Annotated in this window: 54 protein-coding genes (2 of these 54 running past the window's edge); 29 read left to right on the top strand and 25 right to left on the bottom strand. The window is 59.5% G+C overall.

Going from position 1 to position 57,428, the window contains the following annotated elements; translation table 11 throughout:
- Positions 1-800, bottom strand: the 5' portion of a protein-coding gene (locus GSQ93_RS35535) for an MFS transporter (RefSeq protein WP_158940700.1). Its footprint begins 652 nt before the window's first position; 800 of the gene's 1,452 nt are visible here — the first part of the coding sequence; the start codon lies at positions 798-800; its stop codon lies beyond the left edge, outside the window.
- A 97-nt stretch (positions 801-897) separates the two neighbouring features.
- On the opposite strand from GSQ93_RS35535, the gene GSQ93_RS35530 reads away from it, so the two are divergent.
- The 4 genes from GSQ93_RS35530 (at position 898) to GSQ93_RS35515 (ending at position 4,062) form a co-directional block, all read left to right on the top strand.
- A complete protein-coding gene (locus GSQ93_RS35530; protein WP_174254712.1) occupies positions 898-1,551 on the top strand; it encodes a metalloregulator ArsR/SmtB family transcription factor in 654 nt (217 codons plus the stop codon).
- 160 nt (positions 1,552-1,711) lie between these two features.
- Positions 1,712-2,881, top strand: a complete 1,170-nt coding sequence (locus GSQ93_RS35525; RefSeq protein WP_158940698.1) for an alpha/beta hydrolase — start codon at positions 1,712-1,714, stop codon at positions 2,879-2,881.
- Between the two features lie 146 nt (positions 2,882-3,027).
- Positions 3,028-3,402, top strand: coding sequence for a hypothetical protein (locus tag GSQ93_RS35520; RefSeq protein WP_158940696.1), 375 nt, complete (start codon positions 3,028-3,030; stop codon positions 3,400-3,402).
- Between the two features lie 267 nt (positions 3,403-3,669).
- Positions 3,670-4,062, top strand: a complete 393-nt coding sequence (locus tag GSQ93_RS35515; RefSeq protein WP_158940694.1) for a VOC family protein — start codon at positions 3,670-3,672, stop codon at positions 4,060-4,062.
- A gap of 21 nt (positions 4,063-4,083) precedes the next feature.
- Here GSQ93_RS35515 and GSQ93_RS35510 read toward each other — a convergent pair whose 3' ends face one another.
- Together GSQ93_RS35510 and GSQ93_RS35505 are read right to left on the bottom strand one after the other, a co-directional pair.
- Positions 4,084-4,524 (bottom strand): TIGR02594 family protein, encoded by a 441-nt coding sequence (locus tag GSQ93_RS35510; protein ID WP_158940693.1) that lies wholly within the window; start codon positions 4,522-4,524, stop codon positions 4,084-4,086.
- Between the two features lie 65 nt (positions 4,525-4,589).
- Positions 4,590-6,044: an MFS transporter gene (locus GSQ93_RS35505; RefSeq protein WP_158940691.1), complete on the bottom strand. Its 1,455-nt coding sequence runs from the start codon at positions 6,042-6,044 to the stop codon at positions 4,590-4,592.
- 388 nt (positions 6,045-6,432) lie between these two features.
- On the opposite strand from GSQ93_RS35505, the gene GSQ93_RS35500 reads away from it, so the two are divergent.
- The 5 genes from GSQ93_RS35500 to GSQ93_RS35480 all read left to right on the top strand — a co-directional run bounded on the left by GSQ93_RS35500 (position 6,433) and on the right by GSQ93_RS35480 (position 10,444).
- Positions 6,433-6,960 carry a 2,4'-dihydroxyacetophenone dioxygenase family protein gene (locus GSQ93_RS35500; protein ID WP_158940689.1) on the top strand — a complete coding sequence of 176 codons (528 nt, stop codon included), beginning with the start codon at positions 6,433-6,435 and terminating at the stop codon, positions 6,958-6,960.
- A gap of 84 nt (positions 6,961-7,044) precedes the next feature.
- Entirely contained in the window at positions 7,045-8,355 is a 1,311-nt protein-coding gene (locus GSQ93_RS35495) for an MFS transporter (protein WP_158940687.1), read from the top strand.
- A gap of 6 nt (positions 8,356-8,361) precedes the next feature.
- Complete coding sequence (locus GSQ93_RS35490) at positions 8,362-9,090, top strand: SDR family NAD(P)-dependent oxidoreductase (RefSeq protein WP_158940685.1); 729 nt, start codon at positions 8,362-8,364, stop codon at positions 9,088-9,090.
- Between the two features lie 81 nt (positions 9,091-9,171).
- Positions 9,172-9,999, top strand: coding sequence for an IclR family transcriptional regulator (locus tag GSQ93_RS35485; RefSeq protein WP_158940683.1), 828 nt, complete (start codon positions 9,172-9,174; stop codon positions 9,997-9,999).
- Between the two features lie 139 nt (positions 10,000-10,138).
- On the top strand, positions 10,139-10,444 hold the full coding sequence (locus tag GSQ93_RS35480; protein WP_158940682.1) for an NIPSNAP family protein: 306 nt from the start codon (positions 10,139-10,141) through the stop codon (positions 10,442-10,444).
- A 131-nt stretch (positions 10,445-10,575) separates the two neighbouring features.
- On the opposite strand, the gene GSQ93_RS35475 is transcribed toward GSQ93_RS35480, so the two are convergent.
- Complete coding sequence (locus tag GSQ93_RS35475; RefSeq protein WP_158940680.1) at positions 10,576-11,712, bottom strand: porin; 1,137 nt, start codon at positions 11,710-11,712, stop codon at positions 10,576-10,578.
- Positions 11,713-12,944: 1,232 nt separating this feature from the next.
- Here GSQ93_RS35475 and GSQ93_RS35470 point away from each other — a divergent pair.
- From GSQ93_RS35470 to GSQ93_RS35460, 3 genes are all read left to right on the top strand, one after another.
- A complete protein-coding gene (locus GSQ93_RS35470; RefSeq protein WP_158940678.1) occupies positions 12,945-13,394 on the top strand; it encodes a hypothetical protein in 450 nt (149 codons plus the stop codon).
- Between the two features lie 132 nt (positions 13,395-13,526).
- Positions 13,527-15,878 (top strand): outer membrane protein assembly factor BamA, encoded by a 2,352-nt coding sequence (bamA, locus tag GSQ93_RS35465; RefSeq protein WP_158940676.1) that lies wholly within the window; start codon positions 13,527-13,529, stop codon positions 15,876-15,878.
- A gap of 75 nt (positions 15,879-15,953) precedes the next feature.
- Entirely contained in the window at positions 15,954-18,227 is a 2,274-nt protein-coding gene (locus GSQ93_RS35460) for an LPS-assembly protein LptD (protein ID WP_254074226.1), read from the top strand.
- A 46-nt stretch (positions 18,228-18,273) separates the two neighbouring features.
- Here GSQ93_RS35460 and GSQ93_RS35455 read toward each other — a convergent pair whose 3' ends face one another.
- The gene (locus GSQ93_RS35455; protein WP_158940672.1) at positions 18,274-19,524 is read right to left on the bottom strand and encodes a porin; all 1,251 of its coding nucleotides are present in this window, start codon (positions 19,522-19,524) and stop codon (positions 18,274-18,276) included.
- A 261-nt stretch (positions 19,525-19,785) separates the two neighbouring features.
- Here GSQ93_RS35455 and GSQ93_RS35450 point away from each other — a divergent pair, with 261 nt between their 5' ends.
- From GSQ93_RS35450 to GSQ93_RS35430, 5 genes are all read left to right on the top strand, one after another.
- A complete protein-coding gene (locus GSQ93_RS35450; protein ID WP_158940670.1) occupies positions 19,786-21,180 on the top strand; it encodes an ATP-binding protein in 1,395 nt (464 codons plus the stop codon).
- Between the two features lie 220 nt (positions 21,181-21,400).
- Positions 21,401-22,180 carry a class I SAM-dependent methyltransferase gene (locus GSQ93_RS35445; protein ID WP_216857727.1) on the top strand — a complete coding sequence of 260 codons (780 nt, stop codon included), beginning with the start codon at positions 21,401-21,403 and terminating at the stop codon, positions 22,178-22,180.
- Positions 22,181-22,300: 120 nt separating this feature from the next.
- On the top strand, positions 22,301-22,999 hold the full coding sequence (locus GSQ93_RS35440; protein ID WP_158940666.1) for an ABC transporter ATP-binding protein: 699 nt from the start codon (positions 22,301-22,303) through the stop codon (positions 22,997-22,999).
- Positions 22,996-25,566 (top strand): FtsX-like permease family protein, encoded by a 2,571-nt coding sequence (locus tag GSQ93_RS35435; protein ID WP_254074225.1) that lies wholly within the window; start codon positions 22,996-22,998, stop codon positions 25,564-25,566. Before GSQ93_RS35440 ends, GSQ93_RS35435 begins: the two co-directional genes overlap by 4 nt.
- Positions 25,567-25,640: 74 nt before the next feature.
- Positions 25,641-26,705, top strand: coding sequence for a lipocalin-like domain-containing protein (locus GSQ93_RS35430; RefSeq protein ID WP_367889804.1), 1,065 nt, complete (start codon positions 25,641-25,643; stop codon positions 26,703-26,705).
- Between the two features lie 164 nt (positions 26,706-26,869).
- Here GSQ93_RS35430 and GSQ93_RS35425 read toward each other — a convergent pair whose 3' ends face one another.
- Positions 26,870-27,271 carry a DUF3597 domain-containing protein gene (locus GSQ93_RS35425; RefSeq protein ID WP_158940665.1) on the bottom strand — a complete coding sequence of 134 codons (402 nt, stop codon included), beginning with the start codon at positions 27,269-27,271 and terminating at the stop codon, positions 26,870-26,872.
- 339 nt (positions 27,272-27,610) lie between these two features.
- Here GSQ93_RS35425 and GSQ93_RS35420 point away from each other — a divergent pair, with 339 nt between their 5' ends.
- From GSQ93_RS35420 to maiA, 3 genes are all read left to right on the top strand, one after another.
- On the top strand, positions 27,611-29,080 hold the full coding sequence (locus tag GSQ93_RS35420) for an MATE family efflux transporter (protein ID WP_158940663.1): 1,470 nt from the start codon (positions 27,611-27,613) through the stop codon (positions 29,078-29,080).
- 302 nt (positions 29,081-29,382) lie between these two features.
- The gene (locus tag GSQ93_RS35415) at positions 29,383-29,655 is read left to right on the top strand and encodes a hypothetical protein (RefSeq protein WP_158940661.1); all 273 of its coding nucleotides are present in this window, start codon (positions 29,383-29,385) and stop codon (positions 29,653-29,655) included.
- A gap of 213 nt (positions 29,656-29,868) precedes the next feature.
- A complete protein-coding gene (gene maiA / locus GSQ93_RS35410) occupies positions 29,869-30,531 on the top strand; it encodes a maleylacetoacetate isomerase (RefSeq protein WP_158940659.1) in 663 nt (220 codons plus the stop codon).
- Position 30,532: 1 nt separating this feature from the next.
- Here maiA and GSQ93_RS35405 read toward each other — a convergent pair whose 3' ends face one another.
- Positions 30,533-31,450, bottom strand: a complete 918-nt coding sequence (locus tag GSQ93_RS35405; RefSeq protein ID WP_158940657.1) for a LysR substrate-binding domain-containing protein — start codon at positions 31,448-31,450, stop codon at positions 30,533-30,535.
- A gap of 139 nt (positions 31,451-31,589) precedes the next feature.
- Here GSQ93_RS35405 and GSQ93_RS35400 point away from each other — a divergent pair, with 139 nt between their 5' ends.
- The 5 genes from GSQ93_RS35400 to GSQ93_RS35380 all read left to right on the top strand — a co-directional run bounded on the left by GSQ93_RS35400 (position 31,590) and on the right by GSQ93_RS35380 (position 36,693).
- Complete coding sequence (locus tag GSQ93_RS35400) at positions 31,590-32,912, top strand: FAD-binding oxidoreductase (RefSeq protein ID WP_158940655.1); 1,323 nt, start codon at positions 31,590-31,592, stop codon at positions 32,910-32,912.
- A gap of 81 nt (positions 32,913-32,993) precedes the next feature.
- On the top strand, positions 32,994-33,812 hold the full coding sequence (locus GSQ93_RS35395) for an ABC transporter substrate-binding protein (RefSeq protein WP_158940653.1): 819 nt from the start codon (positions 32,994-32,996) through the stop codon (positions 33,810-33,812).
- A gap of 29 nt (positions 33,813-33,841) precedes the next feature.
- Positions 33,842-34,633 carry an amino acid ABC transporter permease gene (locus GSQ93_RS35390; RefSeq protein WP_158940651.1) on the top strand — a complete coding sequence of 264 codons (792 nt, stop codon included), beginning with the start codon at positions 33,842-33,844 and terminating at the stop codon, positions 34,631-34,633.
- 20 nt (positions 34,634-34,653) lie between these two features.
- Positions 34,654-35,994, top strand: coding sequence for an FAD-binding oxidoreductase (locus tag GSQ93_RS35385; RefSeq protein ID WP_158940649.1), 1,341 nt, complete (start codon positions 34,654-34,656; stop codon positions 35,992-35,994).
- A gap of 15 nt (positions 35,995-36,009) precedes the next feature.
- A complete protein-coding gene (locus GSQ93_RS35380) occupies positions 36,010-36,693 on the top strand; it encodes an SDR family NAD(P)-dependent oxidoreductase (protein ID WP_158940647.1) in 684 nt (227 codons plus the stop codon).
- A gap of 15 nt (positions 36,694-36,708) precedes the next feature.
- Here the strand turns inward: GSQ93_RS35380 and GSQ93_RS35375 are convergent, their stop codons facing one another.
- From GSQ93_RS35375 to andAc, 6 genes are all read right to left on the bottom strand, one after another.
- Complete coding sequence (locus tag GSQ93_RS35375) at positions 36,709-37,314, bottom strand: histidine phosphatase family protein (RefSeq protein WP_158940646.1); 606 nt, start codon at positions 37,312-37,314, stop codon at positions 36,709-36,711.
- A 171-nt stretch (positions 37,315-37,485) separates the two neighbouring features.
- On the bottom strand, positions 37,486-38,736 hold the full coding sequence (locus tag GSQ93_RS35370) for an FAD-binding oxidoreductase (protein WP_158940644.1): 1,251 nt from the start codon (positions 38,734-38,736) through the stop codon (positions 37,486-37,488).
- A 180-nt stretch (positions 38,737-38,916) separates the two neighbouring features.
- Positions 38,917-40,137 (bottom strand): anthranilate 1,2-dioxygenase system ferredoxin--NAD(+) reductase, encoded by a 1,221-nt coding sequence (andAa, locus tag GSQ93_RS35365; RefSeq protein WP_158940642.1) that lies wholly within the window; start codon positions 40,135-40,137, stop codon positions 38,917-38,919.
- Positions 40,127-40,450: an anthranilate 1,2-dioxygenase ferredoxin subunit AndAb gene (gene andAb / locus GSQ93_RS35360; protein ID WP_158940640.1), complete on the bottom strand. Its 324-nt coding sequence runs from the start codon at positions 40,448-40,450 to the stop codon at positions 40,127-40,129. Before andAb ends, andAa begins: the two co-directional genes overlap by 11 nt.
- A gap of 11 nt (positions 40,451-40,461) precedes the next feature.
- Complete coding sequence (andAd, locus tag GSQ93_RS35355; RefSeq protein WP_158940639.1) at positions 40,462-40,935, bottom strand: anthranilate 1,2-dioxygenase small subunit AndAd; 474 nt, start codon at positions 40,933-40,935, stop codon at positions 40,462-40,464.
- Positions 40,936-40,953: 18 nt separating this feature from the next.
- On the bottom strand, positions 40,954-42,195 hold the full coding sequence (gene andAc / locus GSQ93_RS35350) for an anthranilate 1,2-dioxygenase large subunit AndAc (protein WP_158940984.1): 1,242 nt from the start codon (positions 42,193-42,195) through the stop codon (positions 40,954-40,956).
- Positions 42,196-42,515: 320 nt separating this feature from the next.
- Between andAc and andR the strand changes: the two genes are divergently transcribed.
- Positions 42,516-43,484, top strand: coding sequence for an anthranilate 1,2-dioxygenase regulatory protein AndR (andR, locus tag GSQ93_RS35345; protein ID WP_158940637.1), 969 nt, complete (start codon positions 42,516-42,518; stop codon positions 43,482-43,484).
- 71 nt (positions 43,485-43,555) lie between these two features.
- Here andR and GSQ93_RS35340 read toward each other — a convergent pair whose 3' ends face one another.
- Positions 43,556-44,332, bottom strand: coding sequence for an SDR family NAD(P)-dependent oxidoreductase (locus GSQ93_RS35340; RefSeq protein ID WP_158940635.1), 777 nt, complete (start codon positions 44,330-44,332; stop codon positions 43,556-43,558).
- Between the two features lie 143 nt (positions 44,333-44,475).
- Here GSQ93_RS35340 and GSQ93_RS35335 point away from each other — a divergent pair, with 143 nt between their 5' ends.
- The gene (locus tag GSQ93_RS35335) at positions 44,476-45,075 is read left to right on the top strand and encodes a TetR/AcrR family transcriptional regulator (protein ID WP_158940634.1); all 600 of its coding nucleotides are present in this window, start codon (positions 44,476-44,478) and stop codon (positions 45,073-45,075) included.
- 35 nt (positions 45,076-45,110) lie between these two features.
- Here the strand turns inward: GSQ93_RS35335 and GSQ93_RS35330 are convergent, their stop codons facing one another.
- The 3 genes from GSQ93_RS35330 to GSQ93_RS35320 form a co-directional block, all read right to left on the bottom strand.
- Positions 45,111-45,332 carry a hypothetical protein gene (locus tag GSQ93_RS35330; RefSeq protein WP_158940632.1) on the bottom strand — a complete coding sequence of 74 codons (222 nt, stop codon included), beginning with the start codon at positions 45,330-45,332 and terminating at the stop codon, positions 45,111-45,113.
- 267 nt (positions 45,333-45,599) lie between these two features.
- Positions 45,600-45,854 (bottom strand): hypothetical protein, encoded by a 255-nt coding sequence (locus GSQ93_RS35325; protein WP_158940630.1) that lies wholly within the window; start codon positions 45,852-45,854, stop codon positions 45,600-45,602.
- Positions 45,855-45,910: 56 nt separating this feature from the next.
- Positions 45,911-46,720, bottom strand: coding sequence for a PhzF family phenazine biosynthesis protein (locus GSQ93_RS35320; protein WP_301952113.1), 810 nt, complete (start codon positions 46,718-46,720; stop codon positions 45,911-45,913).
- Between the two features lie 220 nt (positions 46,721-46,940).
- Here GSQ93_RS35320 and GSQ93_RS35315 point away from each other — a divergent pair, with 220 nt between their 5' ends.
- Positions 46,941-48,527 (top strand): Na+/H+ antiporter, encoded by a 1,587-nt coding sequence (locus GSQ93_RS35315; protein WP_158940627.1) that lies wholly within the window; start codon positions 46,941-46,943, stop codon positions 48,525-48,527.
- A 39-nt stretch (positions 48,528-48,566) separates the two neighbouring features.
- Positions 48,567-49,235 (top strand): histidine phosphatase family protein, encoded by a 669-nt coding sequence (locus GSQ93_RS35310; RefSeq protein ID WP_158940625.1) that lies wholly within the window; start codon positions 48,567-48,569, stop codon positions 49,233-49,235.
- A 42-nt stretch (positions 49,236-49,277) separates the two neighbouring features.
- On the opposite strand, the gene GSQ93_RS35305 is transcribed toward GSQ93_RS35310, so the two are convergent.
- The 8 genes from GSQ93_RS35305 to alsB form a co-directional block, all read right to left on the bottom strand.
- Positions 49,278-50,096: a MipA/OmpV family protein gene (locus tag GSQ93_RS35305; protein ID WP_254074224.1), complete on the bottom strand. Its 819-nt coding sequence runs from the start codon at positions 50,094-50,096 to the stop codon at positions 49,278-49,280.
- A 93-nt stretch (positions 50,097-50,189) separates the two neighbouring features.
- Positions 50,190-51,353, bottom strand: coding sequence for a BamA/TamA family outer membrane protein (locus GSQ93_RS35300; protein WP_158940624.1), 1,164 nt, complete (start codon positions 51,351-51,353; stop codon positions 50,190-50,192).
- 620 nt (positions 51,354-51,973) lie between these two features.
- On the bottom strand, positions 51,974-52,603 hold the full coding sequence (locus tag GSQ93_RS35295) for an HAD-IA family hydrolase (RefSeq protein ID WP_301952115.1): 630 nt from the start codon (positions 52,601-52,603) through the stop codon (positions 51,974-51,976).
- A 76-nt stretch (positions 52,604-52,679) separates the two neighbouring features.
- Complete coding sequence (locus GSQ93_RS35290) at positions 52,680-53,648, bottom strand: hypothetical protein (protein ID WP_158940620.1); 969 nt, start codon at positions 53,646-53,648, stop codon at positions 52,680-52,682.
- Positions 53,649-53,651: 3 nt separating this feature from the next.
- Entirely contained in the window at positions 53,652-54,689 is a 1,038-nt protein-coding gene (locus GSQ93_RS35285; RefSeq protein ID WP_158940618.1) for a hydroxyacid dehydrogenase, read from the bottom strand.
- Positions 54,690-54,760: 71 nt separating this feature from the next.
- Positions 54,761-55,750 (bottom strand): D-allose ABC transporter permease, encoded by a 990-nt coding sequence (gene alsC, locus GSQ93_RS35280; RefSeq protein ID WP_158940616.1) that lies wholly within the window; start codon positions 55,748-55,750, stop codon positions 54,761-54,763.
- 20 nt (positions 55,751-55,770) lie between these two features.
- Entirely contained in the window at positions 55,771-57,282 is a 1,512-nt protein-coding gene (locus tag GSQ93_RS35275) for a sugar ABC transporter ATP-binding protein (RefSeq protein WP_158940614.1), read from the bottom strand.
- A gap of 33 nt (positions 57,283-57,315) precedes the next feature.
- Positions 57,316-57,428, bottom strand: the final stretch of a protein-coding gene (alsB, locus tag GSQ93_RS35270; protein WP_158940612.1) for a D-allose transporter substrate-binding protein. Its footprint extends 835 nt past the window's final position; only the last 113 of its 948 coding nucleotides appear in the window; the start codon falls outside the window, past its right edge; the stop codon is at positions 57,316-57,318.

Raw genomic sequence — 57,428 nt, 5'->3', positions numbered from 1 at the left:
CGCCGTTCCCACGCAACGGCTGCTGCACCCAGCATCAATCCTGCCGCGAGACCGGCCGCTTGCCAGACCAGCGAGGTCGATAAACTGCCTGCCGCGACCGCCATGACGGAGCTAGCGAGTAACGCAATCTGCGGGCCGGGCACGTGAGCCGCACCATCCGCGGGCGGCGCTTTCGCATGCGGTTTCAAGCGCGTCGCTACCAGCAGCGCTTGCAGAACGCAGAGCGGCAACAGCGTCCAGAAGGCCCATCGCCAATGTCCTGCTTCGGCAAACAAGCCCCCCAACGCCGGTCCGCAAAGCGTCGCCACGCCCCACATTCCTGATACCAGCGCGACGGCACGCGGCCACAGCGGCGGCGCGAACACGACCCGGATCAACGCGTAGCTCAAGGCGCCTAACGTACCGCCGCCCAGACCTTGCACGCTGCGCCCAGTCAGCATCCAGGGCATGGAGGGAGCCGCGGCGCATACGACCGAACCCAGTGCAAATACGGCTAGCGCCGCGAGATATGCGCCGCGTGGACCTAATGCCGCCAGCACTCGCACGGACAACGCGGCTCCCACGATAGAAGCCACCTCGAACAAGGTCGTATTCCAGGCGTAGAAGTCGAGTCCTCCGATATCCCTCACCACCGACGGCAACACAGTCGAGACAACATGTACATTGACCGCGTATAGCGCCACGCCGCCGGTCAAGGCCAACGCAAGAACACCGTTCGCGCCTTGCAGCAGGTCGCTCCAGGCGGCGGTGCCCGGCTGATCGGCGGTACGGGCGGCGCGGGTGGTATCTGCTACAGGCATGGGCTTTCCTTGACCTCGACAGTAAGGCCGCTTAGGCCTAATATCAAAACATTAGCTTGCATATTAGGTTGATGCAGCAATTTACACAAGGACTAACTTGGATAATTCAAGCGTACTGTCGACTGCGGATCGCATCTTGTTTTTCATCAAGACGAAGGGGCCCGCGTCTACCGCGACCCTTGCGCAAGCTTTCGACATGACCCCTGAGGCCGCCCGCCAGCAAGTGCAGAAGCTTGCAGCGGCGGCCTTGATTGAAGGCCAGCAGGAGGCCATAGCGGGCGTGGGGAGGCCGCGTCAAAACTGGGCGCTGACGGAAGCCGGCAATCGGCGGTTCCCGGACACGCACGCGCAACTGACCGTGCAGTTGATCGGGTCGATCCGGCAGATATTTGGTGAGGACGGCATGGACCGCCTGATCGCGCAACGCGAGGTGGAATCGCGCGTGCTCTACGCTGCCGCGCGCGCCGGCAGGACGTTGCCTGAGCGGCTGAAGCGACTGGCTGCGCTACGCACCGAAGAGGGTTACATGGCGCGGGTCGAACGCGACGGGCACGACTGGTTGCTGATCGAAGACCATTGCCCGATCTGCGCCGCCGCGCGCACGTGCCAGGGGTTTTGCCGCTCCGAATTGCGCTTGTTTCAAGAGGTGGCAGGAGACGATGCCACCGCCACGCGCGAGCAGCATCTTCTCGCTGGTGCACACCGATGCGTTTATCGTATCGTTCCGAATCGATATGTTAGGGATAACTGATCGATGCTCTTGAAAACGGGCAAATGGATTGAAGCGCAACTCCCTTTCAACGCCTTCAACTGCATGCATGACTGCCCATTCTAGATCTGCATGCTCAAGACTCAGTATGCATCGGCTCAATCCATGATGTGCAAGCTTTGTTTCACGCTCAGGAAACCGCATGAGACTAGCGCTTCTATTTGCCTTGCTATGCAGCGTCGCATACGGCCTGACTATCTCCCACCACGTCAGTGCGCAAGCCATCGACGCGCCCGCGAAAATCTCCGCGCTTATTCCTGACACGCAACGCCCAGCCGAACATCACGGCTCAACAGTGCTTGCTGGCTACGCTCCAGACCGCGCGACCGGCCCGGACAAGCCGGTCCGGGCTACGCCGGCCCAGCAGTTCGACGTTGCAGCGGCATCCGGCAACGGCACTATTCCCGTGTATTCAACCCTTCCGCTAAACGCCAACGCTGCGGGTATTGAGCGAGTTGTCATCGTCGTGCATGGGGAAAGCCGCAACGCTAAATCGAATTGGTCCTCAACCGTTGACGCAGCGAAGATGGCGGCGGTGACGGGAACAACCTTGATCGTCGGCCCCCAGTTCTTGGTCCCTCAAGACATTGCGGCCCAAAGGCTGCCTGCTTCCGTGTTGCGCTGGAAGATGCATGACTGGTCGCGCGGGTTGCCGGCAGTATCGCCCATCTCCGTCAGTGGATTCGAGGTACTTGATCACCTACTCGACCACTTTGCAGACCGAACGCGATACCCGGACTTACGCACCGTTGTACTCGTTGGCCACTCGGCGGGCGCGCAACTCGTGCAACGATACACAGCCGTTGGACATGGCGAGCAAGCGTTGACCGCGTTGGGAATACACACCCGGTATGTGGTGGTGGAACCCAGTAGTTTTCTCTATTTCGACAACCTCCGGCCCTCCGCCGCAGGGGGCTTCAAAGCGCTCGATTCGTCTGCCTGCCCCGGCGCCACGCAGTGGCGTTATGGACTGGATAACGCACCGCCGTATGTAAGCGGTCAATCCGCGCAAGCCGTCGAGGCAACGTACGCAGCGCGCGATGTTGTCTACCTTGCAGGGACCGCCGACAACGACCCGGATCACAGCGAACTGGACCGGTCTTGCGCAGGCGAACTGCAAGGCTCCGACCGCCTTAGCCGCAGCGTTTCCTATATGAAGTACATGCGCATGCGGCATCCAACGAATTTGCATCAGCGTCTTGTACTGGTACCGGGTGCGGACCACGATTCGAAACACGTTCTGGCGAATAGCTGCAGCTTGCCGGTGCTCTTTTCCGACAGCCACGAATTCCCCTGTGCGTCCAAGCCCTGACGGGAATCGCCAACGGGATGAGGGCTTAGCGTTGAATCGCGGGCGCCGTGCGGGACTCGGCACCGCTCAAGAGCGGGTTACGCCGCGTACACGCGCTATCAAAAGTCCCTATGCTAACTCCAGCGGTCCGACCACAGGGGGCACCCATGAAGAGAGCCCTTGAACCTACAGATGCCAGCACCATGCGCCGGCATCAATCGACCCTGGTCGCGGAAATCGCAATCGCGTTTCCCGTCACCATCGTTTTGTGGCTTGGCGTTTACTACTTCCTGCCGCCGCTTGGCGGCATGGACGATCTTCCCGCCCGGTTCGTGCTCGCGCTCAAATGCTGCTGCATCGCGATCCTCTTCTGCTTCCGCACGGGCATTGAAGCGGTTGCACATGAACGCTTGCGCTCGCCGGCAATTGATCCATTGTCGGGTTATGAAACGCGTCGCTTGACGATGAACCTGCGCTATCTACAGAACACGCTTGAACAACTTATCCTGTTTGTCCCCGGACTATTCGCGCTGGCATTCTAGTGCCGACGGACACTCTATGCGCGCGGTTATCGCAACCGCCGTAGTCTGGATCGCTACCCGTTTCGCTTGCAAAGCATGCTGGTCCCGTGGAAGCATCTTGTGCGAGCAACAGGACCGGTTAATGCTTGAACAAGCGCGGCGGCTTGCGACGACCAAGCTAAGACAAACTCACGCTCGATATGTGCGTGCATGGCTTGCTATAGGACGACACCAGCGAGATCATGATCGTTCATCCGCTTGTCACCCACGGTTAGAAGGAACGGCCAGATGTTTTCACACATCCATGTAGGCGTCACCGACTTTGAGCGCGCGTTCCGTTTCTACTCGCCGATCATGGAAGCGCTCAGGCTGCCATTAAAATTTCGCGACGATGACAAACCATGGGCCGGCTGGGTCGCGGCCGACGCACCGCGTCCGTTATTCCTGATCGGGACGCCGTTCGATGGAAGCACTGCCAGCCCCGGCAACGGACAGATGATTGCTCTTCTTGCGCACGACCGCGACGCCGTCGATCGTTGCCACGCTATCGCACTGGCGAACGGCGGCATGTGCGATGGGCCGCCGGGCTTGCGGCCGCACTATCACCCGCATTACTACGGTGCGTATTTTCGTGACCCGGATGGAAACAAGATCTGCGTGTGCTGCCACGATCCCGCGTGAGCGGATATCGATCCGAAAATTTTAAACAGACTCAGGCCACCGGTAACCCAGCACCGACTCCAACGGGTACGCAAGCTCGCGCACTTCTCCAAGCTGATTACCGCCGAACAGATAAATGGTGTCGGCGTCTCGGCGGAGATAAAAGCCGGCGTGCCCTTTCCAGCTAGCGGGATCGTCGCGCGACAAGATGACGACGCAACCATAGGCGGGTTCATCGAGAGCCCTGCCCCACTCAAGCCACGAACGCGCGAGCGCGGACCCGGTGCCACGCTGGCCGGTATTCGCCAAGCACCAGTTCAGGAAGGACGAGCACCACGAGATTTTGTCGTCGTAGCCCACCAGATTGGTATGCGCGTTGTATTCGACAATACGCGGATTACTCTCTCCCGGACCGAAGCGCCGCACGCCGCGCTCAGCGAATGCAAGGGACAACCATGCGGGTTCAGCTATGTCACTAGTCATACTGACGATCATTCTCCGCTAGGGGTTACTGCAACGTGCGCTTCATCAGCCGGCCCGTTCGCATTCTAACCACCCCTCTGCGACACATTCTGCCGCATTGATCCTCCGCCAACGCTTTGCCCCGCGTCACGGGCGACCTTGAAGTAGCCCCATACAGAAAGCAGCGTCAGCAATCCGGCGAACAGAAATGCAAGCCGGAAGTCGTCGAGCGTAAAGTGCATGCCTCCAACACTAGCCGTCTCGCCGTTAATCAGCGCGGCGGCTCTCAAGGCGACGGCGCCAAAGGCAATGCCTAGCCCTATCGTCATCTGCGCAGCCGCACTCCATAGCGTGCTCGCGGCGCTCATTTGCGGGGCACCCACGTCGGCATAAGCAAGCGTTGCCAGCAACGAAAACTGCATGGAGCGCGCCACGCCATAGACAAATACCACGATCAACACCCATCCAAGCGGCGACAAAGGCGTAAGGAGGCCGCATACGATCGTAAATACGCCCGCTGTCGCCACGGCGACAATGGAGACATACCTGAAGCCGAAACGCCGCAGAATTCGCGTGGTCAGCGCTTTCATTCCAAGATTGCCCAGCGCACTGGCAAGCAGCAACAGACCCGACTTGAAAGCAGAAAGACCAAAGCCAATCTGAAACAGCAACGGCATTAAGTAAGGCACGGCGCCAATGCCGATGCGCGTCAGCGAACCGGTCAGGACCGTTACTGAATAGGTGGGAATCTTCAGCGTTGTAAAATCGATCAGCGGATGCGGATGACCCGCCGCATAGCGAACCGCGGCAAGGCCAATCACCAAGCCGGCCAGGACTACACCCCCGGCAATCCATGGATTGCTGCCGGGCTGGCTGGCCAGTTCGGCGCCGTAGAGAATGGCGGTCAGGGCTGCGCCGCTAAGCACAAGACCTAGCACATCCAAAGGCTTGCGCTCGGCGCCGCGCAGGTTCGGGACAAGCATGGCGACCGCTACCAGCGCACAGATTCCGAACGGTACATTCAACAGGAAAATCCAGCGCCATGTCGCGTACGTGGTGATGAAACCGCCAACGGGCGGCCCGATCACCGGAGCGGCAATAGCAGGCCAGGTGATGGTGGAGATAGCCTGCATGAGGCGGCTTTTCTCCGTGCTGCGGACCACGATGAGTCGCCCTACCGGCACCATCATTGCGCCGCCGGCTCCCTGCAGCAAACGCGCCGCCGTGAATTCCGCAACCGAGTTCGACAAGCCGCATAACACCGACGCAATCACGAACACAACGATCGCACTAAAGAACACGGTCCGTGACCCTACGCGGTCCGCTACCCAACCGCTAACCGGAATAAAGATCGCTAGCGCCAGCATGTAGGCGGTCATCCCGATGCTTAGTGCATTCGGGCCGACACCAAACGAATGGGCCATCTGCGGCAACGCAGTTGCGATAACCGTGGTATCCAGATACTCCATGAAGAACGTTCCCGCGACTATGTAAGGCAGCCAGCGAGCGGCAGAGGATGTTGGCAACGAACTGTTGCTCATCGAGAATTCCAGGTTGAGCGGCGACGTCGCCTTGAGCGACGCGCGGGAGTTGAGATTGACGCTTTTGCAGCGCCGATAGATCCAGCAATTACGTATGGCCTTGCGCAAGATGCACGCTCGGATACGCGTGAGCCCGCTTGGCATTATCGCGTAACACTTAGCGCCATGTCATCGGTCCATGCGCCGTGATCGACTAGCCGGCATCACGGCGAATCGATCCTTGCATTACCGAAAGCTTCACAGCGAAGGGTGTTTGCAGAGTGATCCGCACTAACGAATTTCATGACGCACTGCACGATCACCGCGTCTTGACAGAGAAGGTCGCCATGAAGAATAGTGTGTCCACAAAATGAATAATATATCCACAATATGGACAAGGAGCTAGCTCATGGCAGATCCGAAACCTGCGGCGGACGCAATGACGCCGTATCAGCTTCCATTTCCTAAAGAAGCGGCTAAGGAGATCGTGGTTGAATCGGCAATCCCTAAAGACGAACGCCTTTGGGTCCCTCAAGCTGAAAACGTCTGGTTCCGCCCGCTGTGCCTGAATGTCTCGACCGGGTACTGGATGAATCTGCTGCGCGTGCGCAAATCCGGCGTGCTAAGCCGGCACCGGCATCCGCAAGCGGTGCATGGCATGGTACTCAAGGGCCGCTGGCGTTATCTGGAACACGATTGGGAAGCCACCGAGGGCAGCTATGTTTTCGAGCCGCCGGGCGAAACGCACACGCTCTATGTGCCTGAGGACGTGGAGGAAATGATCACCTACTTCCAGGTCAACGGCGTGATGTTCTATTGCGATCCTTATGGCAATTACACCGGCTACGAAGACGTTTTCACCAAGGTCGACATGTGCCGCAAGCACTTTTCATCGGTAGGACTTGGAGAAGATTTCGTCGACCAGTTTATTCGTTAGGCCATGCATCCGTTAAGGCTGAGCAAAACTTAACTGCCGAAGTACCTTCCACGCAGACTCTCAACGAGCACCGGAGGAGACACCATGTTGCAGAAATCACCGCGCCTCAAGCGCATTCAGGTGGTCGCGATCACGTTCCTGACACTGGCTGGGATCGTGAATTATCTCGACCGGAGCACGCTTTCCATAGCGAATCATTCGGTCAGCCAGGAACTCGGGCTGTCTGCGTCGCAGATGGGCTTGCTGCTGTCCGCTTTCTCTTTCGCCTATGCGTTTTCGCAGCTACCCATCGGCATTCTGCTTGATCGTTTCGGCGCACGCGTGATGCTCGGCCTCGGCATGTTCGTGTGGTCAGCCGCGCAATTGTGCGGTGGTCTCGTGACGAGCCTGCCGCAGTTCCTGGTCGCGCGGGTCGCGCTTGGAATTGGCGAGGCGCCGAATTTTCCCGCCGGTGCAAAGGTGGTCAGCGAATGGTTCGGTGTGCGTGAGCGCGGCCGGCCGACAGGTATCTTCATCACGTCCTCGACCATTGGACCCGCTCTTGCACCGCCCGTCCTCACCATGCTCCTGCTGGCCTTCGGCTGGCGCACGATGTTTATCGTCATGGGCGTGCTTGGTATTGCCGTGTCGATTGGCTGGTACCTCGTTTACCGTGACCGCCGCAACCTCTCTCTCGATTCTCAAGAAGTGGCGTTCCTGACCGAAGGAGAACCGGAGCAGCGTGCCGAACGCCGCATGACCATGCGTGAATGGCGTGGGTTGTTCAGCAAGTCGACCACATGGGGCATGATCTTCGGCAACATGGGCGTGATCTACATGGTGTGGCTTTATCTCACCTGGCTGCCCGCATACCTTGAGCATGAACGCCACCTGACAATCGCGCATACGGGCTGGCTCGTGTCAATTCCCTACCTCTTCGGCACGCTTGGAATGCTGTCCAGCGGATTCGTAGCCGATGGCCTGATGGCGCGCGGCATGGCGCCTATCAGAAGCCGTAAGTGGCCGATCTGCGTCGGCTTGCTGGGCGCTGCGCTCTTCACGGTACCGGCGGCGTTCACCCCGAACCTGACGCTTGCGATGGTCTATCTCTCCGCCGCCATGTATTTCGTCAACATGGCGAGCGGCGCGTGCTGGGCACTGGCAACCGTCGCGGCGCCTCGTCACATGGTGGCATCGCTGGGCAGCATTCAAAACTTCGGCGGGTATTTCGGCGGTTCATTTGCCCCGTTTATCACGGGCATCGTGGTGGATAAAACGCACTCCTTCGTCAACGCGTTCCTGATCAGCGCGGGCGTCGCATTCGCCGCAGCGCTGGTTTATATATTCGTAGTACGGACGAAAATAGAAGATAGTGAGACCGTTGTTTCAAAGGTTCCGCTGTCCGACCTTCCCTGACCGGCCATGACTTTCCAAACCGATCTTTTCAAAGGTAAGACCGCCGTTGTAACGGGCGGCACTCAGGGCATTGGCGCCGGCATCGCTCAATGCTTCGCCGCGCTCGGCGCGCGGGTCCTCGCTGCGGGCCTCGCGCCGACCGATGCCCAACGCGAGGCGCTAGGCTCCGTCATAGAGGTCATCGAACTCGACGTCAGCGACGACGCCAGCGTAGCCGCGCTGATAGCGCGGACCGACTCTATCGACATGCTTGTCAATTGCGCAGGCATGATCCGGCGTGGCGATGAACTGGCTATCGACGTATTCGAGCGCGTGATCGCCGTCAATCTTAGCGGCACAATGCGTGTCTGCGCCGCGGCACGCGAGCGGTTGAAGGCTAGCGAGGGATCGATAGTCAACACAGCGTCAATGCTGAGTTTTTTCGGTGGCGGCCTCGTACCCGCTTATAGCGCAAGCAAGGGGGGCGTGGTGCAGTTGACCAAGTCGCTAGCCATTGCGTATGCAGCGGACAACATTCGCGTTAACGCGGTCGCGCCCGGCTGGATTGCTACGCCGCTTACGCAAGCGCTGCAGGATAGCGACGATCGTTCGCAAGCAATCCTTGATCGCACACCAATGAAACGATGGGGTCAGCCCCACGACGTCGCGCAAGTGGTGGCGTTTCTTTGCTCGCCCGCAGCGGCGTTCATGACCGGTGCCGTAGTCCCCGTCGATGGCGGCTATTTGGTTGTGTAGCGGGCGTTGACTATAATCACCGGCTCCTCAATCACTGCTTTTCAACGCCGCCGGTACACGGCCAAGTTCCCCGGGGACGCCATGCCAAAACCGCTTAAGCCCGCCATCGGCCAGTCCAATTCGCAGCCCCTGCCAGACGATGCCAAGCCAACCGGCACCGCCGCGTTCTCCAAGTTCCTGGTGGTGCTTCAGTGCATCGCCGACGCACCAGCGCCACCCGGCATCGCCCAACTAACCGCTGCATCGAACTTTCCACGACCAACGGTTTACCGCATTGTCGGAGCCTTGATTGCGGAGGGCATGGTGGTCGAAACGCCACGAAGTGGCAGCTATTCGCTAGGCCCTCGTTTGTTATCCCTGGCAAGCCGGAGCTGGGAGCGCTCCGACCTGCGCGTGGCCGCCAGCGAGGCGCTGCAGACCTTGCGTGACCGTACCCAGGAAACCGTTCACCTGGCGGTGCGGAGCGGCTCTGAGATGGTCTACATCGAGAAACTAGAAAGTCCGCATGCGGTGCGCATGGCGTCGCGAATAGGCACCCGTGTCACGCTGTATTCGAGTTCCGTCGGCAAAGCCTATTTGTCTTCGCTCAAGCGCCCGGATCGCGACGCGCTACTTGCGACCCTGAACTTCCAGCGCTTTACGCCGAATACGATCATTGAACGCGCAGCACTCGATACCGAGCTCAATGCGACCCAGGCTCGCGGTTACGCGGAAGATCGCGAAGAAAACGAGGAGCAGATCTTTTGCTACGGCAGCGCGATCCTGGGAGCACATGGCGAGCCTCTCGCATGCATCAGCATCAGCATTCCCCTATATAGGAAAAGCGCGACACCGCTGGAAACCTATATCGCGCCATTGAAGGACGCTTGTCGCGCGATTGCCGAAGGGGTCGGGCCGGGGTCCCGCTAGGAAAAAGATTCATGTTCGGGCTCACGATATAGCTTACCTAAGAAGCCGGTGCCGACGCTTAGTGCGAGTCGCTCAAAAAATTATTCACCAACCGACACGATATTATCCGAGCGAGCCTCTCTCCCTAAACGGACACACCATGATCACTTGCTACCTTCGCTACATTATCGACCCGTCCAAACTTAAAGAATTTGAAGCCTACGGAAAGATGTGGATTCCATTGGTCGAGAAATTCGGCGGCCAGCATCATGGCTACTTCCTGCCGTCGGAGGGCGCGAACAATGTCGCGCTGGCGCTGTTTTCGTTTCCGAGCCTGTCAACCTACGAAGGCTACCGTCAACAATCGCAACTTGACCCGGAATGCCAGACAGCATTCAAATATGCGGAAGAAACGCAGTGCATTGTCAGTTACGAGCGCAGCTTCTTTCGTCCCGTCTTCAGTTAACCGCTGACTGAAAATGGGAAAAGCCGGCAGGACTTCCCCGGCTTATCAAAACTTCCCGCCAAGCACACCGCTAAGGTGCAGCCTTTGAGCCAATCATGCCCAAGGCCGCATTCATCCGCTTAGCGGTTCACTTAGAAGCGAGCACGCAAGCCAATGGTTGCAGCAACCTGGCTATTGGTCGACGAGGCGCTCAAGCCGTTGATGTTGGCGGTCAGGCCCGAATCACCCGTACCGTTCACGTGCTGATACACGCCCTGCAGATAAACGTCAGTACGCTTGGACAGCGCGTACGCCGTCTGCAGGGTTACCTGGTTGTATTTCGGGCTTACCCCATCCAGGCTCGCATTGGTGAACGTGTAGGCTCCCGACAGCGTCCACGCAGGTGTGAAGTTGTAGCGGCCGTTCACCTCATAATTGGTGAAGCGCGCGCCGCCACCTGCCAAGGCAATGCCGTTTGTCGTGCCGGAGGCCGATGCGCCAATACCCGTCAAGTCGCTCAACTGAGTCTGCGAGAACACGAAGCCGACATTCGCTGCGCCGAACGTGTAGTTGACGCCCCCGCCGTAGGTGCGTTGACGGCCCGCTGCGAACGTAGCATCAGTGTTCACTGCGCCGGAGGAGTTCAACGTGGAGCCCGCGCTGTTGAGCTGCATGTAGCTAGCTGCGGCGGTCAAAGGACCATAGTTATATGACGCACCAATGCTGTATGCGCGGTTGTCCGAGAATCCACCCGCGTCGTTCGAAAAACCATACAGGCCACCGAACTTGAAGCCGCCGTAGTTGACGCTCTGGTACTTGACCGAGTTGTCGATGCGGAACGAATTGTCGAGGTTGTCGTTGTCGAACGGGTGGGCCGCTTGCGTGCCGCCGAACTGCGTGCCCGTGAGCGCGAGCGGGCCGACGTAATCGACCATTGAGTCGTACTGCCGGCCGAGGGTAATAGCGCCTGCCTGATCACTCGACAAACCGACGAACGCCTGACGACCAAACTCCAGGCCGTTCTGGCCTAACTTGCCGGTATCGATATTAAAGCCGTTTTCCAACGTGAAGATGGCCTTGAGACCGCCGCCCAGGTCTTCGGAGCCACGCAGGCCCCAACGGCTGCCGTTGACCTGACCGCTGGTTGCCTGGACGTTCTTGCTGCCGCCCTGGTTGTTTGTGTAAGTGATGCCTGCGTCGATCAGACCATAGAGGGTCACGCTGTTCTGAGCGTGTGCCGCTCCGGCGAAGGTGCCAAAGACACCGAGAGCAAGAAGGGATTTCTTCATTTCAATTTCTCCGAAAATACGATTGAGCAACGCGGTCTGCCTGGCCCACTGTCAAGGGTTGTAAACACCGCGAAACTCGTCAGATAAACGTGCATTGCTGCGCGTACTGATCGACGTCGCCGTGCGTCGATCAGACCGGCACCATTAAACAGCAGCGTCTTGCGAGGGCTGTTGGCAACCGACAACAAGCATCGTTACCAAGCGTTGCAGTTGGCCAAAACCGTAACGCAATGGTTTGCGCTTAACAGGGCGCTCAAGCAAATGCCGTGGACCGGCAAAGCGCTCTCTGGAAAGGCCTGCGCGGGTGTTTCCGTGCAACGACCGGCAAGACGCGGGACGCAGTCAATCATCCGACGCGTACCCTGCGGTCATGAAGGGGAACATTCTGGAACAATTGGGTAACGCATAAAACGCGGCTAAGGCGCGCTTGATGCAAGGGAAGAAACGTCATCGCTGCGTGGATGCGCGCTAACGTTCGTAGCGTGCAACAGCATAATCGTTCTACAGTTAAACCAATATGAAACATACGTATGGGATCGTCATGAAGCCGCTCGTCCCTAGCTTCGCTAGTTAAGTTAAGCCAAGCCGCGCTCATTCCTCACCTAGCATTTCACTGTGTCTCTAAGAACGCACTCTGTACCCGTCACGCGTGCCGCCTTGAGCGCCTTTCTCTCGTGAAAAAGAGAGACATGCAGCATCCGGCAAACCCGGCCAGAGGCTTTAACCACAAGCCTGAGCGAGCCATCCCCCTGCCCCGCACTTCCAAGCTGCTTCGCTGACCAGCCGATACACCCCCTATTTCAAGTGAGAAAAGCGGTAACGAAGCCGTAACGCACCGCGTCATATAGCGAGCTACTTTAGTGACTCGTCTAGCGACTTGCACGCGAGGGCAGCAAACCATGATGAAACACATTCTTTCCGCACAAGTTCTTGCAGCGGTTCTGCGAGCCAGTTCAACGCCGTTGTTTTCGGAAAAACTCGTTGCCATGTCAGCGGGCCGGCAACGCGCGGCTTTCTTCCGCGATAGCGCCACCAGCGCCGACTCTTTGCGGCGAAGCAGCGCTTGCTGACGTCCAGGAAACTCCAACGTCCGCCTGAAGGAAACAACGGAGATTCCGGTCATTTTTGAATCCGTCCGCAACCGAACCGCAAGGTAGCCAGTCTTCTACAAGGCCGCTGCCTGCCCCTTCAATACCTTACACAATAAATAAGGATTACATAATATGCCATTAGTGAAAGAAAATATCGCCCCCCAGCGCAGCCCGGTTCCGGCTGAAGGGGTCGAAAGGAACGACCCGCCCGAACCCGTGCGGGTTGCTTCCATCGAGCGCATCGAGCTGGAACCCGACGGCCAACATATGGTGGTGCATTGCGACCGGTCGACCCTGACGTTCCATTACTCGGTGTTTCGCGAACTGCTCGCCGTCCTTCCCGCCGCGATCATGCAGTCGGAGCGAATGCTTCAGCGAACACCGCACATCAACTTTGCGATGGGCTGCGAAGGATGGGAGCTCGGCGCGATCGATAACGGCAAAAGCCTGGTCCTTACGTTTCGGCTGCAAGGCGGGGCCGACATTTCCTTTTGTCTTCCCCGGGAGCAGATCCCTCCCATGGTCGATGCGCTGATAGCAGCGGCACGGCTGGTTCAGATTCCAACCCACGCGAGCGGCCCCTTGCAGTAACTGGCCAGTACAACGCAGTTCCTTAGCAGCCGATAGACGCAAGTCCAGGCCAGGCACGGCACCGATCACGTCCGATACGACGCGGATAACAACGCAACACATCCGGGCCGATATGCTCGTCAAGTACATTAAATGAAATTCAATTTCCGAACCTTCCGAACGTTCCAAACGCTACGCAACCTAGGCAACTTACGCGCCGCTCACTCAGCCGTTGCCCTCGCATTGAACGTGTTCCTTGCGCCGAGCGTCTATGCGGCGACCAGCAGTTTTGTCATCAAGGACATTCAGATAGAGGGCCTGAAGCGCATTGAGTCTAGCTCGGTCTTCGCTTACGTCCCGCTCAAGCGAGGCGACGTCTTCTCGGACGACAAAGCGTCGGAGACCCTTCGCGCTCTCTACGCAACCGGCTTCTTCGACGATGTTCAGGTCGAGACGCGAGGTGACGTGGTCGTCGTGAAAGTACAGGAGCGCGCTGCCGTCTCGTCAATCGACTTTGCCGGTATCCACGAGTTCGACAAGGACAACCTCACCAAAGCGCTGCATTCAGTCGGCCTGTCGCAAGGCAGCACGTACGACAAGGCGCTTGTCAGCAAAGCCGAACAGGAACTGAAGCGCCAGTACCTGACGCGAGGTTATTACGCTGCGGAGGTGACCACGACGGTCACGCCGATCGACCGCAACCGGGTGTCCATTCTGTTCTCGGTAGCGGAAGGTCCGAGCGCGAAAATTCGTCAGATCAACTTCATGGGTAATCACATTGCGAGCTCCTCGACGCTACTCGACGAAATGCAGTTATCGACCCCTAACTGGTTCTCCTGGTACACAAAGAACGACCTCTACGCGAAGGACAAGCTCACGGGGGATCTGGAAAAGGTGCGCTCGTATTACCTGAACCGCGGATATCTGGAGTTCAACATCGACTCAACGCAAGTGTCGATCTCGCCCGACAAGAAGGATATGTACCTGACCGTCACTATTCACGAGGGCGAGCCGTACACCATTTCGAGCATCCGGCTTGGCGGCAACCTGCTCGATCGCAACGCCGAACTGCAAAAGCTTGTATCGATTCGCGCGGGCGAGCGTTTCTCGGCCGAAAAACTGCAAGCCACGACCCAGGGACTGGTAGACAAGCTGGGGGAGTATGGCTACGCGTTCGCGCAGGTCAATGCCCAGCCGGAAATTGACCAGGTTCATCATACGGTCGCGTTGACGTTGCAGGTTGACCCGGGACGACGCGTGTATGTACGCCGGGTGAACATTGAAGGCAACACGCGGACGCGCGACGAGGTGATACGTCGTGAAATGCGCCAGATTGAAAGCTCATGGTTCGACAGCAGCCGCCTGAAGCTTTCGAAGGAACGGATTGATCGGCTGGGCTACTTTACCAACACCGATGTAACCACGGTGCCGGTGCCGGGCACCGCCGATGAGGTCGACATAGATGTGAAGGTGGAAGAGAAACCAACGGGCGCGATCACGCTGGGCGCAGGCTATGACTCAAGCGACAAGGTCGTGCTGTCCGCCGGCGTGTCGCAGGACAACGTGTTCGGCTCGGGGACCACACTGGCCGTCAACGTCAATACAGCGCAGACGTACCGGACCTTGTCGGTGACGCAAACCGATCCCTACTTTACGATCGATGGCATCAAGCGCATTACCGACATGTATTACAGAACCACATACCCGCTCTACAACTTCAGCGACACGAGTTTTCGAATTACATCGATTGGCGCGGATATGAAGTTCGGCATACCGTTCTCCGAATCCGACGTGGTTTATTTTGGTGCCGGCTTCGAGCAGGACCGGTTCAACACGGACTCGTCAACGCCACAAAGCTACCTGGACTATGTTGCTGAGTTCGGTCGCGTGGTGAACAACGTTCCGGTAACAGTCGGCTGGTCGCACGACGCACGCGACAGTGCGCTGATACCCAGCAAAGGCTATTTCCTCCAGGCCAACGGCGAGTTGGGCACACCAGCGGGAAATACCCAGTACTACAAATCAGATGTTCAGGCTCAATACTATTACACGCCCGCCCGAGGTTTCATTTTCGGCATGAATTTCCAGGCAGGCTATGGCCACGGAATAAGCGGCGACGCTTATCCGATCTTCAAGAACTACTACGGCGGCGGTATTGGCTCGGTGCGGGGCTACGAGTCCGGCTCACTCGGACCGCGCGACGCCACGACCGGCGACCCGATCGGCGGATCGAAGATGATTGTCGGCAATATAGAAATGACCTTCCCGCTGCCGGGTACCGGGTACGACCGGACTCTGCGTGTGTTTACGTTCGTCGATGGTGGCAATGTCTGGGGCGACGAAGGCAGCAGCGTGGGCGCCAACGGCCTGCGTTACAGCTATGGTGCGGGACTTGAGTGGATTTCCCCAATCGGCCCCCTCAAGCTGGACTTCGGTTTGCCGATCGTGCGGCACGCAGGAGACCAATACCAGAAGTTCCAGTTCCAGATCGGCACGTCGTTCTAATCCGTGCAGTCCGCAGAAACATTCGTCCGGTTCACGCCGCGCATGCGTCATATCGCCGTTGCAGCGGCGATCGTCATGTCCCTCACACCGTCGCCCGCACGCGCGCAACTAAGCGGCGCGGCGGCACAGGTAGAATCGATCGAGCCTCCCTGGGGTCTTCGATTCGCACCTGAGGTGACGGAGCATCCGTTGCCGGTCAACACCGCTCCGGCCGCATTCGGCATCGGCGATGCGGCGGACGGCGACGAGGATCGTGACCTGTCGCTCAAAGGTCATGGAGAGCTTCGACGCGACGCCACCATTGTCAGAGGCGACGCCGTTCACTATGACATCGACCGTAATGTGGTCGATGCCTACGGGCATGTGCGCATAGTCGACGACTACGACGTCTTTGTTGGCCCCGAAGCGCATCTTCAGGTTGAGGCCAACGAAGGCACCATGACCACGCCGACCTATCGCTTCAATCTGACAGGTGGATCGGGCAGCGCCGACAGCATCGAGTTGATCGATAATGAACGTTCAGTCGTGCATCACGGCACATACACCGCGTGCCAGTGCGAAACGGATCCAGCCTGGTACCTCAAGGCGGCAAGTTTCGACATGGACCAAGGGTCGAACGAAGGCATTGCTCACAATGGCGTGCTGTTCTTCCAGGGCGTACCCATTTTTGCGAGTCCGTGGTTGTCGTTTCCGTTATCCAGCGCTCGCCAGAGCGGCTTTCTCCCGCCGACCTTTTCGCTGAGTTCGACGAATGGATTCGATCTCACCGTTCCGTATTATTTCAACATCGCGCCGAACTACGACCTGACCGTGACACCGCGCTACATGTCCAAACGCGGCGCAATGCTGACAACGAATTTCCGCTATCTGTCGCCTACGTATTCGGGTTCGGTGACTATTTCCTACTTGCCCGACGACGCCCTGACCAAGACCAACCGTTATTCGATCAACATCCAGCACAACCAGAACTTGGGCGGCGGGCTGGCTGCGTATGTTAACTATTCGCAGGTGTCGGACGTCAACGTCACGACCGACCTGAATTCGAATACCGCATCGCTGGTCAATGGGCAGGACATCTTCCAGCAAGAGGCGGGCGTGACCTACAACAACGGTCCATGGTCGGTGCTGGCGCGGGAGCAGCGCTGGCAATCCTTCAGCACCGCGCCGCCTTACAATCGGGCGCCGGAACTGGACGTTAAATACAATCAGTACAACATGGGCGGATTTGATTTCGGCGCCGAGGCTGACGCCACGCGCTTCACTATTTCCACGGCGGACTCCACCGAGGGCAGCCGTTTCACGTTCAATCCGTACGTCAGCTATCCGCTGTCCGGTCCGGGATGGTTCATCACGCCAAAGGTGCAGTGGCACTACGTTGCCTACGACCTGTCCTCAATCGGCAGCACGGCGCCAACGGGGCAACCGAAGAGTTTTTCTTTCAATGTGCCCACACTTAGCCTGGACTCAGGGCTCGTATTCGAACGCAGCATTCGCCTGTTCGGAACGGACTATATCCAGACGCTGGAACCGCGGCTCTACTACGTCTATACGCCCTACCGGAACCAGACGTTTGCACCGGTCTTCGACACAGGAGAAGAGGACTTCGGACTGGCCCAGATCTTCACCGACAACACCTTCGTTGGCGGCGACCGGGTTGCCGACCTGAACCGTGTCACCGCTGCTCTGACTACCCGGTTCATCAATCAGGCGACGGGAGATCAACGGGCTCGCTTCGTGGTTGCGCAGGAATACTATTTCACTAATCCGCAAGTGACGCTGGATTCGGGCGCCTCCGTGACCGACATTCGCGGCAGCGACGTCATTGTCGGGGCGTCGCTCAAGATTGGGCCGGGCTTTACGACCGAGCAGGCGATCCAGTACGACGAGCAGCACAATCAGTTAGACCAGGGTACTTCGGGCTTCACCTGGAAACCGGGAGATCGAGAGGTAGTCAGCATTGCTTACCGGTATACGCGCGCCGATGAGGACCTGGACAACGAGGCGGAAAATCAGATTGTGGCATCCGGTCAATGGCCGTTGAGCCGCAGGCTTTACGCTGTCGGCCAAGCCAATTTCGACATGGTCGCTCATCGCCTGGTAGCGGGATTGCTCGGCGTTCAGTACGACGCGGATTGCTGGTCGCTCAGCTTGGCGGTGCAAAAATATACGAACGTAGCCACTACCACGACCACTGCCAGCAGCGCGACTCGCGTTCTGTTGCAGCTTCAGCTCAAGGGCCTGACGAAGATCGACAACGGGCTGTCCGAGCAGTTTAAGGCGAGCATTCCAGGCTATACGCCATTGCCTTCGCCGCCTGAGCCTGACTCGCGATTCTCGAACTACGAATGATGCGTGACGAATGACCACGTTGATAGTGGCGTGGTCATTCGTCTCATCAGAACCTGTGCCGCAATCCCACTGCGGCGGCGACCTGCTCATTCTTGCTGGACGGCGACTGCCCGCTGATGTCGGCGGTCAGTCCCGAGCCATCGCTTGCAATATGCTGGTAGCTCGCTTGTATGTACACGTCGGTGCGCTTGGACAGCAAGTAGTCCGTCTGCACCGACACCTCGTGCCACTTGGGGTGATGCTCACCGCTAGCCGTCGACAACGCGCCATCCGTGTACGTGTAAGCGCCATACACGGCCACCGACGGTCTCAGCAGATAGCTCGCATTCACTTCGAAGTTGTTGAAGCTCGCGCCCTGGCCGTTTTGCTTGAGACCCAGACTGTTCGCCCCGTTGATCACAGCAAGGCCGCCAAGCTGCGTGCGTGTCCAGACGAACCCCAGCTTCCCTGCTCCGATCGAATAATTAACGCCTGCTCCGTAGGTCCGCTGCAATGCTGTCAGGAAGGTACGGTCCGTCAGCGTGATCGCGCCGTCGGTGTTGGTCACGCCCGGATTGTTCGCCTGCAGATAACCCGCAGCCAGCGTCAGCGGGCCTGCATCGTAGGACGCGCCAAAGCTATATAGACGGTTGTCGTCGAAGCCGCCCGCTTCGTTCGAGAAACCGTAAAGCGTGCCGAACTTCAGGCCGGCGTAGGGCGTGCTGGCGAACTTCACGGCGTTATCGACACGAAACGAATTGTTCAGGTTGTCGTTGTCGTACGGATGCGCGGAGAGGTTATTGCCGCCCGGATGCCGGCCGGTGAAACTCAACGGCGCGAGGTAATCGACGACCGAGTCGTACTGCCGCCCGAGCGTCACCGTGCCGAACCGGTTGTTGCTCAAGCCCACATATGACTGGTAGCCGAACTCGCGGCCGCCCTGGCGCAAGCTGCCGTTCATGACGCTGAAGCCGTCTTCTATCTGGAAGATCGCCTGGTTGCCGGCACCCAGGTCTTCGCGCCCCAGCAGTCCCCAATGGCTACCCGTCACCGCGCCGCTGCTCGCCTGCAGGTTGGCGTGGCCTTGCGCATTGTTCGTATAGAGCAAGCTTGCATCGATGACGCCGTACAGCGTCACGCTTGACTGCGCGTGGGCCGGGCTGGCGATGAAAGCGCTCGCGATCAGCGTCGCGGCGAACGTTTTTTCGAGGCATCGCCTCGTAGGGCTGGAGCCACGAGGAAGTCCGGCAAGCCGCCATGCGGCGGGCTTGAACACGGTGGAACGACGGGCGCGCAGCGAGGATCCTGGAATCGGCATGTTATAGTCTTTAAATGAGAATCAATGTCATTACGCGACGACACTTTATCGGCGAAATGTATTGGCGATATGTTGAATAGCCGCCGTTTTGTATTGAAATGTGTTGGCTCAACCACGGGCTTTTCATTCGCCTTACGACCGCGCTTCATTGACTCCCCTCTCTCGATTCCCGCTTGATGCATCCGCGCAGATGGACCACCTACTCGTAGCCGACGACCACCCAAAGCGTCAGAGCGCCCGCCTGTTCCGTGAAGGCCGCGCATGAAGTTTCGCCTCTGGCCCGACACGCTATTCGGACGCCTCGCGCTGATCCTTGTGATCGGCATGTTCGGCGGCCAGCTATTGACCAGCACGATCTGGTTTGAGACCCACGACAACCGCACGCTGGAGATCCCTTCACGTCTGTTCTCAAGCCGTCTTGCAGACACCGTGCGCCTGCTGCAGGCCGCGCCGGACCAGGCAGCGCGGCAAAATCTTGCACGCCAGCTTGAGGACAGCAGCTATCAGTTACGTTGGATCGAAGCGCCACTCCCAGCGCAGTCGCACACGGTCGCGCAACGTGCGACTGAGGACTTGCTTGCAAGCGTGATCGCACAACGTCTGCACGAGCACGTACCGCTGCGTTTGATCGATGCCGAACTGACCGACGACACCGGCCGTCATCGCGGTATCTTCAGCCTCTTCGACTCGCGCATGCCATCGGGCGATTTTCATGTGCAGATCCAGGCACCCGGCGGCGTTTGGCTCGATGTCACCGCGCAAGAAGGACAGGCGGGCCGGCAGACCGAGCCGCGAAAACTGGTGATCGAGTATCTGCTGCGCATCTATGCGATCCGTTTCATCGCCGCACTTCTGTTCGCGCTGGTGGCCGTGCGCATTGCCGTTCAGCCGCTGCGGCGACTCGCGGTCGCGGCTGAGGCGCTGGGCAAGAATGTGTATCGGCCTTCGTTGCAATTATTCGGACCGCGTGAGGTGAGAGTGGCCGCGCAGTCATTCAATTCCATGCAGCAACAATTGATTCGGAGTATTGAGGAACGAACGCGCTTGCTGGCTTCGATATCCCATGATTTGCGCTCGCCGCTGACGAGACTTAGACTGCGCGCGGAGATGTTGCCCGATGCGACGTCGCGTGAACGCTTGTGCACTGACCTGGATGAAATGGACGCGATGGTGCACAGCACGCTCGACTTCGTACAAGGCGTCGAGATAACGGAGCCGCGCCATCAGATCGATATTGACTCGCTGCTGCGTGCACTCTGCGATGACCTCGCTGAAACGGGCGCACGCGTTGAACTCGACGGCCACGCCGCCGCGCCTGTCAGCGGATATCCGCGCAACCTGAAACGCTGCCTGCAGAATTTGCTCGACAACGCGATCCTGCATGGCGGCAGTGCTTCGGTACAAATACATGACGATCGCGACGCGGTGCGCATTACCATCAGCGACGAAGGCCCGGGCATTGCAGGAAAAGACATGCTTGAGCGAGTGTTTGAACCGTATTTCCGCGCGCGGCCCGGCAAGACCAACGGAACCGGGCTGGGACTGACCATTGCGAAGAGCATCGCGATGGCGCATGGGGGCACGCTGGTGTTGAGCCACCGCGCTGAGCGAGGACTCGATGCGGTGCTGACCCTGCCTCGCGAGCCCCACGGCTAGGGTGCCGGCTTTCAGCCTTCAATGCCCGGCGACCTCGCCCACATCAGCGCAGAAGCCATCGTCAGAACCTGGTGCAGATCGATGATTCTCACGCTTTTAAAGTATGCAAAATGGCGTCGGCATGCATGGTAAATCATGCTGCAATTGCTTATCCTGTTGCCAGTTTCCTGACAGCGGCGCAGAGGGATCCATTGAATAGGGAAACATGATGAGCAAGACATTGCAAGGCGTGCACCACGCCGCAGCAGACGGCTACGCAACAACGACAACGGCGGACACGTACGTGCGCGGCCGGCCCGACTATCCGCCGGAGATCGCGGACTGGTTGCGTGAACAGCTCGGCCTTCGCGCCGGGACGACCGTCGTGGATCTCGGCGCAGGCACGGGAAAATTTACGCCGCGCTTGATCAGCACGGGCGCCAAGGTGATCGCGGTCGAACCCGTCGCCGCGATGCTCGGCAAGCTGTCCGCAGCGCTCCCGCAAGTGGAGACGCACGCGGGTACGGCCGATTCAATCCCGCTTCCTGACGCATCGGTTGACGCAGTGGTTTGCGCGCAATCCTTTCACTGGTTCTCGACCCACGCCGCGCTTGCGGAAATTCTTCGGGTCTTGAAACCGGGCGGCAAGCTCGGCCTGATCTGGAATTTGCGAGACGCCAGCATCCCGTGGGTCGCCCGGCTCGACGCGATCGTGAATCGGGTGGAAGGCGATACGCCGCGTTATTACACGGGCGCCTGGCGCTCCGCGTTTCCGTTCGACGGTTTCGGCCCGCTCAACGAGCACCAATTCAATGTCGGGCACACCGGTTCGCCCGAAGACGTGATCCTGAATCGGGTCCGCTCCATGAGCTTTATTGCGGCACTGGCCCCCGACGAGCGTGAGAAGATCGATATCGAGGTCAAGGCGTTGATCGCCAGCGAACCGTTGCTCGCGGGCAAGGACGAGGTCACGGTTCCTTACGAAACCGCGGCGTTTTATGTCGAGAAGCTCGCACGCTAGAAAGCGCTCGGGTCCATACAAGGAATGGTCCGTGCGTGGCCGTACCTTTGCACGCGCGCGACACTTCTCTGTCACAGTGGAGGACTGCAAGCGGTTTCACTCACTGACGGCCCGATCTTCATGACCCTTCGCGACACTGGCATATCTCCCGCACTCGAATGTCGCGGCTTGAGCAAGGCGTACGGCGCCGGCCGCGTGTTACTGGCTAGCCTCGACTTCACACTCGATCCGGGGGAGTTCGTCGCGATCATGGGCGATTCAGGCGTCGGCAAGTCGACGCTGTTGAACCTGATCGCGGGCCTCGATCAAGCCGACAGCGGTGAAGTGCTGATCGACGGCACGTCCATTTCCAGTCTCGACGATAACGCCGCAACCCGCCTTCGGCGGCAAAAGCTCGGCTTCGTCTTCCAGGCTTTTCATGTCCTGCCGCATCTGACGCTGGTTCAAAATGTCGCGCTTCCGCTGTTGCTCAATAACACCTCGCCTGCCCGCGCGCTCGACCTGCTGGAAGCCGTTGGGCTGGGTGGCCGTGGCAACGACTTCCCACGGCAGCTATCGGGTGGAGAGCTGCAGCGTGTGGCCATCGCTCGCGCACTGGTGCATCGGCCCACGCTGATCCTGGCTGACGAACCCACGGGCAACCTGGACCCCGAAACCGCGCATGAAGTGCTTTCACTGTTCCGTGCGGAGATCAAGGCGAATGGCGCTGCGGCAATCATGGTGACGCACTCCATGGCGGCGGCCGCCAGCGCGGATCGGATACTCATTCTGAGCGAGCATGGGTTGCATGCCGGGCAACCTGCTGGTGCGCATCAGTGAGCGGACGCGTTCCGGCACCCTCGCGGCGCATTGCAGGCGGCCGGCTACTCGCGCGCTGGTTGCTCGGTGCCGAGTGGCGCAGTCATCCGGCGCGAGCGATCGTGGCTATCGCAACTATTGCGCTGGGCGTGGCGCTCGGATATGCCGTGCAGCTCATCAACAGTGCTGCATTCAACGAGTTTTCCGCAGCCGCCAAAAGTCTTTCCGGCGAGGCCGACCTGCAAGTCCGCGGCGCGCAGCCCACCTTCGATGAAATCTGGTACCCGCGTCTCGCAACAACACCGGGCGTCGCTTTAGCCAGCCCCGTTCTCGATCTGGACGTGACCGTGCCCGGCCAGACCGCTGCGTTGAAAGTGCTTGGCATCGACGTTTTCAGGGCGAGCCGCATCACGCCGGAACTGATCGGCGTACCGTCTGCGCAGCGTCCGCTCGATACCCTTTCCGACGACGCCATTTTCCTATCACCCGCTGCACAACAGTGGCTTCACGCGGCGCCCGGTGACCATGTCGAGCTGCTTAGCGGTACCTCGATTATTCGTTTCCGAATGGCCGGCGGTTTGGTCAGGACGCGGCCGGGACAACGCGTTGCGGTAATGGATATTGCCGCCGCCCAATGGCGTTTTGGACTGGAAGGAAAACTCTCGCGCATTGATTTGCAACTGCAACGCGGCGTCGATCGGGAACGCTTCAAACGCGAGTTTCAAGCGCGGCTTGGCAATCAACTGGTCGTAGCCGAAACACGCGACGATGAAAACCGCACCGACCGCCTCTCGCGCGCGTATCGGATCAACATGAACGTGCTCGCGCTGGTGGCGCTCTTCACCGGCGCGTTCCTCGTGTTTTCGACGCAAGCGCTGGCGGTCGTTCGTCGCCGGGCGCAGTTCGCAATGCTTCGCGTATTGGGCTATACGCGCGGCCAGCTTCTACGCCAGATCCTGATGGAAGGCGCGCTGCTCGGTGTACTTGGCTCCGCGCTCGGCCTTGCACTGGGCTACGCATTGTCGAGCATCGCCCTGCGTTTCTTCGGCAGCGATCTGGGCGGCGGTTACTTTCCGGGCGTGCAGCCGCATGTCAGTTTTGAGCCCATTGCGAGCGCCTTGTTTCTTGCGTTGGGTATCGGCGTGTCCGTGCTCGGCAGTCTTGTCCCGGCGCTTGAGGCGGCTCGCACCAGGCCGGCGGCGGCGCTAAAAGCAGGGAGCGAAGAAGGCGCGCTGGCGCGGCTGGCGACGCCGTGGCCCGCTGTGATCTGCCTCGCAGTCGCGGCAATACTGGCGCTCTTGCCACCGTTATTCGATGTCCCCATCCTCGGTTATCTTTCCGTCGCGCTGCTGCTGATTGGTGGAATCGCGTTGATGCCGCGTTGCACGGCGATCGTGTTCACTGCGCTGAGCCGATGGCACGCCAAACGCCGTGCACGCGCCGTCACGACGCTGGCGCTTGCCCGGCTCGCCAACGCACCCGGCCAGGCATCGATCGCCATGGGCGGGGTTTTATCGAGCTTTGCGCTGATCGTCGCGATGGCCATCATGGTCGCGAGTTTCCGTGTATCCGTCGATGAATGGCTGACCCATCTCCTGTCCGCCGACCTGTACGTTCGCGTAGCAACCAATGGCGACACAGCGAGCCTGAGCCCCGGCGAACAAACGGCAATCGCCGCGACGTCCGGCATCAGGCATGCCGCGTTCACCCGCACGTCGCATCTCACGCTGGACCCCGCACGTCCCGCGGTGGCGCTGCTCGCGCGTGACATCGATGCAGCCGATCCCGGCGCCGCCATGCAGATGACCGGCCCCGTGCTTCCACCGTCCGCCCTGCGGGAAGGCGAAACGCCCATATGGGTGTCGGAGGCAATGGTCGACTTGTACCGCTACAAGTTGGGACAAAGACTCAAGTTGTCGATTGGCACACAGGGCGGGACGTTCGTCGTAGCCGGCGTGTGGCGCGATTATGTGCGGCAAACGGGAGCGATCCAGCTACGGCTCGCCGACTACCGGCGCCTCACGGGCGACACAGGCTCCACCGACGCCGCCATCACCGTGGACCGCGGCGCAAGCGTGGAAAGTGTCATTGCGAGCCTGCGCAGACTGCCCTTCGCCGCCGCGATGTCATTCGCCGAACCCGGCGACATCCGCGCTCGGACGCTGACTATTTTCGACCGGAGCTTCGCCGTGACCTACCTGCTGGAAGCGGTGGCCATTGTGATCGGGCTGTTCGGCGTGGCGGCAACGTTCTCCGCGCAGACACTCGCTCGGGCGCGCGAGTTCGGCATGTTGCGGCACGTTGGTGTGACGCGTGCTCAGGTGCTCGCGATCCTCGCGGCCGAAGCCGGCATGCTGACGGCGCTCGGCATTGCCGTGGGCTTCGTCCTGGGCTGGGCGATCAGCCTCATCCTGGTGTTTGTCGTGAATCCGCAGTCGTTCCACTGGAGCATGTCGATGCATATTCCATGGCACATGGTGAGCACAGTGGCCCTTGTCATGCTGATCTCGTCCTGTGCAACAGCCGTGGTCGCAGGTCGCAAGGCGGTATCGCTCGATGCCGTGCGCGCGGTCAAGGAGGACTGGTAATGCGTGGTCCTAACCGATCATTAAATCAGGCATGGCGATGGGCCTTGAATGCCTTGATGGCGTGCGCTTGCTGCATGGCCAGCACATCGTCCATGGCCGCTGAGTTCGCCAATGTCACACCGGATCATCCGATTGTTTTCCCGCAAGACACCGGCGCGCATCCGGCCTTTCGCACCGAGTGGTGGTATGCAACGGGTTGGCTCAATCAACCGGATGGCAAGCCGCTCGGTTTCCAGATCACGTTCTTTCGCTCGGCGACCGGACACGATCCCGCGGACCCGGGTGCATTCGCGCCGTCGCAGTTGATCATCGCTCATGCGGCGCTTAGCGATCCCTCACTGGGACGACTCGTGCACGATCAGAAGATTGCGCGTCAGGGCTTTGGTCTCGCCTATGCAAAAACAGATTACACCGACGTCAAGCTCGACGCCTGGCATCTAGTGCGTGCTGCCGATGGTGACTACACCGTCACCGTGAATGCCGCCGATTTCACGCTGGACCTGACGCTTACGCCGACTCAGGCACCGCTGCTGCAGGGCGACAAGGGCTACTCGAGAAAAGGTCCGCTGGCCGCGCAAGCGAGCTACTACTACAGCGAACCGCAACTGCGCGTGAGCGGCAAGGTCACACGTGCTTCAAACGCGAACGCGACCGGCAAGGCCGGCCTGAGCACAGCAGTGTCCGGCTCGGCGTGGCTGGATCACGAATGGTCAAGCACAGTGCTTAGCAGCGATGCCACAGGATGGGACTGGCTAGGCGCCAATTTGTCGGACGGATCGGCATTGATGGCATTCAAGGTGCGCGGACAAAACGGCGGGACCGTCTGGTCCCACGCGGCGCTTCGCGAAGCGAACGGGCACGTGACTGCATTCGATGGGGACCAAGTCGACTTCACGCCGCGTAGGACATGGCGCTCGCCACGGACCGGCACGTCCTATCCGGTATCGGAGACGGTCAGGACTGGTGCGCTCACGTGGCAGCTCGATCCATTGATGGACGATCAGGAACTCGACTCCAGCCAGTCGACGGGCGCGGTGTATTGGGAAGGAGCGGTATTGCTGAGTCGTGACGGTAAAGCCTTAGGTCACGGTTATCTGGAACTGACGGGATATGGGAAGGCGCTGAAGCTGGAGAGATAACCACGCTTATTGCATCGCGCAGCGTGGTCTAAAGACAATATGACAAGCGCATGACGCTGCGCAGACTTAACAATCTGCAAGTTGATGCTGGCACGCCTGACGTCTTGCCGTATCCAGACAAGCGCCTAAGCGTGCCAGCCGTCGCCACAAGGGCGACGGCAAGTTTAGCCCTTCAAGCTGTCCGGCACCTTCCCGCCGTTAGCCGCAAGCTGTTCCATCACGGCTTTGTGCAGCCAGATGTTCATCGATGCGGAATCGTTGGTGTCGCCCGTATAGTGCAGCTCGCCGGCCAGTTCCTTGCGAGCACTGAGACTGCTGTCAAGGCCGAGCAATTTCATCAGATCGACAATCGACGTCCGCCAGTTCAATTGCTCCGACGTATTCGCCTGCATGTCGGTCAGGACTGCTTCAACATCCACCGGTTCTGCGGCTGCAGCCGGTGCTGCAGTGGCATCAGGCGCCGCGGTCGGGTCTGCCGCAGGGGGCGCGGCCGGATCGGCGGGCGCTGTATTCGCGGGATGGCTTGAAGGGAAAATCTTGCTCAGGATCGTGCCGAAAATGCTCATGATGTTTATCCCTTGGTCGACGTAGTCAACGACGTTGTGAAGCAGCGCGTTCGCCGCTTCGTGGAGGCGCCGTGCAAGACACGTTCCCGAAACAGTTAACGATTGTTATGTCTCGAGTCCGGCGCACAGTCGCAAAGACATTGTAGGTGATCGATCATCTTGAAAATGCCCTGACATGGAGCAGCCGCAACGCGCGCGGGATACTGTTACCGCGAAAGGCGTTTAACGCTGCAATCGTTTCGTTTTCTACTCGCGAGTGACGTGGGTCGATCATCTTGCAGCCAGGGAAACACAGTTCATTCATGCGATGATTCGCCCACTCTTAACCCATGCACCGCCATGACCACAAAACGCCAGGTTGACTCCGCTCGCTTCGTACACGGCTCGACCTTGCGCCATGTCGTGGTCATGGCAGGAACCGGAGCGATTGGATTGATGGCCGTGTTCGCGGTCGATCTGGCCAATCTCTTCTATGTATCGCTGCTCGGGGACACGTCAGTGGCCGCGGCCGTTGGATTCGCCGGGACCATCAACTTTTTTCACACCGCCATTTCCATTGGCATGACGATAGGCGTCAGCGCAACCGTCGCGCGACTTCTCGGTGCCGGCCAGCGGACCAAAGCGCGGCAGGTGGCATCGGCGAGTCTGGTGCTGATGATCGTGATCACGCTCATCTTGAGCGCGGCGACGCTGCTCTTCCTTGACCCGATCCTCAACGCGCTCGGCGCGGCCGGCGAAACGCGCGTGCTGACTCACGGCTTCCTGCTGATCACTGCGCCCACGTACGTGTTCCTCGCTATCGGCATGTGTACGGCCGCGCTGATGCGTTCTGTCGGCGATGCCCGCCGTGCCATGACCGTCACGCTGACCGCTGCGGTCGTGACCGCGATCCTCGATCCAATCCTGATCTTTGGTTTTCATCTCGGGCTGACCGGTGCGGCCATATCGAACGATATCGCGCGAGTCGCGCTTGCACTTGTCGGCCTGTATGGTGCAACCCGCGTCAACGATCTCATTGCCCGTGTCCGCTTTGCACGCTTGTGGTCCAACAGCCAGCCGGTCATGAAGGTCGCCCTGCCCGCCGTACTGACCAACCTTGCTACGCCCGTTGCCAGCGCCTACGTGACGCATGCAATGGCGCGTTTCGGCGCTGCAGCGGTGGCGGGACAAGCCACTATCGACCGCATCACGCCCGTGGCCTTCGCCGTGATCTATGCGCTCACCGGCGCGGTCGGTCCGATCATCGCCCAGAATCTCGGCGCGGGCCGTGCGGACCGGATTCGCGAAACGGTACGCAACAGCCTGGTGTTCGTTCTGCTGACGGTTGCGGTTGCGTGGGTCGTGCTGGCGCTGGCTCAGGGCGGCCTGATCCGCGCGTTCTCGGCACGCGGCGACACCGCCGTCATTATCACGGCGTTCTGTTCGTGGCTGGTGGCGAGTTATGCGTTCGTTGGCTGCCAGTTCGTGGCGAACGCGACCTTCAATAATCTTGATCGGCCGTTGTTGTCGACGCTGTTCAACTGGGGGCGCGCGACCATCGGCACGGTACCGTTCGTCGCAGCCGGGATGCGCCATGGTCCCGTGGGCGTGATGATCGGACAGGCCGCCGGCAATGCGATTTTCGGCACGATGGCCATGCTGGCGGCGTACGTCGTGGTCAGGCGTTTGCCCATGGGCGATTGCGCCGCGCTGGCGCGCAAAGGCAGCAATCAGCTTGAGCAATCATCCGTCAATGTCCCTGCCGCAGCCGCCGGAAATACCATGGCGCCGGACGTAGAGTTAAAGGAACTGCCTGTGCAAGGTGGTTAGGCCCTTAAGCTCTCAAGCGGCCTAAGTCATTTAAGCCACCTAAGCCGCTTAGCGTTTTCTCTTTGCGTTCAAGCTTGGATTCAGCTTCTTTCATTGGTGTTATCACGCCCGATTTTCTTAGCGAATTCAGCTAAGCCGGCTGCGTCCGATTGTTCGTTTTGCGCGGAATCACTATTCCCCTCTATCGGTACAATATTTCGATAGTGCGCGCATATACTCCATTCCATCGACGCAGCGCAGCAACCAGCCGGACCGCTGTGTAGCCCATGAAATGAAGTCATAGATACGCATCGGAGCACATCATGAACAAGACCCTTATTGCATCGTTGTTAGTCGCCGTTTCCGCCGCCCTTGCAGCACCCGCATTCGCTAGCAGCGGTTATGGTCCGGCACCGTCGTACAACCCGCAAGTTGGCGCACCCGCTTCGCAGCGCGGCCAAAGCGCGCAAACCGTCGCAGCGGAAAATGCGGTGAGCAATGGCGCAAACGCTTATGGCGGTGTGCGGAATACCACTACGCAATCCGGTGATCGCGTTCAAGCCAACGACGCAGGTTCGCTTGCGCCGCGTAACTGATAAACGCTGAAGCTTAAGACTTAGCAGGAAGCCGATGCCCGGCGAACTCAGGTTCGCCGGGCATCGGCGTTTGTGGAGCTAGCGACCTCTCTGACCTTCCTGACATTTTTGACCTTCACGCTGTGGACCCAGGCTAGAGCACTTTGATGCATAGTTGAGAGCCGTCGGCTTAGCCAACGTCGCTGCTACCGTCCACCACGAAGGAAGATCCTCATGTCAGAGCAAGCGCAATTCGAACTCTTCGCATTCTGGCGCTCGTCCGCCGCGTTTCGCGTACGCGTCGCCCTCAATTTGAAGGGCCTGAGCGCGCACGAACAAAACATCGACCTCGACGCAGGCGAGCAACGCAGCGCCGAATTCCTGAAAATCAGTCCGCTGGGCTCCATCCCCGCATTGGTTGTAGAAGGGCATGAACCGCTGACGCAATCGCTGGCCATCCTCGAATTCCTCGACGAACTGCAGCCTTCGCCGCCTTTATTGCCGAGCGATTTATACGGTCGCGCACGCGTGCGCTCCATTGCGTCCATGTGCGCAGCCGATACCCATCCGCTCGTCGTGCCACGCGTGAAAAAGTATCTTCAGACAACGGGCGGATTCGATGATGCAGCGTGGCGCGCCTGGCAAATCCGCTGGTTCGGCACGGGCCTTGCCGCAGTTGAAGAACGTCTCGCGGGCGCGCCGGAAACGGGCAAGTTCTGTCATGGCGATGAACCCACCATCGCGGATATCTGCCTCGCGAGCATTGTCGCGGTGGCGCGCGTGTTCAAGATCGCGATTCCTGACATACCGACTATCGACCGGATCATGGCCGCGTGTGACCCGCATCCGGCATTCATGAAGGCCGATCCCCAGCGGCAGCATGGGGCACCGGGATAGGTCAGACCGTTGCGGCGAAACTTTGCAAACGAGCCGCTTCGATCGCCATGGTTTCCTTGCTGAGATCGAGAAAAGCTTTCACCAGCGGGTTCGAATGCTGCAACTGAGGACAGACCGTGAAGCCGCGAAACATCACGTCTGGCGAGAACGGCCTGAACACAATGCGCGCCGGATTGGTATCGGACGTGGCCAGCGGATTTACCACGCCCACGCCCAGGCCACGCGCGACCATCGCGCAAATGGTCGCGCCGTAAGGCGTCTCGATCACCGGCACCTGGTTCACGCCGGCTTGCCGCAACGCGTGGTCGAGCGACGAGCGAACGTCGTCGGCATAGGACGGCAGGATGAGGTTCTGATCCCTCAAGTCACGGGCATGAATTCGCTTGCGCGCAGTGAGCGGATGTTTGGCGGGCAGCGCGCAGACCCCGGCCAGCCGATACAACTCTGCGCTGGTCACACCGAACGCATCAGGCGTCGTGGTGGCAAAACCGACATCGCAATAGGCCGACGACGCCCAGCGCTGGATCGTGCCCTCACTGCGCATTTCCAGCGACACCGCAATGCGCGGATACGCTGCGAGGAAGCGCTCGATCACAAGGGGTACGAACGATAATGCCAGCACCGGCGGCGCCACCAAACGCAGCCGGCCACTGCCGAACTGGCGGATCTCCCGCGCTGAGTGCCCCAGCTTTTCAAGCCCGACAAAACTGCGGTCGACCTCGCGATAGAAAGCAGTGCCCGCGTCGGTGGCCTGGATCCGGCCACCGTTGCGCGTAAAAAGCGCCAGCCCGGTCGACACCTCCAGCTCGGCAATCAGGCGGCTGACACTAGGCTGCGAGGTGCCGAGTTCTTCGGCCGCTGCGGTCATCGATCCCCTCAGCATCACCAGCCTGAACGCTTCGATTTGCTTCTGGTTCATGTTCGCCCTCTCCCTTGATTTGCCCGGTCCACATGCAAGCTTGTCATATCAAAAATGAATAGCAGACGTTTTTGGCCGTATTTGACCGGATGACGGAAGCGCTTCTAGACTGGTTGCAACTAGTCACTCCCAGCGAACCATGAGAGCCGATGCACTGCTTTTCCACGACGAATTTCGCATCGCACCGTATTGGTGGGACGCGGCGCCCCCAGAAACATCGCGCGTCGCGCTGCCGTCGAGCGTGGATCTGGTGATCGTGGGAAGCGGCTATTGCGGGTTATCGGCGGCGGCGGAGGCGGCGCGGCAAGGTGCTTCAGTCGCCGTGCTGGACGCCGCCGAAATCGGCGCGGGCGGCAGCACGCGCAGCGGCGGCATGGTGTCGAGCGGGCAGAAATTGGCGCTGACCGACGCCATTCGCGGGGTATCGGCGGAACGGCTGGGCCGCTTGATGACGGAGTCCACGGCGAGTTTCGACTATCTCAAGCACCTGATAGCCCGTGAATCGCTCGACGCCGATCTGCAGATAACTGGCCGCTTTTTTGGTGCGTTTACGCCGGGGCATTTCGAGCGGTTGCGCCAGCAGGGTGAATTACTGCGCGAGAAAACCGGCGTGACCGTGCATGTGGTGACGCGTGCCGAGCAACGCGCCGTGGTGGGGTCGGACTACTACTACGGTGGCATTCTCGTGGATGAATACGGCGGCCTGCATACGGCAAAATATCACCGAGCCCTGCGCGAATTCGCGCGCCGATGCGGCGCAAGCCTGCATTCCCATGCGGCAGTCGAACGAATTGAACGGACCGGCGCGCGCTTCGCTGTCCATACGGCGCGCGGCAAGATTGATGCAAAGCAAGTGCTGGTCGCGACCAACGGTTATACCGGGCAGCTGCTGCCCTTTTTCTCACGTCGCGTGCTGCCGGTGGCGAGTTACCAGATTGCGACGGAACCGCTGCCGCCAGGACTCATGGATGCATTGAATCCGGGGCGCCGCATGATCAGCGACTCCAAGCGAAACCTTTTTTATACACGGCCTTCCCCCGACGGAACGCGCATGTTGTTCGGCTCGCGGCCATCGTTTCGCGAAGTCGGCGAACGCGAGGCGGCGCGAATCCTGCACAAGAAGATGGTGCAGCTCTGGCCCGCTTTGCGCGATGTGCGCATCACGCATGCATGGAAGGGATACGTTGCGATGACCGGCGACAAGCTCGCGCATATCGGCGAGCGCGACGGGGTGTTTTACGCGCTCGGCTGCAACGGCAACGGCGTCGCGTTGATGACATACCTCGGGCAGCGCATTGCAAGAACACTATCAGGCCTCGACGCGGCGCCCGGCGCATTCGGCGAAGGTCCGTTCCCGCTGAGTCCGGGCGGCATGGCACGCAGCCTGAGCGTGCCGATAGGCACCGCGCTGTATCAGCTGGACGATTACTGGAACGCACGCGTGCGCGGCGCGCTGTCCTGACGCCTGCTTTCAAGCCCGTTAGTGATTCTGCATTGACCCGTTGTATTTTCAATTCATCGCTGGTTACCCTGGAGCAACATCATGCGGTTTCGACACTTTCTCAGCCTGGTTTCCATCGTCGCTTCCTTCTCGTTGATGGCCGCCACCAGCGCCCATGCCGACGACCTCGGCACGCTTGCGCCGGGCAAGCTGATGGCTGGTGTAGACGCTAACAACAAGCCCTATTCCTACATCGATAACGGCAAGATGACCGGCTTCGACGTGGAGTTGCTGCGCGCGGTTGGCGCGAAGCTGGGATTGAGCGTCGACTTCCGCGCGCAAGACTTCAGTGGCTTGCTGCCGAGTGTGTCCAACCAGCAGATCGATCTTGCGGCTGGATCGATTTCGATCACGACCGACCGTCTCAAGATGGTCGATTTCTCCGAGGGTTATCTCACTGGACTGCTTAGCGTGACCACCCTTCCCGATAGCGTGATCACGAGCGACAAGGCGTCGGTCAAGGACAAGCGGATTGGCGTGGTGCAAGGGACGATTGAAGATACGTATTCGGCCAGCTATTTGCCAGGCGCGCTGATCGTGCGGTTCCCTAACGTGAACGCAGGCTTTCTCTCCCTGCGCTCAAAATATATCGACGGTCTTTTCATCGATAAATCTTTAGTCGACGGCCTGCAAAGCAAGTACCCGCAGTTGAATCTTGCCGACCGGCTGGATATTTCCGCAATCAACCTGCCGGCCGGCTTTCCGATCCGCAAAGGCAACGCCAAGCTCGAAGCCGCGGTCAACAAGACGCTTAACGAGCTTGTGGCAGATGGCACCTGGATGAAGCTCTACACGCAGTTCCATCCCGGTTATCCTAAGCCTGCCAGCCTGCCGCCGTATGAGATGAAAACCGGTAGCTGATCTTTCGCCGACATGATCCGGAGAGCGCCATGAACGCATTCCTGCAGAACTTCCTCGACTGGCAGTTGCTCACGGGATCGCTGCCTTCGCTGCTCGAAACCGGGCTGGTCAACACGCTCGTGCTGTCGTTGTTTTCGACCCTGCTCGGGATCATCGCCGGTATGGTGCTGGCGTTGATGGCGGTGTCGCATATGCGCTGGCTCGAAGTGCCGGCGCGCGTGTTCGTGGAGGTCTTTCGTGGTCTGCCGGCGGCGCTCGTGATCCTGCTCGTGGGGCAAGGACTCGCGCCGGTCGGGCTGGCGGTGTTCGGTCCGAATCCGTATCCGCTTGCCATCGTGGCGCTTGGGTTGATTTCATCGGCGTATATAGCGGAGATTTTTAGATCGGGCATCCAAAGCGTCGGCAAGGGGCAGCTCTCCGCGTGTCAGGCGCTCGGCATGACGTACTGGACTGCCATGCGTCACGTGATCGTTCCGCAAGGCATCAGGCGCATTCTGCCCGCGCTGGCGAACCAGTTCATTTCGATCGTGAAGGATTCAAGCCTCGTGTATTTTCTCGGCTTGCTGACTTCGCAACGTGACCTGTTCACCATTGGGCAGAATACATCGGTGAACGTAGCAAACCTTTCGCCGCTGGTCGCCGCCGGGCTCGTCTACTTGCTGATTACCGTGCCGCTCACGCACGCGATCAATCACATCGACCGCTGGACCAACCGGCATTCAAATCCGCGTTACGGCGGCGCAAGCACGGCTACCACACGCAAGCAACTCAAGCGGCAAGCAGCAGCCGCACGTGCAGGCATGACCGGACAACACAACTAAAGGCGGGGAATAACAAGCTTATGGGACCACCAGTCGAGACCGTCACCGACGACACCACCCTGCCGCACGAAGTGGATGTCGTGGTGGTCGGTGGCGGGATTATTGGCGTGAGTACGGCACTGTATCTGAGCGACAAAGGGCTGCGCGTAGCGCTATGCGAGAAGGGCTATATAGCAGGCGAACAATCCAGCCGTAACTGGGGCTGGGTACGTGTCACGCATCGCGACATGCGCGAGTTCGAACTGAGTATAGAAAGCCTGAAACTGTGGCGCACGCTCGACCAGACACTTGGCATCGATACCGGTTTCAAGCAATGCGGCATCCTGTACATGGCTAACGACGACGCGAAGATGGAAGGGCATCGCGTATGGCTTGAAAAAGCCCGTGCGCTAGCCGGGAGCGATGCATTCGATACCCGTGAAGTCGATCCCAAGACCGTCGCCGGTTTATTGCCGGGCGCAACAAAGACGTTCAAGGGCGGACTGTACACAGCCGGCGATGGCCGCGCCGAACCGCAGAAAGCCGCACCGGCTATAGCAAATGCACTGCGCAAACGCGGCGTGAAAATACTCACGCCGTGCGCGGTGCGCGGCGTGGAAACAAGTGCGGGACGCGTCAGCGCGGTGGTGACCGAGCTAGGCACAATCCGCTGCAAGAGTGTGGTGGTCGCGGGCGGCGCGTGGTCGCGGCTCTTCTGCGGGAACCTGGACATCAACGTGCCGCAGTTGATGGTGAAGGCTTCCGTGCTGCGGACATCGCCTATAGAAGGTGGTCCCGCCGTGAGCGCCAGCAACAAGGAATTTTCGTTCCGCAAGCGCGCTGACGGCGGTTATACGATTGCGTTCGGCTTTCGTACGTACACCGATATCACGCCTGACAGCTTCCGGCTGCTTCCTCAATATATCCCTGCGCTCAAGAGTCAGATGGGCGCAATGCGGATTGGCTTGGGTGCGCGTTTCTTCGATGAACTGCGTCGGCCGCGTCATTGGGCGCTTGATCAGCGGACCGCCTTCGAAGACATTCGCACGCTCGACCCCGAGCCTATTTCCGCCTATACCGATGCCGGCCTGCGTGAGTTCGTGAAGGTCTTTCCGCATATGAGCGGTGCGCGCATCGCGCAGCGTTGGGCGGGTCTCATGGACGTGACGCCTGATGCCATTCCCGTGATATCGGGCGTTGAAAGCGTGCCGGGGCTCTTCATTGGCACGGGGTTCTCAGGGCATGGATTTGGCATTGGTCCGGCTGCGGGAAAACTGATGGCGGACCTGGTCACCAACGACACACCGCTCGTCGATCCGCACATGTTCCGGCTAAGCCGTTTCAGTGACGGCACGAAGATCGTTATCGACGCAGGCTTTTAAGCAAGGACCTCAAGCATGGACAAGGTAGCGATGATCTCCGGCGCGAATCGCGGCATTGGCCTGGCGGTAGCGACAGAATTGCACCGGCGCGGTTATCGGCTGTCGCTGGGCATGCGGGACCCTTCGTCGGCGCATATCCCCTTCGATGCTTTCACCTTTGCGTATGAAGCACGCGATCCGCTGAGCGCGCGTCGCTGGGTCGACGCGACCGTCGCGCATTTTGGCCGCATAGATGTCCTGATCAACAACGCGGGAATCTGCACGCACATCACGCTTGAGGACGGCACCGATGAGCTTCTGGAGGAAACGCTCGATATCAACGTGAAGGCGCCCTTCCGCCTGATCCAGGCCGCGTTGCCGCATCTGCGCAAGCCCGGCGATGCACGCGTCGTGCAGATTGCGTCGTTATCAGGCAAGCGCGTGAAGAACCTGAACGCGGGTTACCAGATGTCCAAGCATGCGGTGATCGCGTTGAATCATGCCGTGCGGCGAGCCGGCTGGAATGACGGCATTCGCGCGACCGCTATCTGCCCGGGCTTCGTCAATACCGACATGGCGGCGGGCATAGCCGATCTTGAACCTCAGGCCATGACCCAGCCCGAGGATCTGGCCTTGCTGATCGCGAACACTATTGCGATGCCGAATACCGCGAGCGTCGCGGAGATCCTCGTGAATTGCCGGCACGAGGACTTGTTTTGATCTCCAAGCCCGGCCCTACGATTGAGGACGCACATTCCATTGCCTCAGCGCCCTGGTTTCGCGATCGAAACCCAGCACACTGACTGAAGCGGTATCGAGCAGTAAATGTGCTCCCAGCGCCGCTGAATCAGCCATCCAGCAGGCACCCAGAACGCGCAGAAAATGCGCGTGCGAAAACAAAGCGATGCGCCCTTTAGTGGCAAGCAGCCGCGCGATCAGCGACTCAGCCCGCGCCTGGATGTCTTCTACGTTTTCGCCCTCGGGCATGGGCGAAGTCCACACGGCCCAGTCAGGATCTTCAGCGCGGATATCGTGCGTCGTGCGGCCTTCATAGATACCGTAGTTCCATTCGCTCAGGCGCGGCTCTTCCTCTGCTTGAGCACCCAACCCCGCTTCGGCACAGGTGTCCCGAGCACGAGACATCGGGCTGCACAGCACGAGGTCGAAGGACTGCGCCGCGAGCACAGGCCGTAGCGAACGCGCCTGTTCGCGCCCGTGGTCGGTCAGCGGAATATCGGTGCGGCCCGTGTGCTGGCCGGACAGGCTCCATGCGGTTTCACCATGGCGGATCAGCCAGATCTCAGGTTGGTTCGCGTGGTTTTCGGGTGCGGTAGCGTTCATTGGCGTTGGCAAGATGAGGTCGGATTGAGCGTCCGGCTTTGGGCCGGAACGAGCGGGAGATGCCTGGGCGTCTGACCCAATTCTACGGGGCTATCGATAAATTTTCAGAGCAAGCGCTGTGTCAGGTAACCGAGCGCGTGCGGGAGTGGATGCGCCCAAACGCGGCCGGTTTCAAACCGATTCGAAGCGATCAGCCCTGAACGGTGTGACATCAACAAACGGTTCCTCCCCCGTCATCATCGATGCAATCAGCCGCCCGGTCACCGCGCCGAGTGTCAAACCATGATGCGCGTGTCCGAACGCGAACCACATGGTCTTGTGACGCGGCGCGGGACCAATGATTGGCATCATGTCGGGTGTACACGGACGCCGGCCCATCCACGGTTCGTCATCGACCCGCTCGCCGAGCGGGAACAGCGTACGCGCCAAGGGCTCGGCACGCATCAACTGCACCGGCGTCTTCGGCGCATCGCGATCCGCCAGTTCGACACCCGTTGTCAGCCGAATGCCGCGTGCCATTGGTGCGAGCAGGAAGCCGTTATCCACGTCCAGCACAGGATGATTCAACATCGTCCCGGGTTGCGGCGCGTAATGCATGTGATAACCCCGCTTGACCGCGAGCGGCAGCTTGTAGCCCAGCGCCGACGTCACGTCTTTCGCCCACGGACCCAACGCGATCACCGCCGACGACGCACTAACCGGACCGTCTTGCGTCGTTACGCGCCAACCGTCGCCTTCGGCTTCCAGCGAGGTGGCATCGCCGGTCAGGAAGCGGCCGCCCAGACGTTCGAAGTAAGCCGCGTAACCCGCGACCAACGCGCCCGGGTCCGTGACCGACACCGCATCGGTGTAGTGCAAACCGCCCACTAGCGAGCGGTCGAGATGCGGTTCCGCTAGTTGCAACGTCGCCGGATCGAGGAGCTTGTATTGCACGCCAAACTCGCGATGCCACCGCTCGGCGTCGCGCAATTCGCCATCCTGAGAGGCGGCACTGTGGAACACCTTGATCCAGCCCGTTGGCCGCAGCAATGACTCAACGTTCGCTTCCCGCGCGAGGATCTCGTGCTCGGTCACGCAATGTTCGATCAGGGTGGCGTACTGGCGCGCGATGGCGGCATGGCGCGCGGGTTCGGAATTGCGCCAATACGCCCAGAGGAATGGCGCGAGCGCGGGCAATGCTTCGCGATGGTAATGAACATCGATAGACGAATTGCGAGCGTAGTGCAACAGCGTGCCAAAGTCGCGGGGAAGCGCGTAGGGATAGACACCCTCGCGCTGCAGCAGCCCCGCGTTGCCAAACGAGGTTTCGAGTCCGGGATGCTTGCGGTCCACCAGCGCGACCGAGCGGCCACGCTTTTGCAAATGAATGGCGATCGATACACCCACGATGCCCGCGCCCAGCACGACTGTGTCGAACTTCATGCGTTGAGTCTCTCCTCTACGACCAGTTTGTTCGCGGCGGTGAAGGGTGGACAGATTCCCGCCACTCTTCTTTCACCGCCCCAGAAACTTCCAGACGTAGATCATACCCGCGCGCTCCCCGGGCTTTCCGAATAAGCTTTCGTTTCGGCTTAGCCGCAGCCTTTGGGCCACGACGTGCCTCTATTTGAGCAAGGCTTTAAGCGGGGTGTCCAGATCGGCGAGACGGGCGCCGTCAAGCACTTTTCCTGCCGCCATCAACCGGCGGCATACCGCCACTTCCCGGCCGCAATTCACCGTCACCACGGCCTCGAGTCTGTCGTCCGCGCCAAGCGCCAGCATGCAGAACGCATTGCCTTGCGGATCGCCTCGTTTAAAGACCGATTGATGCGCCGCAAAAATGCCCAGCGTCTGCAGATTGCAGTCATATTGATCAGACCAAAGCCACGGCATCTCAGCGTATGGCTCTTCGCCGCCAAGCATGTTCACGGCAGCCACAGCAGGCTGGTTCTCCGCCACTTGCCACGACTCCACGCGCACATGCCGTCCCAGCAGAACGTTGAAGTGGCTCGTCACTTCGCCTGCCGCGAAGATCAGTGGGTCGGCGGTGCGGCAGTGTTGATCCACCACAATGCCGTTATCGACCAGCAATCTCCCGGATACCGCTAGCTCCACGTTAGGCACGACGCCTATGCCGATCACCACCACGTCCGCAGGCACGTCGCCGCGATCGGTTTTAACCATCGCGCCCGTGGGCGTCTTTTCGATAGCAAGCGGCGTGGTGCCGAGTTGCATATCCACGCCATGACGCCGATGCAATCCGAGCATGAACGCGCCCACTTCGGCTGGCATTGAGCGCTGCAATAGACGGCTTGCGGGCTCGATCACCGTCACCACGCAGCCACGCGATACCGCCGACGCCGCCACTTCCAGCCCGATAAAACCGCCGCCGAGCACAGCCACCTGAGCGCCCGGTACGAGCGCTTCGCGCAGCGCGCGTGCATCGGCGATGGTGCGAACGTAATGCAGCTTCACGCCGTCATCGACCGGTCCGCTAAAGCGCCGCACGCGTGATCCGGTTGCGATCAGCAGACGCTGATAGCCGACCCGCTCGCCATCGCTAAGATGCACGCACCGCTGCTCACGATCGATCGCGGTCACCCGCACGCCCAACCGCATCTCGATACGCTGCTGCGCATACCAGTCAGCATCGTGGATAAAGGCGCGTTGCTCGCCTTCGATCCCAAGCAATGCATCCTTCGATAACACCGGCCGGTCGTAAGGCAGTTCCGCTTCCTCGCCGATCATCACGATGCGGCTCTCCGGCGCCTTTAGCCGAAGCGTCTCGGCGGCACGTCGCGCAGCGTGCCCCGCGCCGACAATCACATACGCTTCATTCGACATGGATCTCGACACTGCCCTCGTTGATGCGAACCGGATACGCGCGAACCGCTTCCACTATAGGCGCGCACTGCGGCGCACCCGTGCGAATATCGACGAGCCCTTGATGCAAGGGACATTCGACACAACCGTTCTCCACGAACCCCTCTGAAAGACGTGCGTGACCATGTGTACAAAGATCGTGCAGCGCGAAAATTTCTTCGCCTAGACGGAAAATAGCGATAGGTTTGTTACCCGCAACAACCGCGACCGGTTCACCTTCTTCGAAGTCATCGAGTGCGCCGACTGGAAACCAGGCTTGAGCCAACTGGTTCATTCTTATCCCCTTCAGATCGGTGTGGCGAGCAGGGTCTGCACACGCGAGGTGTCGTAGATCACGCGCTTTGACTGGTAACGCAAACCGGCGTCGGTACGCACCACCTTGTCGTAGTACTTGCCCGCCTGATACACACTCGACTCGCCATTCGTGCGCGTCTGGATTACCACGTAGTTGCTTTCCGTCTCGATCACGCCGTCCTTCTCCGTCATCACGCAGAGCCCCGACGTCATGTGCCGGTAGCTGTGTTCCTCGAAGATATTGGCATTGCGCAGCGACACCACGCGGTCGCGCAGCATCTTCTGGTTGTTGCAGTAGATGATGCCGATTGGAAGGCCCAGGTCGGCGTTTTCCTTCGGTACGATCTCGTAAAGACAGTCCTCGGTGAAGAGCGTCGGCCACGCTTCAAGACGGTCGTTGTCGAGGTTGTTGATGTATTGATCCTGCAGCATGTGCAGTTCGAACCACAGCTTCATTGCTTCCATGATCTTTTTCCTCGACGTTCAATATCCCATCAGCTTCTGGTAGCCGACCCAGAACTTGCGGATCAGGCTTTCGGTGATGACCGTGTCCTGCTGGTCCGGATTGCCGCGCGACATTTCGATCACCGACGTCGCGCCGGCGTCGCGGATCGTGCCGCGCTGGACCAGTTCAGTGGCTTCCGTGTCTTCCATCGAGATATAGCCGGCCGGTCCCACCAGGTTGGCCTGCTTGATGCGCAGCTCGCGCATCTCAGGCGTGTCGTCGGTATAACCGAAGAAGTGGAAAATCAGCTCGAAGCTATTCGGTCCTTTAGGCAGCAACTGCCGTGCGACCAGCGTGTTGTGAATCTGCTGGATCACGAGTTGCGGGAAGATCGGCTGAATATGATTGGTCGTGTCTTCTTCGTATTCGGAGATCAGGCCGAGGATGGAATCGTCTTCAAGCACGAAGCCTTCGTCGAAGGAGCGAATGTTCTGCTGCTTGTAGGCGGCCGACGTGTCCTCGCCGGTCTTCGTCACCGTGATGATGCTGTGCAGTCCATGGGTTGCATCGGGTATGGAACGCGCCTTCATGCCGACGCGGAAAATGTTGAACGTCGTATGGAACAAGTGCAGCATGCTCGCGTGATACGGGTCCTTCACGTTCTCGAAATAGAGCTTCCAGTTCGACTTTGAAAACTGCCGCGTGCAGCCAAGATATTCAATCGGCTTGTGAAAAATCCGATCAATCCAGGGCCGCATTTCCGCGCCAAGATACTCAGGCAAGGGACCGACTGTTTCGCTGAACGTCGCGAACACCAAGCCGCGATAACTCTCCACCCGAAGCTTTCGCAAGCTGTGATTCTTTGGATCGAAGTCGGCGGGCATGCCGGTCATGCCCTTTTGGCCGCGCCGAAACGGTACGCCCAGCAGGTTGCCGCTCTTGTCGAAACTCCACTGGTGGTACACGCATGTGTGCGAGCTTGCGTTGCCACGGGACTTCCTGCACACGGACGCGCCGCGATGCGCGCAGCGGTTGACCCACGCCGCCAGCGAACCATCGTCGTTGCGCGTAACAACTACCGGCGTGTCGCCGACGAAGGTGCTTTTGAAATCGCCTGGATTCGGGATTTCCGCTTCCAGCGCCACGAAATTCCAGGTCGGTCCGCGATAGATCCGCTCCTGCTCGCGCTCGTACACCGCCTGTGAGCTAAAGACCTTGTAGGGCACGCGCGAACCGTCATCATGGGGAAAAATGACCGCGGCGGAGTCGAGCGGGTTCATCGGGCGAAGGGGGAATTCGGCCCTTGCGTCCGGTGCATTTGGCGCGTCCGGGGCGCTTATCGCATTCGTTTCCAAGGCGATTTCTCCTTTTGTGGGGGGTGGTGTGCTGCGATTTTTGGTGCGCCAAAATAGCGGGTCTATCCGATAACGGCTGCGCGCCAAGCTCCGCTATCCACTTTCGGCAAGTTTTCGCCGGGCGTCGGGTGTTGAGCGGCACGAGCGTCGGGTAGAACGGCGAAGTGACTTACTATCTGCCTGAGCAATTGCATGAGCATTTGCATGAGCATTCGTCGTGATTTTTTCACCGACCGGAACCATCCATGTCGCAAGCCGCCTTTCGTGCTGACGCGTTGCGGGGCTATCGATTATTCGAATCGACTGACCTCGATGAAACCCGCGAACTGATCTCGGGCGTGATGCAGCCGCACGCGCTCGTGCCCTCGGGGACGGGCCGCGGCCGCTCGCACATGGATTTCGTCAAGCTTGGGGGGCTGGGTCTGGGCACGATCGCTTTCGGCGATGCCATGCGCGTGAACGTCCAGTCGGTAGACGGTTATTACCTGCTGATGTTTTGCGTTGCCGGCAACGCGGAAGTCCACACCATGGGACGCTCCATGCAAGTGAACCGTGACCAGGGCGTTTTATGTGCGCCCGGGCAGGCTTTCGATGCACTGCTCTCGCCTGGCTGCGAGCAGTTTGTGCTGCGGATCGATCCCGTCGCGCTGACCACGCACGCGGGACTGGCCGTGCAGGACTTCGCCGCGCTGGTGCCGGTGGGCGGCTCGCATTTACGCGGCTGGATGCAGCAATTGCAACTGGTCGCGAGTTCGTCCGAATTGCTCGCGAGTGCACGCAGTAATCCGCGTGTGGCGACGCATCTGGAAGGTTTGCTGATCGATCTGTTCGCCACGGGTCATGTGGGCAATGCAATAGAGTCGGGCTTCGCTTCGAAGCGTTCGCTGGTCTCGCCCGGCTTCGTGAAGCGCGCGGAGGCGTTCATCGAAGCAAATTGCCGGGAGCCGCTGGAATTACTCGATATTGCCAAGGCCGTCGGCGTCTCGGCTCGCACGTTGCGCGACGGCTTTCAACAGTTTCGCGGCGTGAGTCCCATGCAGTATGTGAGGCAATTGCGGCTGGAACGCGCCCGCGATGCGTTGCGCGCAGCCCCTTTGGATGTGAGGGTCGCAGAGATTGCGCTCGATTGCGGCTTCGCGCATCTCGGGCGTTTCGCGATGGTCTACAAGGCGATGTTCGGTGAATCGCCATCGGAAACACTGCGGGGACGCTAAGCCTGCCCGCAGCGTTCGTCAGATGGGCGACCACGCCCCTCCGCGCGTTGCGCCGGGCGGTAGGGGCAAGCCTAGCTAGCGCGAAGCACTGGAGCGCTCCATGGCGCGCCGATCGTGCCGCCGTCGACCACTATCTCGGCCGCCGTGATTCCGGACGCACCATCCGACGCAAGGAACGCAACCGCCTCTGCGACTTCTTCGGCGGCAGCGAAGCGTCCCATTGGAATAGCCGGCGACAACGCTTCTTCCGTGCCGTCGATCGTCGCGCCTGCCCGTGCACCGCGGGTCCAGATCGGCGTGCGGGTGCCGCCAGGAATCACCGTGTTCACGCGGATGCCGCGTTGTACGAGCTCTCCGGCAAACACTTTCGCCATCCCTGTAATGCCGGCCTTGGACGCCGAATACGCCGCCGTACCTGCCCGGCCAAGCTCGCGCATGACCGAACCATTCAACACGATCGATCCTCCCGCGGACATCAACGGCAGCGCCGCCTGGACCGTCAGAAAGACCCCTGTCAGGTTGGTACGCAGAATGGCTTCAAACGCCGCAGCGGTCGTACCGCCCAATGGCGTTGGCCCTGAGATTCCCGCGTTGGCAAACACGATATCAAGTGAACCATAAGCACCACTGACTTGTTTTATCACCAAATCGATTGCAGTTGGATCGTCCAGATCCGCCTGAATGCCGAGCGCATTTGCACCCAGCTCAGACACCGCGTTATCCAGCTTCGCGCGGTCACGCCCCGTGATCGCGACGCGCGCCCCTTCGGCGATCAACAACTTCGCGGCCGCAAAACCAATACCGCTGTTTCCGCCCGTAATCAGGGCAATCTTGCCAATGAATCGCATGGGTCCTTCTCCTATTTTGATCGCCGCCCGGTCGCGGCTGAAGAATGCATCGGCTGTATTGATACGCCGCCAATCTGAATGTTGAATATAATCCACAAATTCAGTATTATCCTCGTCATGCAGATTGTCAAGCGAGGATTGTGATGGGCTTTTCACAGGCACAGAAGGCAGAAAGCAGGCAACGTGTGCTGGATACGGCTGCACGGCAGATTCGCGAGAACGGTCTGAAAGCACTGGGAGTCGCCGATTGCATGCGTAGCGCGGGGCTTACGCACGGCGCGTTCTATGGACATTTTTCGTCACGCGATGAATTGATCATTGCTGCGCTGGAACAGGCAATGACCCAAGGCCGGGAACGCGTGACATCGCGCGCGGCGAATGCGGCGGAACATTCAAAGACACCGTTCGAAGCGATCGTCGATGCCTACCTGCACCCCGCTCACGCGGACAATCCCGGCAACGGCTGCGCACTGTGTGCACTTGCCGGCGATGCGGTGCATGCAACGGCGGATGTGAAAGCGCTCTACACCACGCACTTGCGGCGGCTTGCAGATCGATTGACTCAAGCAGCGGGAGGCGAAGACGGAAGCGGGAGCGAAGCGCTGGGACTAGGCGTGGTTGCCGCGATTGTGGGCGCGATCACACTGGCGCGCGCAGTGGACGATCACGATCTGGCGCTGTCGATTCTCACGGCCGCGCATGCGCTCGTCATGACGCAGGAAGGTACTGCTCACCTGCAATAAACCCGGGGCGAACCGCGGCGAATGTCAGTGCAGGTTCAGTGGCTCTCAGCAAACTCACGGGCGCAGAAACGATGCAGTTGCTGCAATAAATCGGAGCCCTGTGTAGTCAGGCGCGGCATAGCTCGACCGTTCGTGCTTGCGTCGATGCTGACGAGGTGCTCGTGCTCGAGACTCGCCACGTCGGAACATTGAGGTTCGACCTGCGACGGCGAATGTTGGATCAAGAGCAGCGTCGACAACTCGTGAGGGCTGAGCATGGGAATCTCCTTGCATGAATGAATCGCAACGGTTTGCGTTCATGCATCCTAGAGAGTCAAATCGACATTCTCGCTACAGCCATTTTTCACGGCATTACACAGTTACATTCTCGCAATGAGCAAGCGCCCGTGCGGGGCGCAACCGTTGTCGGCAGAAACTTCCCGTTGCAATTGCCCGGTCAACCGAACCGGGCTTAAGTCTTTCATCGGGTAAGGAAGCTCATGCCAGTCGTAACATAAGGTGACTTGACACGAGCCGCCCCAACGTCAATTCACCCCTTGCCGCTCCAGCGCCCCGATCGATTCCGCCTGGTGTAACTCGTTCGAATCACGTCCATTCTGAAGGCGCGCCAGGCCACGAATACCAATCAGCGAGATCGCGATACCCGCAATGATCGCCACGGGGTTGCCGGTACTGACGAGCATGAAGATGGGGTACGGCGTCAGCATCGAAAGCAACGCAGCGGCTGCGAGAGAAAGCTGAATGATGGTGACGACAAACAGGCAAACTGGATGGAACATCTTTGAGCAGATACTGCTCCGCCTAAGCTTGCGACGTCACGCATGCTAAGACGCGATTACCCGCCCATAGCAACGCGGCCGCCCACCCGAATCTTTCCTGCGGCGCGTGAGGCACGAATAACGCAAGGGTTATCCAGATTCCGCCCTTGATACAGCGTTATATCCGCATTCAACCTGACGCTCAGTGCCCCAGCGGCGACACCGGTAGCCGCGTCTTCCAGCGTCGCGTCGAGATGATTGAAGTTGCGGCCGGCATACTGGCTCGGACTTGCGCCCATCAGCGTGTAGACGAAGCAACCATTGACGCCATTCCTTTGTCCCCATTCTGTGATGCCATCCAGATCCGGGGCCAGGGAATACAGCACATCTTCGCTAGCGACTTCAACGAGAAGCTTGGGGCTACCTACGGAGGCCACCTCGGGTGACGACACGAGCACGCCCGTATCGCAGCGCAATAACTTTGCTACGTCAGAAATGGATACATTGGGGAAATCCGCCTGCTGTATATCGACCGACACGAAAATTTCGTCGCCTGTTCTATCGAACGCCAGCGGTTGCTTTTTCATGCTCGACGTCAGCAACAAAACACCACCGTGCTGTCCAGTTTTCCAAACATGGTCGGCAGCCGCTAGCGACGCGTGCAGACACAAAGGGCTGCGCGTATGCGGATAGTAAAAATCCAGCGTGAACTGGCCGCTTGCCGAACCCTCCGCATCTACAAAAACACACGCGTGAGCATGTTGCTCGATGGTGAATTGTTGCCGGTCCTCAAGCAACCAGCTTGAGAGTTCAGGACCCGACACAACCACAGCATCGTTTCCGTTCAACGCTGTTGCTCCAAAGCATCTATATCGTTCAATGTTCATTGAATCACCTTGAGTTGCGTATTGCCATCATAGTACGACCAGGGTCTGGCTACAGCCAAGTGTCCGCCTTTAGCTTGCTTACAAGAGACCGACGCATCCCTAGATGAGTCAACCTCTCGCCTAAGCGAACGCCTGGCGCTATAACGGATGCCCCCATGAATTCCGAAGCAATGCCGCCGTCGGGTAAGCTTCGCTTAACCGACGCTCCGCAGGCACATCCATGTCCTCCGTCTCCGCATTCAAGCTCGTCCTGCTCTCGCTCATCGTGATGATCGGCTTGCAGCTGCTAGCAAAGCGTCTTAAATTGCCACCCGCGGCCGCGCTGCTGATTGGCGGCATTGCCATGGCATTCGTGCCCGGGCTTCCACCCGTTCACCTGGACCCGGACCTGGTGATTGTCGTATTCCTGCCGCCGCTCCTCATGGACGGAGCCTACTTCTCAGTCTGGGAAGAGCTCAAGCGCAATCTCGGCGCCATCCTGCTACTCGCTATTGGTGCCGTTGCGTTCACCACACTTGCGGTCGGCGTGGTCGCCCATCTGGTTGTCCCTGGCTTGCCTTGGGCAGTCTGCTTCGCGCTCGGCGCGATTGTGTCGCCGCCCGATGCCGTCGCGGCCAAGGCCGTGCTCGAACGCCTCGCGCTGCCACGCAAGCTGATGTCCGTCCTCGAAGGAGAAAGCTTGCTCAACGATGCGGCCGGCCTCGTCCTGGTTCGCTTCGCCGTGGCGGCAGCGCTGACCGGAACGTTCAGCATGGGACATGCTGCGGCGAGCTTCGCCTTCCTTGGCCTGGGTGGTGTGGTGGTGGGTGGCATCGTGGGCTATTTGATCGTGCAAATCATCCGCTGCCTCGACGACGACTATCTCATCATCACCACCAGCGTATTGACGGCATGGATCAGCTACATTGTGGGCGAAATGCTTGGCGTCTCGGGCGTAATAGCGACCGTAACGGCTGGCCTGACATTGGGTTGGTATCAACACGAGGTCTTGAGCGCGACCGTTCGCATGCGCGGGACGGCATTCTGGCAGGTCATTGTCTTCCTTCTCGAAGCGCTCGTGTTCATCCTGATCGGGCTGTCTCTTCGAGGTGTCATCGCGCGGTCTGGCGGCGCCGATGATGCCCTTTTTACGCTGGCGCCCGCCGTGGCGGCTGTGCTTGGCGCGGTGGTCCTGTCGCGCTTCGTATGGGTCTTCGCTACCGAGTTTTTCAACACGTCATGGCAGCGTTTGACAGGTCATAAGGACCCCGATCTTGATTGGCGAACGGCAACCATAATGAGTTGGGCAGGTATGCGCGGCGTGGTCACCCTCGCAGTCGCGCTATCGCTTCCAGAGACCTTGCCCGGGCGGGATCTGATCCTTGTTGCATCGTTTGCCGTCATCCTGGTGACCGTGTTGCTGCAAGGCGCCACCATTGGCCTTCTTATCGAATGGATCAATCCTGATCGCAGTGCGGATGCAGGCGCCCAACATCTGACGGAACCACAAGCCTGGGCAAGACTGGAGGCGGCTCAACTCGCTGCTATCGAACCGCTTGTACACGACAGTGAGGGGAAGGTGATTCATCCCCGGCTGCTCGAGCAATACACCTACCGGGCGACACTCACCAAAGCGTATGGCGACCGGGCGGACTTTCCGCATGAGGAACGGGTCACTCATTTCGATGTTGTTCTGGCAGCCATTGCCGCCGGGCGCAAGGAGTTGCTCCGGATGCATCGTTCGGGCGCCATTCACGATGAGATGTTGCACGTCCTCGAACATGACCTGGACTTGCAAGAGGTGTCCGCGCGGCATGGACGTGGCTGATACCGTCAAGTGCTGGCGGGCAGCTCCGGCTAGTCCGCTTTGCTTGGCCAGCACAGGGGACCAAACTGGAGAAGGAGCTTGGGTTGGTACAATTGGGTCAAGCTCCTCGTCCCTCTTTACTACATGTCCGAAACGAACTGGTTGTCCGAACCGAGCACCGCGCTCAAACGCATCATCTTCGCGCGCCACGGCGAATATCCGTGCAACGTCCGCGGCGTTTGCAACAGTAATCCCCGCACCGGTTTTTATCTGACCGAGAAGGGCGAAGCACAGGCCAAGGCCTTGGGCGAGCGTCTGAAGGACGAGAAGATCGAGCTTATTGTGACCTCGGAATTTCTGCGTGCGCGGCAAACAGCATGGTTGGCCAACAAGGTATTGAACGTTCCACAAGTCGTCAATCGGCTAGCCAATGAAAACCGCGTGGGTGCCCAATTTGAAGGAAAGCTCGGCGACGATTTCCAGCGATTCATCGCCCACGCACCGGCTATTACCGCCGCGCCGGACGGCGAACCCTTCACGGGAATGCTCGCGCGTGTTCAAACACTGATTGCGGACCTGAAGCTGAGTAGTCCGCAGACGGTGCTGGTCGTCGCACACGGCTGGACGCTTCAAGCTGTGCGGGTCATCCTGAACGAAATCAGCATGGACGACGGCGCTCGATGCGTGGACATGCCGTCCAACTGCGAAATTGTTGAAGGAAGGTTTTAACCTCCAGCGTGGTGCTCCAGGCACGCATGGTCGTCCGGCAAATCACTTGAACGCGTAGGCGACTCCCACGCCATACGTGATTTGATTCCGGTTGCCGCGTTGCGTGACGATCGGACTGTCCGCCGCTGAGCCTGATATCCGCTGGTAGTAAATCATCGCACCGCCAAACCAGTGTTTATCGATCTGGTAGATCGCGGCAAGCCAGCCGGTCATCTGTTCAAGTCCGCCGGAAGGACTGAAAGCAGGCAGGCCGCTGCGTGTGGAGTCCTCCTCCGTCACACCGTAGTACACCTGGTTAAATCCTTGGCTTACCCAGCTTGCACCCACCCCGGCACCTACAAAAATGCGGCGTTGCACGGGCAACCAGAGGCTGCCGTTCACCGACACCCGTGCTCCTGTATAAACAATGCCAGCGTTGGTCACCACCGTCACAGAGCCCCGCAGACGATACGGGAAAGCGCCCTGGTTATCGTACTCGTAGCCAACAAAGCCCCCCGCTTCCGCGGTCGTGTGCACGTCGTGGACCTGGGAAACGACCGGATCGTCAACATGACTTCGTCCCAGGCGAAGCTCGACGGCCGGACCGTATTGCAGTCCTGTCAGGCCGCCAAGATCAAACTGTGCGTAAGGCCCGTATAGCTCGAACAGCCGTCCGCCATCGGTCACGTAACGTATTCCCGGTACTGCGCCGACAAAGCGGTCCTTACCCCCGGCGTAGTCCGTCGTAGACCCAAGGCCACCGCCGACCATGCTGGGAAGCGTGCCGGGAACGTCGAAGGACGCTGCCCGGCTTGGCTGACTGATCAGACAGCACGTTGCCAGCACAACAGCGTGCAGGCGTACTTGGGATAAGCGGTTCAAGTGGTTTTTCATTGGCCGGCCATTGGAACGGGGGTGCCTTGAATCCAGGTTCTAATCCAGGTTCTAATCCAGGTGCAAGTCCAGGTTCAAGTCTTAGCGCCAGGCACTGCCGACTTGAACGTAGAACGCGTTTTGGCCGGGGCCACGTGCAATATCGATACCCATCGTCAAACCTAGCTTGCGGGCGATCAGGTAGCGAAAACCGGTGCCGAAACCATAGGCTGTCGGCGCATCTGAGATTGAATGAAGGTTGCCGTACGCCTTGCCGGCGCCCCCAAAACCGAGCACATACCAGCGCGGCGCCACATTCCACCTGAGCTCGACCTCGCTCGTCAGTTGATTGCGGTCTTGATACTTCGCGTCAGACACGCCGCGTAGAGAGACGTAGGGCTGCGCAAAAAACGGGATATTACCTTGCGAAAATCCGGTGTCGGCGCGCATCCCGAGAACCCATGACGGACCGAGCGGTAACCAGTGGTAGCCCTTCGCAGTTTCCATCTGGAAATTTGAAGAACTGCCGAGTCCACCTCTGGCAATTTCCGCTTCAAACTCCGCGTAGGTTCCTTTGCCCGGGAAAAAGAAGTTGTCGCGGGTGTCGTAGTCAACGACCACACCGCCCTTCGCAACGCGTTGCTCGTTCTTGAAATCAAGCAATCCGTTTGGAAGAATGGGGCCGAAGCGCGTGTTCGAATCCAGAAACGTGTAGCGAGGACCGACGTACCACGGACTATTGCCCAAGCGGAACAAGACCTGCTGAACGACGGCAACGCCGCTTAGCTGATACGCGTGCGATCCGCCTTCGGAACCGTAATAGTTCAGATGCAGGTTGATTTTTCCAACAATGCCGAGATAGCGAATCCGGTCGTCGTCCCAGGTGTGGAAGTGCATCAGCCCGACACCCCAGCTATGCGTGCCTGTCGCAAAGCCCCCCAAGCCGGTGATATTGGGAGGCGCTGAGCTCTTGGCCTCGCTCTGAGGGGCATCCGGATCATGCTTGGGCATGGTGAAGTACAGCAGGCCAAGGCCGAGTCCGTACCCAACAGCGGGTTCCGTGACAATAGTGGGTACAGGCAGGACGCCACGGTGCGACAGCAACATATCGCTCAAGTCGAACATGCCATCTTCAGCGTCGGTGAATTTGCCTTCCGCCGACGCCACACCGGTGAGTGAAGCCGTGAGCGCGAGGCATCCGAGTAATGGCCATATCCTTTGCCGTGATTCAAGGGCAGCGCTTAAGCCTCGCTTGCGTAATTTCATCGATACGATTTCCGTCATGCAAGTTTTTTAGTTCATCGCTAGCGAAGCGAATGCACGATTACCGACACAGTGGCCTCAACACTTCGGTGCGTGTTTAAGTTTTCACAGGCTGCGTCAGTGCTCGCTAATAATTTAGCAATTCGAATCGTTCAGGTCCTACGGTTCGACTGTGGATTCGGTAAAAGTGCAAAAACAAAGTCGACCGATATCAGAAAGTCAAACAGAACGCAATCATGGTTCGAGGCTCGACCAATCTCCCGGGCGAATACGTTTGTTCACGAGTGAACGACGGGCGATCGAGTATCGATTTGACTTATCGTTCCCTGTCAAAGCGCTGGTGAAAATAGGGATGATTGAGATGGCGGTGCTTAACGCCGCGCTAGGCGGCCGTAGTCCGTTGAGCGCGCGCGCATGGAAGCGCCGCTCTGAGGTCAATGGGATAGGTGAACACTTGGCTTACGTGTGCGAGGTCGGCCTCGATGGCCAGGTAACACACAGTATGGCCTGCAGCGTGGCGCGTCGCAGGCGAAACACATCTTCGTTGCAAGCACCGGAGCGCTCACGTCAGCGCAGACAAGTTCTGCACTATTCGATAACCTCAAGCAGCCCTGCTCCACCACTCAGGCAACGCGAAGAAGCATGTCTCCGTTGTCGTCCGAGACGTGCAGGCCTCGAAGATCGTGAAGATAGCCTCGTGGACCCAAAGCGTCGATCTGCGCTACGGATAAAGTTGATGTGATGGCAATGACCAGTGATCCGGCGGCGAGTCCCGACGCAATTCCGGCGGCCGAATCCTCAAACACTACAGCGCGTTCGGGAGCAGCGCCCAATGCTCTCGCAGCCACAACGAAGCCATCTGGCGCAGGTTTTCCGCGCGCAATCTCGTCCGAGGTGAACAAGACCTTGGGTATGGGTAATCCAGCCGCTTTGAGCCGCCTGAGTGCAAGAGGGCGTTCCGCCGACGTGACCACGCCCCAACGATCGTCGGGGATGGACATCAATAAATCCCGAGCGCCCGGGATCTCCACTATGCCCGCGACGTCATCGAGTTCGACCTGTTTCAACGCGGCTGTATCGGCTTCAATATCGGTTCCGGGAGGCGCCAGCGCGCGGATAGTGTCGATCACGCGTCGGCCCTGGCATTCACGCAGGACCATCTCGGGATCAAGCCCTCGCCTAAGCGCCCAATCCGTGTACGCGCGGATCACGGGCGCATGTGAGTTGAGCAAGGTTCCATCCATATCGAACAGAAAACACGATACGCGAAATTCGACTTAGGTAAGCAGCATGAGCGACAGCGGACCGTATGAGTAATTCGGCAATCATTCAGGGAAGTTGAGCAGCGTCGCTAGCCACGGCCTCTTCCACACTAAGCGTGATCGAATCACCCGGCTGCAAAACGACCAAGGGCCCATGCGATTCGATCTCGAAGTATGGCAGTTCAGGCGCGTTGAACACTTCAAGCGGCGTGCCGTGAGCATACCTCGCGCCCGGGGTAACCGGGAAGCGCCGGCGCAATGTCCGCTTGCCTTCGGGCAAATCAAATTCGACGTGAATAACACCGGGTGAATTCTTTACGCCCAGCTTGAACTCGACCGCCTCAACGCATTGCGTCGTGACAAGTCCGTTTGAGCCCGTCACGAATGCTGATTCACGCACGTCGCCTAAAGGGCCTTTGGCAGGAAACGGGATCACCGATACGCGCCAGTCATCGTCGCTCTCGATTGCAACGTCGACCTTTCCCGGCCGGCGCAACATCAGGACGTCCCAGATCGCGCACGGCCGCTCCGACGCGCCCCGGTTACAAAGCTCATGTGAGGTTGTCCACGCGCCATCTCGTGCCGACAGGACAATACGACGCCGGATTTGCAGGCCGCTCTGCCGGCATACCACGCTCAACAGTTCGATGCCCATGGACCTGGAGTCGAACCACGTACTCGCGACTTCGTAGGGTCCGCTGTCCAGATCGCGCTGCGGCGCACCGTCAGGCCAATCGGCCTCGGGTGCCACCCAGGTCTTGCCGCCGCCCCATAGCGGGAAGTCCCATTCGCCGCAGAGTGTTCGCCATTGCGCGCCGCTCCAATCCGGCACGCGTCCTGCCAGCGCATCATTGACATACGCCAGCTCGACACCCTCATGCCGGATGCTCATGAGCCTGCCGCCAATTGCAGGAACAACTGTCAGTTCGAGCGGTCCTTGACGCATCGAGAGCGCCGTCCATCCGCGATATTCAGTCCATTCAAGCGTGCGATGCGTGTCGGCACTTCCTGCAAAATGCGATATGCGGCTCAGCATCGGTCAGCTCTTTTCCACCGGCTTGCTGCGCATCAGGCCGACTGTTTCAGGCTGCGCGACCTTGCACATCATGGGCGGCAAACCGCGCGCAATCAATTCGATATCGGCCAAAGCACGGCGACCAATGTCCCTCAATACCGTGCCAAGCGCGCCGGCCTGGTGCGGCGACAGCAGCACGTTGTCGACCGACCGCGCCCGATGCCCAGCCGCGAGCGGCTCTTCAGGAAAGACGTCCGTAGCAACGCGGATGTGACCTACCGCGGCAGCGTCGAGCATTGCGTCGAAATCCACGACACCGGCACGGCTCACCAGGATGAAAGCGGCGCCCTTGCGCATCAATGCAAATTCCTCGCGCGTGAGAAAACCTTGATTCTCGGACGTGACGCCTGCCACCACGAATACGATCTGCGACTCGCGCAATACCGTATCGAGCGACGCAGGCTCACATCCAAGCGATTCGATATAAGCCGCAGGCAGCCACGGATCGAACGCCCTCACCACGCCGCGAAACGGCGTCACGAGGGGCAGGATCGCGCGCCCCAGGTCGCCCATGCCGATGAACCCCACCGGGGCGTCATACAGGGAGAACGCGTCCCGGTTTGCATCGAGTCCGTATTGCTCGGTGCCGTTGCGAAAACGCCTGTCCGCATGACTGATCCCGCGAGCAAGATCGATCGCCATGCCCAGCGCCATCTCGGCCACGGGCTCAGCGAATACCGGGCTTACGTTCAGGACGCGAATGCCCTGCCTGAAGCACTGGGCATAGCCCACGTTCGGAAGAAAATTCCCTTCCACATTGACGATCGCTCGCAGGTTGGCTGCCCGCGTCACCCGCTCCGCCGGCATCTCAAACTGACCAACCATGATGTGGGCATCGGCAGCGTGTTGTTCGAAGATCTCGTCGGTCACTGGGCCGTCTTCATGAATGAACACCTCGCCGAGTGCACGGAGCCGATCGAGATCGGCGGGACTGAAAATGTCCGCAACAGTACGGGGAGCAGGTGCAATGAATAGACGGATTTTTTCTACGGGATGAGTCATGGGTACTCCTGAAGACGAATATCGGAAGCGGCGCCGCAGTCAGGAAGGACATGCGGCGCTTGCAGATTGATTTACCGGGACTTGCGGGTGAACAGCTTGTCGGCCGTGACCGCAGCAATAATGAGCGCGCCCATCACGATCTGCTGGTAGTAGGTCTCTACATTCATGATGTTCAGAATGTTGTTGATTACGCCGATGATCAAGCCACCTATGACCACACCCGTGACCTGTCCGCGGCCGCCAAAAAAGCTTGTGCCGCCGATAATCGCGGACGCAATCGCAAAGGTCTCGAAGCCCACTCCGGCATTCGGTTCTGCAGCAGCGGTGCGGGCGGTCGTGACAATCCCGGCTATGCCCGCGCACGTTCCCGCAATGATGAAGACGACCATGGTGTGTAACTTCACGCTGATACCCGAGTAGAACGCGGCCTGCGCGTTGCCACCGAGTGCGTAGATGTTGCGGCCGAGCTTCGTGAACTTCGTCAGGAACATCAGGAATCCTGCCACCACGACCGCGATGATGATAGGCACCGGTATGCCGAAAATACGGCCGGCGACGACATCGGTAAAGGAACGGTCAAAGCCGAATACGGATCGTGAGTCGGACACGATGAGCGTAACTCCCCGGTATATCGCGGCCGTGCCCAGCGTGATGATGAACGGATGCAATTGCGTGAGATTGACCAGCGCGCCGTTGACCGCGCCGAGCAACGCCCCGACGCCGACGCCGCCAATGAGCACGGCGAGCCACACGGGCAAGCCGGCCATCATCAGCTTCGCCATCACCATGCCGGAGAGCGCGAGCACCGAGCCGATAGACAGGTCAATGCCCGCGATCAGGATGGTGAAGAACACGCCGCACGCAAGCAGGACCATCACCGAACTCTGCAACAGGACCTGGACGAGGTTGTCGCGAGTCAGGAAATACTGCGGCGACGCGATGCTGCACAAGATAAGCAGCACCACGAGAATGCCGAATGTGCCGTATGTCTGCCATATCGTGGCGAAATCCCGGCGTGGTCTTGCCGCAAGCGGCGCGCCGGACGTGTTGGATTGGTTCATCTTGCCTCCTTCGTTGTCGCTCATGAGGTGGCGACTTGCATGATCGATTCTTCCGTGGCGTCGGCATTGGCGAGCGTGCTCGCTACCGTGCCGTCCTTGTAAACAGCAATGCGATCGCACACTGCGATGAGTTCCGGAAGTTCCGACGACACCATGAGAATGGCCTTTCCTTCATTGGCGAGCGCACGCATGATCGAATAAATTTCAGCCTTCGCTCCAATGTCGATACCGCGGGTCGGTTCGTCGAAAATGAAGAGATCACTCTTTGCCGCGAGCCACTTGGCGATGATCGCTTTTTGCTGATTGCCACCCGATAGTTCCGTGATGTTCTGGGTGGAAGATGCGCATCGGATGCGAAGCCGCTCTGTGTAGCGCAGGCCAAATTCACGCTGCTGCGCACGGTCGATCAGCCCGAGCGAGAGTGCACGCCGCGTACTGCGCAAGGCAGGAGCAACAAAGATGTTTTCTTCAATATTCAGATTATGAAAAAAGCCTGTCGCGCGCCGGTCCTCGGTCACGAACGCAAGCCCTTGCTTGACCGCCTGATACGGCGAGTCGATCGTAATCTCGCGACCGTTGAGCGTCATCAGGCCAGCCGATTTTCGACGAACGCCGAATATGGTTTCCATCAACTCGCTGCGTCCTGATCCCATCAAGCCGGCGAAGCCAAAAATTTCTCCACGATGAACGTTGAACGAGACATCGCGCACCCATCCATCGCGTGAAGAAAGATGATCGACAGAGAACACAACATCGCCCTTTGTCGCATCCACGCCGTCCGGTCGTCCGTGAACGATCTCCCGGCCGACCATCAGTGCAACGAGCCGGTCTGTCGATGTCGTTTTAGCGTCGTAAGTGCCGACGTATTTCCCATCCTTGAGGACCGTGACGCGATCGCCTATCAGCGGAATCTCCTTGAGCTTGTGGGAGATATAGGCCACGCCGACGCCGTCACGCTTAAGGTCCCCAATCACCGCGAAGAGCTTCGCGACTTCAGTGTCCGTAAGTGACGAGGTCGGCTCGTCCATGATGATGAGTCGCGCCTCGCTCGCCAGCGCCTTGGCAATTTCGACCTGCTGCTTCTCCGAAATGCCCAGGTCACCAACCAACGTCCGCGGGTCGCGCGCCAGACCGACCCGGGCAAGGACTTCACGAGCCTTGCTGTGCATCGCCTTCCGATCCACTACGGGAATGCCGAAGCGCCTGACGGTGGGAATGCGCCCAACGAACAGGTTTTCCTCAATGCTCAAGTAGTCGATCACGCTCAGCTCCTGATAAATCAGGCAGATGCCAAGCTGGGCAGACAGCGCGGGCGACAACTTCGAGTATTCACTGCCGCCCGCCACAATAGCGCCTGACGTCGGCTCATAAATGCCGCTGAGGATTTTCATCAACGTCGATTTACCGGCGCCGTTCTCGCCGAGCAGCACATGTACCTCGCCTGCGCGAACGTCAAAACTCACGTCGCTGAGGGCAGTCGTGCCCGGAAAGATCTTCGTGATGCCACGCACGGCCACCAGTACATCGTTCATCTGATCCTCGCTGAATACGTCAGGCACGAAGGCTTACTTCGTGATCAGATGCGATTCGACCGGTATGAAGACCGGCGCCACAGCGGGGTTGATCGCGGGCTTGTTCTTCAATGCGTCGAGCAGGAGGTCCACGGTTTTCGCGCCCA

The organism is Burkholderia sp. S171 (genome assembly GCF_009766085.1).
Lineage (GTDB): Bacteria > Pseudomonadota > Gammaproteobacteria > Burkholderiales > Burkholderiaceae > Caballeronia.
This window is presented reverse-complemented; position numbering and strand designations above follow the sequence as displayed.

Coding starts and splice junctions, on each gene's coding strand:
- GSQ93_RS35285 (WP_158940618.1), bottom strand. CDS start 54,689: ATGACTCATCCCGTAGAAAAAATCCGTCTATTCATTGCACCTGCTCCC.
- GSQ93_RS35505 (WP_158940691.1), bottom strand. CDS start 6,044: ATGAGCAACAGTTCGTTGCCAACATCCTCTGCCGCTCGCTGGCTGCCT.
- GSQ93_RS35385 (WP_158940649.1), top strand. CDS start 34,654: ATGGGACCACCAGTCGAGACCGTCACCGACGACACCACCCTGCCGCAC.
- GSQ93_RS35315 (WP_158940627.1), top strand. CDS start 46,941: ATGTCCTCCGTCTCCGCATTCAAGCTCGTCCTGCTCTCGCTCATCGTG.
- GSQ93_RS35520 (WP_158940696.1), top strand. CDS start 3,028: ATGAAGAGAGCCCTTGAACCTACAGATGCCAGCACCATGCGCCGGCAT.
- andAc (WP_158940984.1), bottom strand. CDS start 42,195: ATGAACCCGCTCGACTCCGCCGCGGTCATTTTTCCCCATGATGACGGT.
- GSQ93_RS35325 (WP_158940630.1), bottom strand. CDS start 45,854: ATGTTCCATCCAGTTTGCCTGTTTGTCGTCACCATCATTCAGCTTTCT.
- GSQ93_RS35390 (WP_158940651.1), top strand. CDS start 33,842: ATGAACGCATTCCTGCAGAACTTCCTCGACTGGCAGTTGCTCACGGGA.
- GSQ93_RS35430 (WP_367889804.1), top strand. CDS start 25,641: ATGGCCAGCACATCGTCCATGGCCGCTGAGTTCGCCAATGTCACACCG.
- andR (WP_158940637.1), top strand. CDS start 42,516: ATGTCGCAAGCCGCCTTTCGTGCTGACGCGTTGCGGGGCTATCGATTA.
- GSQ93_RS35480 (WP_158940682.1), top strand. CDS start 10,139: ATGATCACTTGCTACCTTCGCTACATTATCGACCCGTCCAAACTTAAA.
- GSQ93_RS35290 (WP_158940620.1), bottom strand. CDS start 53,648: ATGCTGAGCCGCATATCGCATTTTGCAGGAAGTGCCGACACGCATCGC.
- GSQ93_RS35495 (WP_158940687.1), top strand. CDS start 7,045: ATGTTGCAGAAATCACCGCGCCTCAAGCGCATTCAGGTGGTCGCGATC.
- GSQ93_RS35340 (WP_158940635.1), bottom strand. CDS start 44,332: ATGCGATTCATTGGCAAGATTGCCCTGATTACGGGCGGAAACAGCGGT.
- GSQ93_RS35440 (WP_158940666.1), top strand. CDS start 22,301: ATGACCCTTCGCGACACTGGCATATCTCCCGCACTCGAATGTCGCGGC.
- GSQ93_RS35425 (WP_158940665.1), bottom strand. CDS start 27,271: ATGAGCATTTTCGGCACGATCCTGAGCAAGATTTTCCCTTCAAGCCAT.
- GSQ93_RS35455 (WP_158940672.1), bottom strand. CDS start 19,524: ATGCCGATTCCAGGATCCTCGCTGCGCGCCCGTCGTTCCACCGTGTTC.
- GSQ93_RS35400 (WP_158940655.1), top strand. CDS start 31,590: ATGAGAGCCGATGCACTGCTTTTCCACGACGAATTTCGCATCGCACCG.
- GSQ93_RS35510 (WP_158940693.1), bottom strand. CDS start 4,524: ATGACTAGTGACATAGCTGAACCCGCATGGTTGTCCCTTGCATTCGCT.
- GSQ93_RS35460 (WP_254074226.1), top strand. CDS start 15,954: ATGTCCCTCACACCGTCGCCCGCACGCGCGCAACTAAGCGGCGCGGCG.
- GSQ93_RS35525 (WP_158940698.1), top strand. CDS start 1,712: ATGAGACTAGCGCTTCTATTTGCCTTGCTATGCAGCGTCGCATACGGC.
- GSQ93_RS35490 (WP_158940685.1), top strand. CDS start 8,362: ATGACTTTCCAAACCGATCTTTTCAAAGGTAAGACCGCCGTTGTAACG.
- GSQ93_RS35320 (WP_301952113.1), bottom strand. CDS start 46,720: ATGAACATTGAACGATATAGATGCTTTGGAGCAACAGCGTTGAACGGA.
- andAd (WP_158940639.1), bottom strand. CDS start 40,935: ATGGAAGCAATGAAGCTGTGGTTCGAACTGCACATGCTGCAGGATCAA.
- GSQ93_RS35450 (WP_158940670.1), top strand. CDS start 19,786: ATGAAGTTTCGCCTCTGGCCCGACACGCTATTCGGACGCCTCGCGCTG.
- andAa (WP_158940642.1), bottom strand. CDS start 40,137: ATGTCGAATGAAGCGTATGTGATTGTCGGCGCGGGGCACGCTGCGCGA.
- GSQ93_RS35300 (WP_158940624.1), bottom strand. CDS start 51,353: ATGAAATTACGCAAGCGAGGCTTAAGCGCTGCCCTTGAATCACGGCAA.
- andAb (WP_158940640.1), bottom strand. CDS start 40,450: ATGAACCAGTTGGCTCAAGCCTGGTTTCCAGTCGGCGCACTCGATGAC.
- GSQ93_RS35420 (WP_158940663.1), top strand. CDS start 27,611: ATGACCACAAAACGCCAGGTTGACTCCGCTCGCTTCGTACACGGCTCG.
- GSQ93_RS35475 (WP_158940680.1), bottom strand. CDS start 11,712: ATGAAGAAATCCCTTCTTGCTCTCGGTGTCTTTGGCACCTTCGCCGGA.
- GSQ93_RS35370 (WP_158940644.1), bottom strand. CDS start 38,736: ATGAAGTTCGACACAGTCGTGCTGGGCGCGGGCATCGTGGGTGTATCG.
- alsC (WP_158940616.1), bottom strand. CDS start 55,750: ATGAACCAATCCAACACGTCCGGCGCGCCGCTTGCGGCAAGACCACGC.
- maiA (WP_158940659.1), top strand. CDS start 29,869: ATGTCAGAGCAAGCGCAATTCGAACTCTTCGCATTCTGGCGCTCGTCC.
- GSQ93_RS35405 (WP_158940657.1), bottom strand. CDS start 31,450: ATGAACCAGAAGCAAATCGAAGCGTTCAGGCTGGTGATGCTGAGGGGA.
- GSQ93_RS35485 (WP_158940683.1), top strand. CDS start 9,172: ATGCCAAAACCGCTTAAGCCCGCCATCGGCCAGTCCAATTCGCAGCCC.
- GSQ93_RS35515 (WP_158940694.1), top strand. CDS start 3,670: ATGTTTTCACACATCCATGTAGGCGTCACCGACTTTGAGCGCGCGTTC.
- GSQ93_RS35275 (WP_158940614.1), bottom strand. CDS start 57,282: ATGAACGATGTACTGGTGGCCGTGCGTGGCATCACGAAGATCTTTCCG.
- GSQ93_RS35395 (WP_158940653.1), top strand. CDS start 32,994: ATGCGGTTTCGACACTTTCTCAGCCTGGTTTCCATCGTCGCTTCCTTC.
- GSQ93_RS35335 (WP_158940634.1), top strand. CDS start 44,476: ATGGGCTTTTCACAGGCACAGAAGGCAGAAAGCAGGCAACGTGTGCTG.
- GSQ93_RS35330 (WP_158940632.1), bottom strand. CDS start 45,332: ATGCTCAGCCCTCACGAGTTGTCGACGCTGCTCTTGATCCAACATTCG.
- bamA (WP_158940676.1), top strand. CDS start 13,527: ATGAAATTCAATTTCCGAACCTTCCGAACGTTCCAAACGCTACGCAAC.
- GSQ93_RS35380 (WP_158940647.1), top strand. CDS start 36,010: ATGGACAAGGTAGCGATGATCTCCGGCGCGAATCGCGGCATTGGCCTG.
- GSQ93_RS35375 (WP_158940646.1), bottom strand. CDS start 37,314: ATGAACGCTACCGCACCCGAAAACCACGCGAACCAACCTGAGATCTGG.
- GSQ93_RS35500 (WP_158940689.1), top strand. CDS start 6,433: ATGGCAGATCCGAAACCTGCGGCGGACGCAATGACGCCGTATCAGCTT.
- GSQ93_RS35415 (WP_158940661.1), top strand. CDS start 29,383: ATGAACAAGACCCTTATTGCATCGTTGTTAGTCGCCGTTTCCGCCGCC.